The organism is Rothia sp. HMSC071C12 (genome assembly GCF_001813895.1).
GTDB classification, from domain to species: domain Bacteria; phylum Actinomycetota; class Actinomycetes; order Actinomycetales; family Micrococcaceae; genus Rothia; species Rothia mucilaginosa.
The window spans coordinates 338281-384217 of record NZ_KV814378.1 but is presented as its reverse complement, the minus strand read 5'-3'; the positions used below and the strand labels follow the sequence as shown (position 1 = coordinate 384217).

Annotated in this window: 34 protein-coding genes, 1 tRNA gene, 1 rRNA gene and 1 pseudogene; 30 read left to right on the top strand and 7 right to left on the bottom strand. The window is 58.2% G+C overall.

Going from position 1 to position 45937, the window contains the following annotated elements; genetic code table 11:
• Window positions 1–42: 42 nt before the first annotated feature.
• The 23 genes and pseudogenes from rrf (at window position 43) to HMPREF2942_RS09130 (ending at window position 26638) form a co-directional block, all read left to right on the top strand.
• A 5S ribosomal RNA gene (gene rrf, locus HMPREF2942_RS09230) occupies window positions 43–159 on the top strand.
• A 254-nt stretch (window positions 160–413) separates the two neighbouring features.
• Entirely contained in the window at window positions 414–1514 is a 1101-nt protein-coding gene (locus HMPREF2942_RS09225) for a tetratricopeptide repeat protein (RefSeq protein ID WP_070642039.1), read from the top strand.
• A gap of 188 nt (window positions 1515–1702) precedes the next feature.
• A complete protein-coding gene (locus HMPREF2942_RS09220) occupies window positions 1703–2740 on the top strand; it encodes an HAD-IIA family hydrolase (RefSeq protein ID WP_070688928.1) in 1038 nt (345 codons plus the stop codon).
• The gene (locus HMPREF2942_RS09215) at window positions 2733–2900 is read left to right on the top strand and encodes a hypothetical protein (protein WP_005506658.1); all 168 of its coding nucleotides are present in this window, start codon (window positions 2733–2735) and stop codon (window positions 2898–2900) included. The genes HMPREF2942_RS09220 and HMPREF2942_RS09215 overlap by 8 nt, the downstream gene beginning before the upstream one ends.
• Before the next feature lie 107 nt (window positions 2901–3007).
• Window positions 3008–3736, top strand: coding sequence for a TlyA family RNA methyltransferase (locus HMPREF2942_RS09210; RefSeq protein WP_070642033.1), 729 nt, complete (start codon window positions 3008–3010; stop codon window positions 3734–3736).
• A 217-nt stretch (window positions 3737–3953) separates the two neighbouring features.
• Window positions 3954–4274: pseudogene (gene merR, locus HMPREF2942_RS09310) on the top strand (Hg(II)-responsive transcriptional regulator); the annotation flags it as partial.
• 35 nt (window positions 4275–4309) lie between these two features.
• Entirely contained in the window at window positions 4310–5950 is a 1641-nt protein-coding gene (merA, locus tag HMPREF2942_RS09305) for a mercury(II) reductase (RefSeq protein ID WP_080977162.1), read from the top strand.
• A 298-nt stretch (window positions 5951–6248) separates the two neighbouring features.
• The gene (locus HMPREF2942_RS09205) at window positions 6249–7256 is read left to right on the top strand and encodes an NAD kinase (protein WP_102034204.1); all 1008 of its coding nucleotides are present in this window, start codon (window positions 6249–6251) and stop codon (window positions 7254–7256) included.
• Between the two features lie 19 nt (window positions 7257–7275).
• Entirely contained in the window at window positions 7276–8994 is a 1719-nt protein-coding gene (recN, locus tag HMPREF2942_RS09200) for a DNA repair protein RecN (protein WP_070667203.1), read from the top strand.
• A 341-nt stretch (window positions 8995–9335) separates the two neighbouring features.
• Window positions 9336–11030 (top strand): CTP synthase, encoded by a 1695-nt coding sequence (locus HMPREF2942_RS09195; protein ID WP_070667205.1) that lies wholly within the window; start codon window positions 9336–9338, stop codon window positions 11028–11030.
• A gap of 145 nt (window positions 11031–11175) precedes the next feature.
• Window positions 11176–11850 carry an NUDIX domain-containing protein gene (locus tag HMPREF2942_RS09190; protein ID WP_070642020.1) on the top strand — a complete coding sequence of 225 codons (675 nt, stop codon included), beginning with the start codon at window positions 11176–11178 and terminating at the stop codon, window positions 11848–11850.
• A 94-nt stretch (window positions 11851–11944) separates the two neighbouring features.
• Window positions 11945–13279 (top strand): tyrosine recombinase, encoded by a 1335-nt coding sequence (locus HMPREF2942_RS09185; RefSeq protein WP_070688927.1) that lies wholly within the window; start codon window positions 11945–11947, stop codon window positions 13277–13279.
• A gap of 94 nt (window positions 13280–13373) precedes the next feature.
• On the top strand, window positions 13374–14234 hold the full coding sequence (locus HMPREF2942_RS09180) for a ParA family protein (protein WP_005506637.1): 861 nt from the start codon (window positions 13374–13376) through the stop codon (window positions 14232–14234).
• Window positions 14235–14425: 191 nt separating this feature from the next.
• Complete coding sequence (locus tag HMPREF2942_RS09175) at window positions 14426–15433, top strand: segregation and condensation protein A (RefSeq protein ID WP_070688926.1); 1008 nt, start codon at window positions 14426–14428, stop codon at window positions 15431–15433.
• Window positions 15426–16463, top strand: coding sequence for an SMC-Scp complex subunit ScpB (gene scpB, locus HMPREF2942_RS09300; RefSeq protein WP_083313481.1), 1038 nt, complete (start codon window positions 15426–15428; stop codon window positions 16461–16463). The genes HMPREF2942_RS09175 and scpB overlap by 8 nt, the downstream gene beginning before the upstream one ends.
• Window positions 16464–16544: 81 nt before the next feature.
• Entirely contained in the window at window positions 16545–17699 is a 1155-nt protein-coding gene (locus HMPREF2942_RS09165; protein WP_049340802.1) for a pseudouridine synthase, read from the top strand.
• A gap of 18 nt (window positions 17700–17717) precedes the next feature.
• On the top strand, window positions 17718–18887 hold the full coding sequence (locus HMPREF2942_RS09160) for a prephenate dehydrogenase (protein WP_049337512.1): 1170 nt from the start codon (window positions 17718–17720) through the stop codon (window positions 18885–18887).
• Window positions 18888–18941: 54 nt separating this feature from the next.
• Window positions 18942–19634 (top strand): (d)CMP kinase, encoded by a 693-nt coding sequence (gene cmk / locus HMPREF2942_RS09470; RefSeq protein ID WP_049337513.1) that lies wholly within the window; start codon window positions 18942–18944, stop codon window positions 19632–19634.
• A gap of 111 nt (window positions 19635–19745) precedes the next feature.
• Window positions 19746–21326 (top strand): ribosome biogenesis GTPase Der, encoded by a 1581-nt coding sequence (gene der / locus HMPREF2942_RS09150; RefSeq protein WP_049353025.1) that lies wholly within the window; start codon window positions 19746–19748, stop codon window positions 21324–21326.
• A gap of 240 nt (window positions 21327–21566) precedes the next feature.
• Window positions 21567–21640 (top strand) — tRNA-Pro (locus HMPREF2942_RS09145).
• A gap of 595 nt (window positions 21641–22235) precedes the next feature.
• Window positions 22236–23873: an L-lactate permease gene (locus HMPREF2942_RS09140; protein WP_070688925.1), complete on the top strand. Its 1638-nt coding sequence runs from the start codon at window positions 22236–22238 to the stop codon at window positions 23871–23873.
• A gap of 507 nt (window positions 23874–24380) precedes the next feature.
• The gene (locus tag HMPREF2942_RS09135; RefSeq protein ID WP_070688924.1) at window positions 24381–26003 is read left to right on the top strand and encodes an L-lactate permease; all 1623 of its coding nucleotides are present in this window, start codon (window positions 24381–24383) and stop codon (window positions 26001–26003) included.
• Window positions 26004–26248: 245 nt separating this feature from the next.
• On the top strand, window positions 26249–26638 hold the full coding sequence (locus tag HMPREF2942_RS09130) for a DUF1304 domain-containing protein (RefSeq protein ID WP_049340790.1): 390 nt from the start codon (window positions 26249–26251) through the stop codon (window positions 26636–26638).
• A 136-nt stretch (window positions 26639–26774) separates the two neighbouring features.
• Here HMPREF2942_RS09130 and HMPREF2942_RS09125 read toward each other — a convergent pair whose 3' ends face one another.
• Window positions 26775–27563 carry a DNA-3-methyladenine glycosylase I gene (locus HMPREF2942_RS09125; protein ID WP_070688923.1) on the bottom strand — a complete coding sequence of 263 codons (789 nt, stop codon included), beginning with the start codon at window positions 27561–27563 and terminating at the stop codon, window positions 26775–26777.
• Between the two features lie 215 nt (window positions 27564–27778).
• Window positions 27779–28390 carry a methylated-DNA--[protein]-cysteine S-methyltransferase gene (locus HMPREF2942_RS09120; protein ID WP_070688922.1) on the bottom strand — a complete coding sequence of 204 codons (612 nt, stop codon included), beginning with the start codon at window positions 28388–28390 and terminating at the stop codon, window positions 27779–27781.
• 337 nt (window positions 28391–28727) lie between these two features.
• On the opposite strand from HMPREF2942_RS09120, the gene HMPREF2942_RS09115 reads away from it, so the two are divergent.
• A complete protein-coding gene (locus HMPREF2942_RS09115; RefSeq protein WP_070688921.1) occupies window positions 28728–29312 on the top strand; it encodes a hypothetical protein in 585 nt (194 codons plus the stop codon).
• Between the two features lie 106 nt (window positions 29313–29418).
• Here HMPREF2942_RS09115 and HMPREF2942_RS09110 read toward each other — a convergent pair whose 3' ends face one another.
• The 4 genes from HMPREF2942_RS09110 to HMPREF2942_RS09095 form a co-directional block, all read right to left on the bottom strand.
• Complete coding sequence (locus HMPREF2942_RS09110; protein ID WP_239662207.1) at window positions 29419–29733, bottom strand: N-acyl-D-glutamate deacylase; 315 nt, start codon at window positions 29731–29733, stop codon at window positions 29419–29421.
• 666 nt (window positions 29734–30399) lie between these two features.
• Window positions 30400–31956 carry a glycerol kinase GlpK gene (gene glpK, locus HMPREF2942_RS09105; RefSeq protein WP_070688920.1) on the bottom strand — a complete coding sequence of 519 codons (1557 nt, stop codon included), beginning with the start codon at window positions 31954–31956 and terminating at the stop codon, window positions 30400–30402.
• Between the two features lie 42 nt (window positions 31957–31998).
• The gene (locus HMPREF2942_RS09100; RefSeq protein WP_070688919.1) at window positions 31999–32796 is read right to left on the bottom strand and encodes an MIP/aquaporin family protein; all 798 of its coding nucleotides are present in this window, start codon (window positions 32794–32796) and stop codon (window positions 31999–32001) included.
• 344 nt (window positions 32797–33140) lie between these two features.
• Window positions 33141–34886, bottom strand: coding sequence for a glycerol-3-phosphate dehydrogenase/oxidase (locus HMPREF2942_RS09095; RefSeq protein ID WP_070688918.1), 1746 nt, complete (start codon window positions 34884–34886; stop codon window positions 33141–33143).
• A gap of 123 nt (window positions 34887–35009) precedes the next feature.
• Here HMPREF2942_RS09095 and HMPREF2942_RS09090 point away from each other — a divergent pair, with 123 nt between their 5' ends.
• The 3 genes from HMPREF2942_RS09090 (at window position 35010) to HMPREF2942_RS09080 (ending at window position 38431) form a co-directional block, all read left to right on the top strand.
• The gene (locus tag HMPREF2942_RS09090; protein WP_049337529.1) at window positions 35010–35957 is read left to right on the top strand and encodes a sugar-binding transcriptional regulator; all 948 of its coding nucleotides are present in this window, start codon (window positions 35010–35012) and stop codon (window positions 35955–35957) included.
• Between the two features lie 267 nt (window positions 35958–36224).
• Window positions 36225–37601, top strand: a complete 1377-nt coding sequence (locus HMPREF2942_RS09085) for a 6-pyruvoyl tetrahydrobiopterin synthase (RefSeq protein WP_070688917.1) — start codon at window positions 36225–36227, stop codon at window positions 37599–37601.
• A gap of 11 nt (window positions 37602–37612) precedes the next feature.
• The gene (locus HMPREF2942_RS09080) at window positions 37613–38431 is read left to right on the top strand and encodes a transcriptional initiation protein Tat (RefSeq protein WP_070688916.1); all 819 of its coding nucleotides are present in this window, start codon (window positions 37613–37615) and stop codon (window positions 38429–38431) included.
• A 195-nt stretch (window positions 38432–38626) separates the two neighbouring features.
• Here the strand turns inward: HMPREF2942_RS09080 and HMPREF2942_RS09075 are convergent, their stop codons facing one another.
• On the bottom strand, window positions 38627–39553 hold the full coding sequence (locus HMPREF2942_RS09075) for a LysR family transcriptional regulator (RefSeq protein ID WP_070688915.1): 927 nt from the start codon (window positions 39551–39553) through the stop codon (window positions 38627–38629).
• 513 nt (window positions 39554–40066) lie between these two features.
• Between HMPREF2942_RS09075 and HMPREF2942_RS09070 the strand changes: the two genes are divergently transcribed.
• The 3 genes from HMPREF2942_RS09070 (at window position 40067) to HMPREF2942_RS09060 (ending at window position 45653) form a co-directional block, all read left to right on the top strand.
• A complete protein-coding gene (locus HMPREF2942_RS09070; protein WP_070688914.1) occupies window positions 40067–43558 on the top strand; it encodes a bifunctional proline dehydrogenase/L-glutamate gamma-semialdehyde dehydrogenase in 3492 nt (1163 codons plus the stop codon).
• Between the two features lie 333 nt (window positions 43559–43891).
• Complete coding sequence (gene gcvH / locus HMPREF2942_RS09065) at window positions 43892–44284, top strand: glycine cleavage system protein GcvH (protein ID WP_049337538.1); 393 nt, start codon at window positions 43892–43894, stop codon at window positions 44282–44284.
• A gap of 595 nt (window positions 44285–44879) precedes the next feature.
• Window positions 44880–45653: a transcriptional regulator FtsR gene (locus tag HMPREF2942_RS09060; protein WP_005507723.1), complete on the top strand. Its 774-nt coding sequence runs from the start codon at window positions 44880–44882 to the stop codon at window positions 45651–45653.
• Window positions 45654–45937 lie beyond the last annotated feature (284 nt).

Here is a 45937-nt window from a genome sequence, read left to right as displayed (position 1 = left end):
TTGCGTTCACTGTATGGTTTTTGGATAACAATCCCGTAGGTTTGCGGTGATTATAGCGAGAGGGAAACGCCTGGTTCCATTCCGAACCCAGAAGCTAAGACTCTTCGCGCCGATGGTACTGCACTTTTGTGGGTGTGGGAGAGTAGGTCATCGCCGCTTTATTATTCAATAGCCCCGGCTTCGCCGGGGCTATTTTTGTTTGGGGAGGCCTAACCGCCTCCCCATTTGTCTTTAACATCCCATCAGTACGGGTGCACGGAAGGTGTTCTCTATACTAGAATGGTATGGCTTATGTTTAGGCATTAGCGGGTGCATCTAAGCACCCCTCATAGAGTTGATGCCTCAGGCAGCGGTTCGCCCGAATCGACTGCATACCCTACCCGCCCAAGAGCGGATACCTCCCAAGGAGATTCATGTCTGAGACCCCCCGTCACGAGTCTAACGGCTCCGGCCCCCGCCAGCACCGCAAGAACAGCGGAGGAAAGGACTTCCGCTCCAAGAAGGGCGGCAAGAACTTTGGCGGCAAGGGCGGTTTCAAGCGTAACGACCGCGGAGGCAAGAAGTTCGACGGTCGTCGCTCCGACTCCCGATCCAAGGCACCTCGCTCCAACGGCCCCGAGGCAGAAGCACCCCGCGAAGAAGTACGCAGCATTGGTGGCCGCGCAGGCTACCGCCCTGCAAAGCCCAAGGCACCGGAAATTGACGACGACATCACCGGTCGCGAGCTGGACGGTGCAACCTTCCGTCAGCTGCGTGCCCTGGAGCCCCGCAACGCTGAAACCGTTGCAAAGCACCTCGCCATGGCCGGTCGCTACCTCGACATCGACCCCGAGTTCGCGCTGGAACACGCGGTTGCTGCATCCCGAAGTGCAGGCCGTATTGCCGCAGTACGCGAAGCAGTCGGCGTCGCCGCATACGTTGCAGAAGACTTCGAACTGGCACTGCGCGAACTGCGCACCCACCGCCGTATTAGCGGCTCCGTAGACCACCTGGCACTGCTGGTGGACTGCGAACGTGCACTCGGCCGTCTGCCCAAGGCAATGGAAATGATTGCAGAATTCAAGAAGGAAGAACTGCCCGCCAACGTGCGCGTAGAGCTCGCCATCGTTGAATCCGGCATCCTCAGTGATCAGGGCAAGAAGTCTGAAGCTGTCGTAGCGCTGCAGATTCCTCAGCTGAACCCCAAGCGTGCCTTCGAGTACAGCCCCCGTCTGTTCAGCGCATACTCCGACGCGCTGGCTAACGCAGGCCGTAACCAGGAAGCAGAACGCTGGGCACGCCTCGCATTCATGGCAGAAGCAGCACTGGGCCAGGGCAACTTCGCAGAACCCGAAATCTTCGACATGTTCGGTGAAGCAGGCCTCTTCGAACAGGAAGAGAAGTCCGTAGAACTCACTGAAACCGCAGAAGACGCTGAAGGGACCGCGGAAGCTTCCGCAGAAGAGGAAGTAGCTGAGGACGAGAAGACCGAAGCGCCCAAGACTGAAGAAGCAGAAGAAACCTCCGCAGAATAAGACTGCAGAGAATCTAAGAATTCTAAATACGTGACCTAAGTGTCAGCGTGAAACCGCTGGACGCCACACCCAAGCAGGGGAGAGCGTCCAGCGGTTTTCTATATAATCGCCCGAAGGCACCAACGCTAGAGTGTCTAACAGGTACGATTAATAGCGACAACCGCCAGAGCCCCCGAGAGGAACACTCTATGACCACGAACGTACTCCTATCCCGCTACGATGCCCTCCTCTCCGATCTGGACGGCGTGGTCTACGCGGGTCCCTTCGCCATCGAAGGCGCACCCGAAGCGCTCAACCGTGCCGAAGAAGAACTCAATGTACCGGTCATCTTCGTCACCAACAACGCATCGCGCTCCGTAGAATCCGTAGCAGAGCACCTGCGAGAACTGGGTGTGCACACCCGAGCAGAACGAGTCGTCAGCTCCGCACAGGCAGGCGCCGCACTGCTCGCACAGCACGTACCCGCAGGCTCCAAGGTACTCATCACCGGTACCGAAGCACTCGCCGACTGCGTTCGTGCGGTAGGCCTCGAAACCGTACGCAAGGAAGAAGAAGGCCCCGTAGCCGTCATCCAGGGTTTCGACCCCAAGATCGGCTGGGAAGACCTGGCGGAAGCCGCCTACACCCTCGCAAACCCCGACATCCTCTGGATTGCCACCAACACCGACCAGAGCATCCCCAAGGAACGAGGCCAGGCACCCGGCAACGGAACCCTCGTAGCAGCCGTAGCAAGCGCAACCCGCCGCACCCCGCTCGTCGCGGGCAAGCCCGAAGCGCCCATCTTCCACACCGCAGCGCAGGCAGTAAACTCCAGCCGCCCCGTCATTGTGGGTGACCGCCTGGACACCGACATTCTCGGCGCCAACAACGCAAAGATGGACGGTGCCCTCGTCCTCACCGGCGTACAGACCTACCAGGACGTCATCGAGGCCGTGCCGAACCAGCGTCCGACCTATATTCTGCGCACCCTCGAGGACTTCTTCGCACCCTACCCCGAAATTGAGGTGCTCTACGAAGGCTATGAAGTCACCGCAACCGGCCCCACCTGGCAGGCCCGAGTTCGCGGTGAAAACCTGAGCCTGACCGGCCCCGAGGTTGAAGACACCGAAGCATTTGCGGGCAGCGAGAGCGAAGCCGAAGCATGGCGTGTAGCCTGCGCGGCATGGTGGGCGGCAAACCCCGAACAGGGCGCACGCCCCAACATCCAGGGGATCCCCGGTGCCTAAAGAACCGGAGACTAATAGCACGGCAGAGGAAACCGCTGAGCTTGATGCAGAATTCGAGCGCCAACTCGCGGCGACCCTCGCCATGGATCCCGTAGAGCGCGTCAAGCGCCTCGAAACGATGAGTGAGCAGCTGGAGAAAGACCTCGAAAACCTCTCCTAGTTCGCGGCGGTGTCACCTCAGAACAGCAATGCTCTGAGGTGACACTAGATAACCCGTCACCAGACGATGACATCACCAGACGACGACAGAAAGAAGACAAGGACACCGTGCGCCTCGATAAATACCTGGTCGAAGCCGGATTCGTGAGTTCCCGAACCCTCGCCGCAAAACTCATCGCGGCAAGGGACGTGCAAGTCAACGGCAAGGTTGCGCGCAAAGCGTCCATGCTCGTGGGCCCGGAGGATACCCTCTACGTGCGCCAGAGCGAGCTGACCGAATACGTCAGCCGCGCAGGCCACAAGCTCGCCGGTGCCCTCGACGCGTTCCCCGAAATCGAGGTAGAAGGCAAGCGTTGCCTGGACGCGGGAGCATCCACCGGGGGCTTTACCGACGTGCTGCTTCGTCGAGGAGCCGCCCACGTAGCCGCCGTTGACGTCGGACACGGGCAGCTCGTGGACACGCTACGCGAAGAACCGCGAGTCGGCGTGTACGAAGGACTCAACGTTCGCTACATGAAGCCCGAAGACATTGGTGGGCAGGTCGAACTGACGGTTTCTGACCTCTCGTTCATCTCGCTGACCCTGGTTATGGAGGCGCTAGCGAACGCCACCGAAACCGGCGGCGACCTGGTGCTCATGGTCAAGCCGCAGTTCGAGGTCGGCAAGCACCGCATCGGACGTGGGGGAGTGGTGCACGAAGAATCCGCCCGCCGTGAAGCAGTAGAAAAAGTTCAGGCATCTGCGGTCAGCCACGGATTGCGTGTGATGGGTATGGAACCCAGCCCGCTCCCCGGACAGGACGGCAACGTAGAGTACTTCCTATGGTGCAAAAAATAAAGGGTCTTCGGAATATATAGTGGAATTACTTTCTTAATAGTTTAAAAACAACTGGTGTTTAAATCGGATTTTCTGGTGGGATGTTAGGATAATCAATAGTATTATATAAAAGTATCAATCACATACGAGTGATACTTTGGGAAAAAAATAAAATAGTCCAATTTACTTGACCGTGTACTATGGTACATGGTTTATAATATTCAGGGGGTGAAATAAGATGATTTATCGCATTAGTGAGTTTGCAGATAAATGTGGAGTTAATAAAGAAACGATCAGATATTACGAGCGAAAAAATTTATTACAAGAACCTCACCGAACGGAAGCTGGTTATCGGATATATTCATATGATGACGTTAAGCGTGTTGGGTTTATTAAACGAATACAGGAACTTGGTTTCTCTTTAAGCGAGATTTATAAATTACTTGGTGTTGTAGATAAAGATGAAGTTCGTTGTCAAGATATGTTCGAATTTGTTTCTAAAAAACAAAAGGAAGTGCAAAAACAAATAGAGGATTTAAAACGAATTGAAACTATGTTATAATAGAAACATTAACAAACGAAAGGAGCTTTTTTATGAATAAATTTAAGGTAAACATTTCAGGAATGACTTGTACGGGTTGTGAAAAACACGTAGAATCAGCACTTGAAAAGATAGGTGCTAAAAATATTGAGTCTAGTTATCGTCGTGGTGAAGCAGTATTTGAACTGCCCGATGATATTGAGGTTGAAAGTGCAATAAAGGCGATTGATGAAGCAAATTACCAAGCCGGAGAAATTGAAGAAGTATCATCACTAGAAAACGTGGCGTTAATTAATGAAGGCAATTATGACCTTCTTATTATTGGTTCTGGTGCTGCTGCCTTTTCTTCGGCAATTAAAGCTATAGAATACGGTGCAAAAGTTGGAATGATTGAGCGTGGAACGGTTGGGGGAACCTGTGTGAATATTGGCTGTGTTCCGTCAAAAACTCTTCTTAGGGCAGGGGAAATCAATCATTTATCAAAAGACAATCCGTTTATAGGTTTACAAACATCCGCTGGAGAAGTGGATTTAGCTAGTTTAATCACGCAAAAGGATAAATTGGTGAGCGAACTTCGGAATCAAAAATATATGGATTTAATTGATGAATATAATTTTGATTTAATTAAAGGTGAAGCAAAATTCGTTGATGCTAGTACGGTTGAGGTCAATGGGACAAAGTTATCTGCAAAACGCTTTTTAATTGCAACAGGTGCATCGCCTTCGTTGCCCCAAATTTCAGGACTTGAAAAAATGGACTATTTAACTAGTACAACACTTCTTGAGTTAAAGAAAATACCAAAACGATTAACTGTAATTGGTTCAGGATACATTGGAATGGAGCTTGGACAACTATTTCATCATTTAGGTTCAGAAATAACGCTTATGCAAAGAAGTGAGCGACTTTTAAAGGAGTATGATCCTGAGATTTCAGAGTCAGTTGAAAAAGCGTTAATTGAACAGGGTATAAACCTTGTCAAAGGGGCAACTTTTGAGCGTGTTGAACAAAGTGGAGAGATAAAAAGGGTTTACGTAACAGTAAATGGCAGTAGAGAAGTCATTGAATCAGATCAGTTACTTGTTGCCACTGGAAGAAAACCAAATACGGATTCTTTAAATTTAAGTGCAGCAGGTGTTGAAACTGGAAAAAATAATGAAATCCTGATCAATGATTTTGGTCAAACAAGTAATGAAAAGATTTATGCAGCAGGAGATGTGACTTTAGGACCACAATTTGTATATGTAGCAGCCTATGAAGGTGGAATTATTACTGATAATGCTATTGGTGGATTAAACAAAAAAATAGATTTATCGGTAGTTCCTGCTGTTACGTTTACGAATCCGACGGTTGCAACGGTTGGTTTAACAGAAGAACAAGCAAAAGAGAAAGGGTATGATGTGAAGACATCTGTATTACCTTTAGATGCTGTTCCAAGAGCAATTGTAAACCGTGAAACAACCGGTGTATTTAAACTAGTAGCAGATGCAGAAACACTAAAAGTATTAGGGGTTCATATTGTATCTGAAAATGCAGGAGATGTCATCTATGCAGCATCATTAGCTGTTAAATTTGGCTTAACGATAGAAGATTTAACAGAAACCCTAGCACCATATTTAACAATGGCTGAAGGGCTAAAATTAGTTGCACTTACGTTCGATAAAGATATTTCGAAATTATCTTGTTGTGCAGGCTAAGGGAACTTTTTTACAACTCCCTATTCAACGGTGTCGAAAGTAAATATAGTGCCGAAAATAAATAGTGCTAAGGCAGTCTGAGAGAAACCGCTCGGTAACGCAGGACGCGTTGAGGGCGGGGCTTTCTCAGGCTGCCGCGCTATTCGCAGGTATTTTTACAGGTATTTTAGAGATACCCCAGCTGTACATTATTCGAAATAATTTTCTAAAAATATAGCTATTTAGAAAATCTTCGAGAACATATTCGGTATGATAGGTGTAGATACACCATCTCAACACCCGATGGGAGAGAGTCGTTATGGCAGAACACGAAGGCCACGCACCGCAGGAAGCAACCGCGCAGGTAGCTACCGCAGGTGCGCGTCATGGTTCCGAAGACTCGGTGGAACAACGTCACCGTAAGATTCTCGTCTTCGCCCACGTGGGGCGCAAAGAAGCACGAGATGCCGCCCGACAGGCATGCACCCAGCTCTACGAAGCGGGACTCGCACCCGTCATGACTCGCTCCGATCTGGAGACCCTGAGTGAAAACTGGGACGAGCCCGTCCCCGTGCAGGTCGTCCACGAATCCGTGGCGCTCATCGATATTGAACTCGGCGTGGTGCTCGGTGGTGACGGTTCGATTCTTCGCGCCGCAGAAATGGTGCGCCGAACCAGTGTTCCGCTCATCGGTGTGAACCTGGGGCACGTCGGCTTCCTCGCCGAATCCGAAGAGAGCGACCTGACCGAAACCGTTCGCTGCATCGTCAACAACGAATACACCGTTGAAGAACGCATGGCAATCGACGTGGAAGTCTGGAACGACGGCAAGCGCGTGCACAGCGACTGGGCGCTGAACGAAGCCAGCGTCGAAAAGGGCAACCGCGAAAAAATGATTGAAGTCATTATCGAGGTGGACTGCCGCCCGCTCAGCAGCTTCGGATGCGACGGCGTGGTCATGGGAACCCCCACCGGCTCGACCGCCTACGCTTTCTCCGGCGGCGGCCCGGTCGTCTGGCCCGAAGTTGAAGCAATTCTCATGGTGCCCCTCTCGGCTCACGCGCTCTTCGCACGCCCGCTGGTAGCAGCGCCGACCTCCACTCTGGCGGTAGAAATGATGCCCGGAAACGGCGCTTCCGGCGTGCTCTGGTGCGATGGCCGCCGAACCGTAGAGCTGGACCCCGGCTCCCGTATTGAGGTGAGACGCTCCGAAAAGTCGGTGCTGCTCGCCCGTATCCACCCGGCTCCCTTCTCAGAGCGACTGGTGCGTAAATTTGAGCTTCCGATCCGTGGCTGGCGTGGCCCGCAGGACACCGAGAAGCACTAAAGAAAAGGAATGAACGTTCGTGATTGAGGAAATCCATATTCGAGACCTCGGCGTCATCACCGATGCGAGGCTCCCCCTCGAACCCGGATTCTCCGTGCTGACCGGTGAAACCGGCGCAGGTAAAACCATGGTCGTCACCGCCCTCGGCATGCTCCTGGGCGCCCGATCCGACGCCTCCAGCGTGCGCAACGGTGCCAAGAGCGCCCTCGCCGAAGCCGTGATTCGCCTGCCCCACGGGCACCGCGCCCTCGAGCTTGCCGAAGAAGCCGGCGGCACCGCCGAAGACATCGACGAACAGACCTCCGAGCTGCTTCTGGCACGCACCGTCAACGCCTCGGGACGCTCCCGCGCCCACGTCGGCGGTTGCTCTGCACCCATCGGAACCCTGTCTCAGATTGGTCAGACTCTTGTTGCAGTCCACGGCCAGTCCGATCAGCTGCGCCTCAAATCAGCGGCAGAGCAGCGCCAGTCCCTCGACCTGTACGCCGGCGAAGAGCTCTCCAACCTGCTGGAGAAGTATCGCGAAAACTACGAGCGATACCGCGCCGCCGCCGCAGAGCTGAAGGAAGTACGCGAAAACTCGCGCGCACGAGCCCTCGAAGCGCAGACCCTGCAGGGCGCCCTCGAAGAAATCAGCGCCGTCAACCCTCAGGCCGGGGAAGAAGAAGAGCTCAAATCCGAAATGGTGAAGCTCATGAACGTTGAAGCGCTACGCATTGCCTCGGCAACCGCCTCCGCAGCGCTCAGCGGTAGCGAATACTCCACAGGCGACGAGCAGAGCGTCATGAGCCTGCTCGATGCAAGCCGCTCCGCGCTACAGGCGCAGGCAGACGCTGACGAAGAGCTTGCTTCTCTCGCCGCGCGCGTCAACGAACTGTTGATTCTTGCCACCGATATCTCCTCGGATCTGTCCTCCTACATGGCCTCCCTGGATGTTGAAGGCCCCGAACGTCTGGCGCAGGTGCAGACTCGCCGCGCCCAGCTGGCGACTCTCACCCGCAAGTACGGTGCCGATATTGCCGAGGTTCTCGAATGGGCCGAAGAATCCCGCGCACGCCTCGAGACCCTGGTGGATGATCCGCAGCGACAGGAAACCCTCGAAACCGAGCTGGTACAGCTACGCAAGGTGCTTGGCGCCCAGGCAGAAGAGCTGACCGCCCTGCGCCGTGCTGCCGCGCAGAAACTGGCGGATGCCGTCAGCGAAGAGCTCACTGCTCTTGCCATGCCGAACGCCTCCCTGGTCGTGGAGGTTGCCGAAGCTGAAAAGTTCTCGGTACACGGCCGAGACACCGTGACCTTCATGCTGGCGCCGCACCGAACCGCCGTGCCGCGCCCGCTCGGTAAGGGCGCCTCCGGCGGTGAGCTCTCCCGCGTGATGCTCGCTCTGGAGGTAGTGCTTGCCGAAGTGGACCCCGTACCCACCTTCATCTTCGACGAGGTGGACTCCGGCGTGGGCGGTAAGGCCGCTATCGAAATCGGTCGCCGCCTCGCTATGCTCGCTCGACACGTGCAGGTTCTGGTGGTCACCCACCTGCCGCAGGTTGCCGCCTTCGCGGACCAGCACATCCTCGTGCTGAAAAATGATGACGCGTCCCTCTCAAAGGTCAAGGTACTTTCCGAAGAGGAACGAGTGGTGGAACTGGCGCGAATGCTCTCCGGACACGATCAATCAGAATCGGCACGAGAGCACGCCCGAGAGCTGTTGGCAGCCGGTCGAGAAGTGCCGCAGGGGCGCTGAAACTGACGGCAAACCTGCCGGGAAAAGCATTGGGAAAGTGCTGGCAAACGCGCCGAAAGATGGCATCTTTCGCACTAAAGACCATCAAAGGGGGCTGAAGCGCGCGAGTGTGCCCCGGAAAGTTGTCAGTACAGCCCATGCTGGTGACCAATAGCGGCGCATGGAGCTCAGAGGATGTGAGATACTCTGTGAATGCTCCTACACCTGCTTCTACACGGCGCGGCGGGAATAATAAATCTCCAGCTCCGTTTACAGTGGTGATAAGGACAAATAGGGGAGGGAAAACCGCCGGAGAGAATCCTCTCACGGCAAAACCCTCTGCTTGGATAGCAGACAAGAAAATGGTAGGCTTAAATTCCGTGGTGAATGAAAAAAATAACGCTCTGAACGCGTCCTCTAACGACAAGGTAACCCGCCAGATTTTCGTAACCGGCGGCGTTGCATCTTCTCTCGGTAAGGGCCTGTCGGCCTCTTCCCTCGGTCAGCTTCTTCGCGCACGTGGCCTCTCTGTGACCATGCAGAAGTTCGACCCCTACCTGAACGTCGACCCCGGTACGATGAACCCCTTCCAGCACGGTGAAGTCTTTGTCACCGACGACGGTGCTGAAACCGACCTCGACATCGGACACTACGAGCGCTTCCTGGACGAAAACCTCGACCAGTCCGCTAACGTGACCACCGGCCAGGTCTACTCCTCCGTCATCGCAAAGGAACGCCGCGGCGAATACCTCGGCGATACCGTCCAGGTCATCCCTCACATTACCGACGAAATCAAGGCCCGCATGCGTCACGCAGCGGAAATTGACAACGCACCCGACATCATCATCACCGAAATCGGTGGTACCGTCGGCGATATCGAGTCCCTGCCCTTCATGGAAGCAGCACGCCAGGTACGCCGCGATGTTGGCCGCAAGAACGTCTTCTTCCTGCACGTCTCCCTGGTGCCCTTCATCGGCCCCTCCGGCGAGCTCAAGACCAAGCCGACCCAGCACTCCGTCGCAGCACTGCGCGGCCTGGGCATCCAGCCTGACGGTCTGATCCTGCGCTGTGAGCGTGAGGTCCCCGTATCGCACCGCACCAAGATTGGTAACGCATGCGACGTGGACAGCGACGCAGTCATCTCCTGCGCCGACGCACCCAGCATCTACGACATCCCCAAGACCCTGCACAGCCAGAAGCTCGACGACTACATCCTCGACTACTTCGGCATTGAGGCTCCCGCACCGGACTTCACCCAGTGGGACCGCCTGCTCGACGCAGTGCACCGCCCCGCAGCAGAGGTCAACGTTGGCCTGGTCGGTAAGTACATCGACCTGCCCGACGCATACCTGTCCGTCTCCGAGGCTCTGCGCGCCGGCGGCTTCGCAAACAACGTGAAGGTCAACATCAAGTGGGTTGCAGCCGACCTGTGCGCAACCGACGAAGATGCAGACCACCAGCTGCGCAACATGGACGCAATCCTCGTGCCCGGCGGCTTCGGCATCCGCGGCCTGGACGGCAAGATCGGTGCCCTCAAGTACGCACGCGAGCACAAGCTCCCGACCCTGGGCATCTGCCTCGGCCTGCAGTCCATGGTCATCGAGTACGCACGCAACGTACTGGGTCTGACCGAAGCATCCTCCACCGAGTTCGATCCGGAAACCTCCGTACCGGTTATCGCAACCATCGAAGAGCAGAAGCAGTTCGTCGAAGGTGCAGGCGACCTGGGCGGCACCATGCGCCTGGGCCTGTACGAGGCAAACCTTGTTCCCGGCTCTCAGGTTGCTAAGGCATACGGCGCAACCGAGGTTGCAGAGCGTCACCGCCACCGCTACGAGGTGAACAACGAGTACCGCGAGCAGCTTGAAGAAGCAGGCCTGCGTATCTCCGGTACCTCCCCGGACTCCTCGCTGGTCGAGTACGTGGAACTGCCCGCAGAGGCACACCCCTACTACGTGGCAACTCAGGCACACCCCGAGTACCGCTCGCGTCCGACCCGCCCGCACCCGCTCTTCTCCGGCCTGATTAAGGCTGCTCTGGAGCGCCGCAGCGCCTAACATCTAGGCACAAACGTTCAGCATCCCGCTCACCCCGCGCAGGGGAGAGGGGGATGCTTTCGTTTAAACCTGAACATGCCTTATTCTATGCCCGTACCTGACGCGCCAAACGTAGCGGGGCTAAGAAGCCGCCTACAATGAAAGAATGAGCAACAACCAGCAGATTATTGATGCACCCTCCGAACGCACCATCCGCACCCGCACCGTGAAGTACAGCGGCTACGTGATCGAAACGACCGTTGAAGAGTACGAACTTAACGAAAACACCGTGCTGACCCGCGACGTCGTGGAAATGCCCGGCGCCGTCGCCGTGGCGGTCCTCAACGACAACAACGAACTGCTGATGCTAAACCAGTACCGCCACCCGGTGCGCATGAACCTCTGGGAAGTACCCGCCGGACTGCTCGACATCGACGGTGAAGACCCCCTGGTCGCCGCGCAGCGCGAACTTGCCGAAGAGGCAGACCTGCAGGCAGAAACCTGGAACGCACTGACCGACTACTTCAGCAGCCCCGGCGCAACCAGCGAAGCAGGCCGCGTCTACCTGGCGCGTAACCTCTCGGAACTGCCCGCCGAAGAACGTAGCGAGCGTACCGAAGAAGAAGCTGAAATGACCTACCGCTGGGTGCCCCTCGCCGAGGCGGTACAGCTGGTACTGGGCGGAAAGGTTCATAACGCGCTCGCTATCCAGGCGGTACTCGCCACCTACGCGGCTGCGCAGAACAACTTTGAAGGCCTGCGCCCCGCCGAGGGTGGCTGGGAGTTCCACCCCTACATGGGACAGCGCCGCGAAAAGCCGGAGAACTTCCGCAACCACTAAGAACGGAACAGGGGGGGCGGGGGAGTAGCCTCGCCTACGGCAAACCCAAACGTCAAGAGGCCCAAATATCAACAGAACCGGCAGAGGAGATAGCGTGAAGCAGGCTAAAAGCACGGTGAGCAAGACATCCCGCGGCGCGGGTCTGCTCGGCGTGCCCTCTTCTGCCGGTTCCTCCGCGCTGGGTTCTTCTGCTCTGGATTCTTCTAGCCTGGGTGCTTCCCACCAGGAGGCACAGACCCCGCTCCAGAAAGCCGTTGACCAGTACCTCATCCACCTGCGCGTGGAACGAGGAAGCAGCGAACACACCATTGCCTCCTACGCGCGCGATTTGCGACGATACAGCACCTACATGGCGACCCTCGGCGTCATCGACCCCGAACGCATCACCACCGCGCAGGTGCGTTCCTTTATGCGGGAACTCGCCGCCCCCACCGTGCCCCTTGCCGGATTCGACGCGGGGGAGAAGAACAACCAGAACGCGCAGGAATCTCAGGAAGCGCAGGAAGAAGCCGCAGAATCGCTGGCACTGATGATCGCCTCCGAATCGGGGCGAGGGACTGGAAACGGGCGCGCTGGAAAAGGTCGTGCTGGGAAAGGTCATACCGGGCAACCGGAGAAAGCTGGGGCGCCAGAAAAAGAAACGCCAACCGCTGAAGGGGCACCGAACCTGCCCCTGCCGCTGGGCCCGAACTCCATCGCCCGCACCATGGCGGCAGTCCGCGGAGCACACGCCTTCTGGGTCTCCGCGCTCATCGTGCCCACCGACCCGGCGGCACCGGTCACCCCGCCAAAGAACGTTAAACGCCTACCCAAAGCAGTCAGCGTAGAAGACATCCAGCGGCTACTCGCCGTACCCGACCGCGAAACCGCCACCGGGCTACGCAATCGAGCCATCCTCGAATTCCTCTACGCCACCGGCGCGCGCGTGAGCGAAATGCTCAACGCCGATATTGACGACGTGCACTTCGAAGGAACCCTCACCGATGAAGACGGCAACCAGATCACTTTGCCCGGCTACGTTCGACTCTTCGGTAAGGGAAACAAAGAACGGCTCGTACCCATCGGAAGCTACGCCCAAAAAGCAATCCAAGACTACCTGGTGCGTGCCCGCCCCTCCCTCGTAGCGCACGGTAAAGGCACCGCCGCGCTCTTCGTCAACGGACGAGGCGGCAGACTCGGACGCCAAGGCGCCTGGCTTATCCTCAAAGAAGCCGCCGAAGCCGCCGGGCTCAGCTCTGACTTCTCGCCGCACTCCATGCGCCATAGCTTCGCAACGCACCTGCTGCAGGGCGGTGCCGATATTCGCGTGGTGCAAGAACTGCTCGGGCACGCCTCCATTGCCACCACTCAGGTGTACACCAAGGTCACGCCCGAGGGGCTCATGGAGGTGTACCGCATGGCGCATCCGCGTGCTCACGAACGGGGATAAAACCCCGTCAATCCGCGGAACAGCCGCTCTTGAGGTAACCTTATAGACAACGCTTAAACTTTAAAACTTCGAATTCATTGATGAAGGTGAACCATTGACTGAAGCTCAGGCTCAAGAACTCGGCCCCACCGGTCGACCCCTGCGCGTATACCCCGACCCGGCTCCGCTGAGCAGCCACGGTCCCGCCCGCATTATCTCTATGGTGAATCAGAAGGGCGGCGTGGGTAAGACCACCTCCACCATTAACCTGGGCGCGGCACTGGCAGAATGCGGCCGTAAGGTGCTGTTGGTCGACTTCGACCCGCAGGGTGCTCTCTCCGCCGGTTTCGGTGCGAACCCGCACGAACTGGACCTGACCGTCTACAACGTCATGATGGACCGCAAGGTCGACATTAAGGACGTCATCCTGCCCACCGGCGTGGAGAACATCGACCTGCTGCCCGCCAACATTGACCTCTCCGCAGCTGAAGTTCAGCTGGTCAACGAAGTGGCTCGCGAGCAGGTTCTCGCCTCGGCACTGCGCAAGGTCCGCGACGAATACGACGTCATCCTCATCGACTGCCAGCCCTCCCTGGGCCTGCTGACCGTCAACGCACTGACCGCCTCCGAAGGTGTCATTATTCCGCTGATTTGTGAGTTCTTCGCGCTGCGCGCCGTCGCACTGCTGGTCGACTCCATCGAGAAGGTTCAGGACCGCCTGAACCCCGACCTCGAAATCTCCGGCGTACTCGCCACCATGTTCGACGCGCGCACCATCCACTCCAAGGAAGTTCTGGCACGCATCGTGGACGCATTCGGCGACAAGGTCTTCGACACCGTCATCAAGCGCACCGTGAAGTTCCCGGACGCGTCGGTGTCCGCTGAGCCGATTCTCAGCTACGCCTCCAGCCACCCCGGTGCGGAAGCATACCGCCAGGTGGCGCGCGAACTGATCTACAAGGGCGGCGCACGCTAAAGCCCCCACACCTATACGCCCTCTGCTGAGGTGACTATCACCCTTGAGTCACACCGGCAGAGGGCGTATAATTGTGTGGATTCTAAAGACCCCGCACGTTGCTTACGCCGAAAAATAGGCGAAGTGAAAGCCGCATCTGAGACGGCACCAACACAGCCGGGGAGAATAAACCTAAGGAGAATAGGTCGTTTATGACCACGAACGTCGCTGCCGTGAGGGTACCGACACCGAACGCAGACACCGCCGCGAATGCCCGGACTGAGGGTCGCGGCCTGCAGAACCCGGAACGCGGTTTCACCCTCACCCTCAGTAATTTTGAGGGTCCCTTTGATCTTCTACTGACCCTGATTTCGCGCCGCAAACTCGACATTACCGAGGTGGCGCTCGCAGAGGTCACCGACGAGTTCCTCGCATACCTGCACGCCCTCTACGCTGAAGGCACCGAACGTGCACTCGACGAAGCCAGCGAATTTCTGGTCACCGCCGCAACCCTGCTGGAACTCAAAACCGCACGCCTGCTCCCGCAGCATCGTGAACCCCTCGAAGAGGACGTTGCACTGCTGGAGGCACGCGACCTGCTCTTCGCCCGTCTGCTGCAATACCGCGCGTACCGTGAAGTTGCCGATATTTTTGCTGAACGCTGGGCGCAAGAATCACAGCGTTTTCCCCGTGCGGTAGCCCTCGAAGAACGATTCGCCCAGGCGCTTCCCGAGCTGGTTTTCACCGGAGGCGCTGAAGAGTTCGCCCGCATCGCCGCAGCAGCACTGAGCCGAACCCCCAAAGAACCCGAACCGGAACCCGAAGAAATCGTTGAAGAACTCAACGAGCACCTGCACGTTCCGCTCACCACCATCGCGGCTGAAGAACACTACATTCTGCACAGCCTGCTCGATACCGCGGCGCGGGAACTGAGCTTCGCCGAACTGGTTCAAGGATCCGGCGAACTAGAAATCGCGGTGGTTCGTTTTCTCGCCCTGCTCGAGCTCTACAAAGAAGGCGCCCTGCACGTGGAACAGGACGCACCACTCGGAGCCATTCGGGTACGTGCGAGCGCGAGCGCCGCACAGTTCGTGATCCGCGAAGAAACTGCAGACACCGCAGGCACTCAGGATGCGCACGAAATCAGTGAAGCACTTGAGTCATCCGAAGCGAACGAATCTGAAGCTAACACGGAACCGGTAAAGGAGGATTATGAGTAATCACGGCTCACGCTTTGACCGTGAATTCACCCCCGACGACCTTGCCATCGTGAACATGGGCTACTGGGATCCGAACGCAGACGAGGATTCGGAACAGACAGACTCGGTGCCGGTAGAGGCGGAAATCTCAAAGCCTGCTGAGGCGGACGCTGAGCCGGCTGAGTACGAGGTAGCGGCAGCTCCTCTGGATGAGGTGACCGAAGACGCTGAGGTTACCGAAGAAGCTGAGGAGGCTGAAGCCACTGAACCGGTAGAGGACTCCGATGGTTCCGACATTTCCGACAGCTCTGGGGAATCGCAGGAAACTGCATCCCGCGAGTCGAAGGAATCGGTAACGAAACCGGTAGCGAAATCGGCAAAGATTCCGGCGGGAGGCCCCTCCACCGCACCCAGTGTGGCGGTCGATGCCGAAGCCGAATTCTCCAAGGTCGAGGCAATCCCCGGCGGCGTCAAAAGCGCCATCGAAGCAATCCTAGCCGTTGCCGAAGCGCCCGTGAGCGTGCGTGAACTCTCCGCCGCGCTCATCGTCAGTGAACGAGCTGTTGAGCACTCGCTCGACCAGCTGTACCGCGAGTACAACGGCGAAGAAAGCGGCTACGGAGAAGACGAAAACCGGGTGGCGCCCGAACCGCGCGGATTCCAGCTACGGAACATCGCAGGAGGCTGGAAGCTCTACGCCCGCGACGACTTCGCCCCCTGGGTGGCACGCTTCGTGACCCGCTCCAAGAGCGCGACCCTCAGCAAACCCGCCTACGAGACGCTCGCCGTGATTGCTTACCGGCAGCCGGTGACCAGGGCGAGGGTAGCCTCCATTCGAGGCGTGAACGCGGACGCGGCAATCCGTCAGCTGCTCCAACGGCAGCTGATTCGTGAGGCGGGTCGAGAAGCCGGAAGTGGCGCGACCCTCTACGAAACCACGGAGCTGCTGCTGGCGAAGCTCGGGTTGAACTCCCTGGAGGAGCTACCGGCGCTCGCGCCCTTCCTGCCCGATGACACGGAAGCCGCAGTGCTTGCCGAGGGCAACGACTAAGACAACGAATCAATAAGACGAACGAACGTTCTGGAAAAGCCTGAAACGTTCGCACTATACGACAGAAAAGAGAAGAACACCATGGCATATGGAAACTCCTCCCGCGGCGGCCGCTCTGCATCCGGTCGCCCCCAGAACTCCCGCGGTGGCCGTCCCGGCGCTGCTCGTCCCGGTCAGGGCGGTAAGCCCGGCGCTAAGGGCGCATCCGCACGCGGCGGTCGCCCCGGCGCACCGAAGAGTGGCGCAGGCAAGGGCGGCGCAAAGGGCTTCGGCGAGAAGAAGTTCGGTGACAAGAAGTTTGGCGAGAAGAAGTTCGGCGCAGGCCGCGCAGGTCGAGGCCGCGGCACCGAACTGCCCAAGCGCGAACGCCGCGCACCGGGCCGCCCCTACCGCTCCGGCGAAGCCTTCGCAAACGAGCGCGGTGAATACCGCGTCAGCAACTACGCTGGTCCGCACCGCCCCCGCCGCCCCCGCAACGCCCCGGTAGACCACTACGAGTTCTACGACCACGACGGCGTGCGCCTGCAGAAGCTGCTGGCTCAGGCCGGTGTGGCATCCCGCCGCGTCTGCGAAGAAATGATTACCGAAGGCCGCGTCACCGTCAACGGTGAAGTCGTGACCGAGCTGGGTGTGCGCGTGGACTCCTCCAAGGTGACCGTGCAGGTGGACGGCATGACCGTTCAGACCAACGACAAGCTCGTCTACATGGCATTCAACAAGCCCGCCGGCGTGGTCTCCACCATGGAAGACCCCGAAGGTCGCCCCTGCATCTCCGACTTCCTGCGTTCCTCCATGAGTGAGCGCGTGTTCCACGTGGGCCGCCTGGACGTCGAAACCGAGGGTTTGCTGCTGCTGACCAACGATGGGGAACTGGCGAACCGCCTCACCCACCCCTCCTACGAGGTGCCCAAGACCTACCTGGTGCAGGTTCCCGGCCCGATGGAGCCCGGCGTCGGCGCAGCCATGAAGAAGGGCATTCGCCTGGAAGACGGCGTGACCCGCGTTGACGAGTTCAAGCTGGTGGACTCCACCCCCGGCCACGTGCTCGTTGAGGTGACCATCCACTCCGGTAAGAACCGCATCGTGCGCCGTCTCTTCGACGCTGTCGGCTACCCGGTTGAGCGCCTGGTCCGCGTTGAGATGGGCCCGATCCGTATCGGTTCGCAGAAGCAGGGTACCGTCCGTAACCTCTCCAAGGTTGAGATCGGTCACCTGCTCGCTTCGGTGGACATGTAATAACGCTAAGGAGTTGTCATGAGCTCGCCCGCTGAGCTTTCCGCATCTGAGCTGCCCATGGACTCAACGCTGACCGGGCCGGTGCTCATTATCGGCTCGGGTCTGCTGGGTGCCTCTATTGGTTTGGGGTTGCGTGCGGCAGGATGCGAGGACGTGTACGTCCAAGATATTTCACCCACCGCCGAGGCTGTGGCGCAGGATATCGGTGCCGGTACAAGTTTCTCCACTCTGTCGGAGGAGGAGCGCACCGCCTTCGCCCCGCAGCTGGTGGTGGTGGCTGCGCCTCCGGATAGTGCCGGTGCCGTGTGCGCTCGCGCGTTGAACACCTATGCGCCTCGACCGGAGGCGGGCTACCCCGGCGCCGTGGTGACGGATGTTGCCTCGGTGAAGGTGCAGCCGCTGGCTGATGTGCTTGCCTCGGGTGCGGATGCGTCCCGTTACGTGGGTTCGCATCCGATGGCTGGACGTGAGAAGTCTGGCCCGGTGGCTGCTCGCGGTGAGCTGTTCCAGGCGCGTCCGTGGATCATCTGCGAGCACAATTCGGTTCGCCCCGAGTGTGTGCGTCTGGTGCGTTCTGTGGCGGTGGAGCTGGGCGCGATTGTGACTTCTCTGGGCGTTGAGGAGCATGATCAGACGGTTGCCCTGATTTCTCATGTGCCGCAGGCGATGAGCTCGCTGTTGGCTTCGCGTCTGCAGGACACTCCGCTGTATGCGCTGTCCCTGGCGGGTCAGGGTTTGCGCGATACGGTGCGTATCGCGGCTTCAGACCCGACGCTGTGGGTGCAGATTTTTGCGGCGAACGCTGACCCGATTGTGCAGACTCTCTACGGTGTGCGTGATGACCTGAACCGCCTCATCGCGACGCTGGAGAACCCGACGGCTTCCGGCGCTCGCCTGGATTTGGCGCAGCTGATGAGCGAAGGCAACGCGGGCGTGAGCCGTATTCCGGGTAAGCACGGTACTGCCCCCGCCGCGTTCGCAAAGATGACGGTGCTGGTGGACGACACCCCCGGCACGCTGGCTCGTTTGCTTGCCGAGATTGGTGAGTTGGGTGCGAACCTTGAGGATTTGCGTCTGGAGCACTCGACGGGTGCCCCGGTGGGTATGGCTGAAATCTCGGTCAATCCGTCTATTCATGAGGCGCTGGTCCGCGATTTGTCGGCTCGCGGTTGGCGTGTTGTGAAGTAGAGTTAAAGCTGTATTTTCCGGCATAAAGTTTGAGACGAATTTTAAGGAGTGCTGATGCACGAGAACCCTAAACTGACGATTGCTATTGACGGTCCCTCCGGTTCCGGTAAGTCGTCTGTGTCTAAGGAAGTTGCACGCCACTTTGGCCTGGCGTACCTGGATACCGGTGCAATGTACCGTGCCGCAACCTACCGTGTGCTGGAACTTGGCATTGACCTGAACGACGCTGAGGCGATTGCGAAGGCTGTCGAGGAGATGCCCCTGGTGTTCGGTACGAACATTAAGGAAGAAGAGATTCTGATGGGCTCGACCGATATCCGTGAGGAGATTCGTAGCGAGCGCATTTCTTCGGCCGTTTCTGCTGTGGCTTCGGTTCCGGCGGTTCGTGAGCACCTGATTGGCCTGCAGCGCTGGATGATTAACCACGCTATTAACGGCATGGTCGCTGAGGGCCGCGACATCACCACCGTGGTTGCTCCCGATGCTGATGCGCGCATCCTGCTGACTGCTTCTGAAGAGGTGCGCATGGCGCGCCGCGGCCTGGAGAACGCGGAGAAGTCCGGCGCTTCGGGTGACTTGAGCAAGCAGATCGCTGAGCGTGATGCGAAGGATTCGAAGGTCAATAACTTTATGAAAGCTGCCGAGGGCGTGACCCTGGTGGACAGCTCGGATCTTGATTTTAATGCGACGGTCTCTGCAGTGATTAACGCTGTGAATGACCAGTTGAAGGCGAAGCGCGCGGGCTAGGCCCCGCCGAAACGCTGGGGGAGTGGTGCATCCGCTCCCGATAAGACGTTGAGCCGCGCTCGCGTGCTGACCCTCGGGTTGGGCGTGGGGCGGGTAGAGAAAGGAATGCGCATGGCTGAGGACGCTATCCGCGACGATTACGAAGATAAGTACCTGGGCGGTGGCGAGGACGACGTTATCGAGCGCCTCGCTGAGATTGATGATGAGACCGCTGATCAGCGTGCTCAGGCTCTTCTTGAGGGTCTTGAGGACTACGACCTGGATGAAGAGGACCGCGCCCTGCTGGGTGCTTGGGGCTTCGACATTGAGGATGAGGAAGAGCAGCTCGCTGATCCGGTAGTGGCGATTGTTGGCCGCCCGAACGTGGGTAAGTCGACCATCATTAACCGTATTCTGGGCCGCCGTGAAGCGGTGGTTGAGGATAAGCCGGGTGTGACTCGTGACCGCGTGTCCTATAAGGCTGAGTGGCTGGGTAAGAGCTTCACCCTGGTTGATACCGGTGGTTGGGAGTCTGACGCTCGCGGTATTGATGCTCAGGTTGCTGAGCAGGCTGAGATTGCTGTGGAGCAGGCCGATGTTGTGGTCCTGGTGGTGGATGCCCGCGTGGGTGTGACCGCTTCGGACGAGCAGATCGTGCGTATGCTACGCCGCGTGAAGAAGCCGATCATTCTGATTGCTAACAAGATTGACGACGCTCACCTGGAGCCGGAGATTTATAACCTCTGGTCGCTGGGTATGGGTCAGCCGTTCCCGGTGTCGGGTCTGCACGGTCGTGGCCTGGCGGATGCTCTGGACGAGATCCTTGAGGTCATGCCGGAGCACTCGCAGTTTGCTCAGCCGGAGGCGCTGGGTGGCCCGCGTCGTGTGGCTCTGGTGGGTCGCCCGAACGTGGGTAAGTCGTCGCTGCTGAATAAGCTGGCTGGTTCTGAGCGTGCCGTGGTGAATGACCTGGCTGGTACGACTCGTGACCCGATTGACGAGATTATTGAGCTGGGCGGCTACCCTTGGCGTTTTGTGGATACCGCGGGTATTCGCCGTCGCCAGCACATGGCTAAGGGTGCGGAGTTCTACTCTTCGCTGCGTACTCAGACTGCTCTGGAGCGCTCTGAGGTTGCCGTGGTGCTGTTGGATGTTTCCGAGCCGATCTCTGAGCAGGATGTGCGTATCGTGCAGACCGTGATTGATTCGGGTCGTGCGATGGTCCTGGCATTCAATAAGTGGGATACCCTCGATGAGGACCGCCGCTACATGCTTGAGCGCGAGATTGAGCGCGACCTGGCGCACGTGCAGTGGGCTCCTCGCGTGAACATTTCGGCGAAGACCGGCTGGCACAAGGACAAGCTGGTGCCCGCCCTGGAGCACTCGCTGGAGTCGTGGGATTCGCGTATTCCGACCGGTCGCCTGAACGCGTTCCTGGGCGAGATTGTTGCCGCGCATCCGCACCCGCTGCGTGGTGGTAAGCAGCCGCGTATTCTCTTCGGTACTCAGGTGTCTTCGCGTCCGCCGAAGTTCGTGCTGTTTACTACCGGTTTCTTGGATCCGGGTTACCGTCGCTTCATTATGCGTCGTCTGCGTGAGACTTTTGATTTCACGGGTACTCCGATTGAGATTTCGATGCGTGTGCGTGAGCGCCGCTCCCTGGGTGAGCGTCAGAGCGCGAAGGCTAAGAAGGGTAAGGGCGGCCGCCGCTAGTAGCGGGGTGTCTGCTTGATGCCGTGTTGCTGGGCTGGCCCCTTGCTAGGCTGGCTCTTGTTAGGTTTGGCCCCCGCGCGCTGGATTCTGTACGGAAAATCTGCAAGGAAATCCGTGAGGAAAAGATTTTTAAGATTTTTTCTAAAAATGGTGAATCTGGCTTGCGCGGGGGTTAAAAGCCCGGTATAGTTATTCGAGTGTTCAGGGGAAACCTTGAAAACAATATCGTGAATAACGAATCGGGTTGTGGCGCAGCTTGGTAGCGCACTTGACTGGGGGTCAAGGGGTCGCAGGTTCAAATCCTGTCAACCCGACAGATAAAGCTCCGGAAGGTTTTTCCTTCCGGAGCTTTTTTGTATGCCGTTTAGGGGTTTGCGGGGATTGATGGTGCGGGGCTGGGTTGTGTCGGTTTGAATGTTCCCGAGGCACTGCATGCTCTGGCAGGGCTTTGGCGGGCCCTTGTTCCCTTGTAATAGCGGGGGAGGGAGGCTGGGTAAGCCCTCAAACCGGGGTGGGCTTTAGGTTAGTGTGCAATTATGAGCTTCGATCTAAATGTTGGAATATGCCCGATTTTGTGGGTGTTCAGTGGTACATTGGGTACACAAGGAATCACGTTTTAGCGGTCAGAAATTTTAGCTTTGGCACTGAATTTCCCTTGACAAATCAAGGAATATTTAGGTTTCTGTGACTAAAACACGACTTCATACACACTGAATTTCATAGCCGCAAAACCAACATGAACCCAAGTGAAGGCATATATCCCCAGAGGATAGCGCCCATAACGCATAAAACAGCTAGGTGCACGCACCTGCAACACACGGCACACACGCCGCCACAAGCGTCGCTGGGAAGGTTTTACGGCACAACTCGATCCCGCCCCCGTGGGCGTGGAAAGGAACACAATAAACCATGTGGCAGCAAGTCTACGACCCGCTGAACTCGAGCGCACTCTCCGCACTCGTAGCAGCAGTCCCGATTATTTTCTTCCTTCTGGGCCTCACCGTCCTGAAGCTCAGCGGTATTAAATCTGCCGTTATCTCCCTCGTTCTAGCTCTCCTCATCGGTTGCGCTATCTTCGGTATGCCCGTCACTGCAGGTGCCGGCTCCATCCTCTACGGTTTCCTCTCGGGCATGTGGCCCATCGGCTGGATCGTTCTCATGGCAGTGTGGCTCTACCGCATTTCCGTGCGTTCCGGCGGCTTCGAAATCGTTCGTTCCTCCATCTCCTCCATCTCTACCGACCAGCGCATCCAGATGCTGCTGATTGCATTCTGCTTCGGCGGCTTCCTTGAAGGTGCTGCAGGCTTCGGTATCCCGATTGCTATCTGTGCTGCACTGCTCGTGTCCCTGGGCTTCAACCCGCTCAAGGCTGCAATGTTCGCTCTGATTGCTAACGTGAGCTCCGGCGCATATGGCGCTATCGGTATCCCCGTGACCACCGCAGCAACCCGCGGCGGCGTGGACCTGCACGGTCTGTCCATCGAAATGGTCCTGGTTATCCAGATCATGGCAGGCCTGATCCCCCTGGTGCTCGTCGCTATTCAGGACGGTCTGCGCGGTATCCGCGAAGTCGGTCTGGTAGCTCTCATGGTCGGCGTTATCTACTCCGGTGGCCAGTCCGTTCTGCTCGCAACCCTGGGTAACCCCGAGCTCGTTGACATCATCCCGCCGCTGCTGGCACTGGTCGCTCTGGCACTGGTCATGCAGAAGTGGCAGCCCAAGCACATCTTCCGCGAGCCCACCGCTCCCTCCCTGGAAGAAGTTCAGGCGCAGCAGAGCGTCAAGCACACCAGCGGCGAAATCCTCAAGGCTTGGAGCCCCTTCGTCTACCTGTCCGTCGTGATTCTGCTCTGGTCCACCGCTCTGAAGCCCCTCTTCGCTGCTAAGGGCGCGCTCGGCTTCACCAACATCTCCTTCCCCCTGCCCTGGCTGCACCAGAGCATCTCGCAGGCGGCACCGATTGTTGCAACCCCCAAGCCTATCGACGTGACCTACACCTGGAACATTGTGGGCGCATCCGGTACCGCAATTCTGGTGGCTACCATCATTACCATCCTGACCTCCTCCATCAGCTGGGGTGAGGCTATCGAGGAGCTCGGCGGCACCTGGAAGCAGCTGCAGACCCCGATCCTCATGATCTGCCTGGTCATGTCCGTTGCTAACGTCATGAACTACGCGGGTATGATTACCTCCATCGCACTGGCTGTTGCCGCTGTGGGTGCTATCTTCCCGCTGCTGTCCCCGATCATCGGTTGGATTGGCGTGTTCGTGACCGGCTCTGTGGTGAACAACAACATCCTCTTCGCTGGCCTGCAGGCTACCACCGCACAGCAGATTGGCGTCAGCCAGACCCTGCTGGTTGCATCTAACACCGCCGGTGGTGTGATGGCGAAGATCGTTTCCCCGCAGTCCATCGCAATTGCAGCTGCTGCTGTGAACAGCGCAGGCGAGGAATCCAAGATTACCTCCATGGCGATCAAGTACAGTGCAGCTCTGCTGGCTGTCACCTGTGTTTGGGTTTATGTCCTGTCTCTGGTCGGCCTCTAAACAGCGTGAGAACCCGATGCGTGTAACCTACCTTCTCTGAAGGTAAGGTGCCCGCGACACGGTTGAGCGAAAGCCCCTTCTACTTCGGTAGGAGGGGCTTTTGCGTGTCTGTGTTTGTGCGCTGGGGAGGAGGTTTGTGGCTAAGGAGCGCAATTATGCACATAAGTTTCATTTGTGCACACTTAAGGTCACCCTATCCTGAAGTCTCGAGGAAGACCTGTTAGCTTAGACAGATAAAGTCAAGAGCACCTAGTGAGAGGGACAGAGTCCCGCTCACCGCCGCCGCGCCCCGGTATATGGCCCCGGTATATTGCCTCGGCATATCGCCACGTCATACAACCAAACGCCCGGCAGCTAAAGACCATCACGCTTCACCGATGGACCCATCCACGACGCAAGGACTGGGGCCATCGGTTTTTATGCGGCCTAACGCTTCCATACAGCACGGGAGCCGTATCGGAAGAAGCGACCGCTAATACACACAGACCGAAAGGAACACCCGCCCCAATGTGGCAGCAAACCTACGACCCGCTGAACTCACCGGTGCTCTCCGCACTGGTCGCAGCAGTACCCATCATCCTCTTCCTGCTGGGCCTGACCGTCCTGAAACTCAGCGGCCTCAAATCAGCACTGCTGACCCTCGTCACCACCCTCATCATCGGTTGTGCCATCTTCGGCCTGCCCATCACCGCAGGTGCCGGTTCCATCCTCTCCGGCTTCCTCTCGGGCGCATGGCCCATCGGCTGGATCGTGCTCATGGCGGTGTGGCTCTACCGCATCGCCGTACGCGCCGGTAACTTCGACATCGTGCGTTCCTCCGTCTCCTCCATCTCGAATGACCAGCGCATCCAGGTGCTGCTGATCGCATTCTGCTTCGGCGGCTTCATCGAAGGCGCAGCAGGCTTCGGCATCCCGATCGCTATCTCTGCGGCACTGCTGGTATCCCTGGGCTTCAACCCCCTCAAGGCATCCATGCTGGCGTTGGTAGCTAACGCCGCGTCCGGCGCATACGGTGCTATCGGTATCCCCGTGACCACCGCAGCTAAGGTCGGCGGCCTGGACACCGCACACCTGTCCGCAGGCATGGTTCCGGTACTGCAGATCTTCGTCGCCTTCGTGCCGCTGCTGATGGTCGCGATCCAGGACGGTATGCGTGGCATCCGCGAAGTCGGCCTGGTTGCGCTCATGACCGGCGTCATCTTCTCCGGCGGTCAGGCAGCTATCCTGATGCTGCTCGGCTCTCCCGAACTGGTCGACATCATCCCGCCGCTGCTGTCCCTGGTAGCACTGGCACTCGTGATGCAGAAGTGGCAGCCCAAGCACATTTACCGCGAACCCACCGCTCCGACCCTCGAAGAAGTTCAGGCTCAGCAGAGCGTCAAGCACACCGGCGCTGAGATTGTTAAGGCGTGGAGCCCCTTCATCTTCCTCTCTGCAACCATCCTGCTCTGGTCCACCGCGCTCAAGCCCGTGTTCGCAACCACCGGTCCGCTGGGGGCTGCAACCCTGGCATTCCCCATCCCCGGCATTCACGAAGCCATCACCACCGGTGCCGGTAAGACCGTGACCGCCATCTTCTCCTGGAACACCCTGGGTGCATCCGGCACTGCAATTCTGGTGGCGGCACTCATCACCATCCTGACATCGAAGATCAGCTGGGGTGAAGCCTTCGAAGAACTCGGCGGCACCTGGAACCAGCTGAAGATGCCGATCCTCATGATCTGCCTGGTCATGTCTGTCGCAAACGTGATGAACCACGCCGGTATGACCACCTCCATCGCTCTGGCGCTCGCAGCAGCCGGCCCGGTCTTCCCGCTACTGTCCCCGATCATCGGTTGGATTGGTGTGTTCGTGACCGGCTCCGTGACGAACGCTAACGTGCTCTTCGCGGGTCTGCAGTCCACCACCGCAGCCCAGATTGCTGTTGACCCGACCCTGCTCGTGGCCGCAAACACCGCCGGTGGCGTGATGGGTAAGATCGTCTCCCCGCAGTCCATCGCAATCGCGGCGGCGGCAGTAAACAGCGCCGGTGAGGAATCGAAGATTACCTCCATGTCCATCAAGTACAGCGCTATTCTGCTGGGCCTGGTCTGCGTCTGGTCCTTCGCTCTGTCGCTCATGATGGGCTAAAGGCCGATACCGGATTCGGCGTCACCCCGCATAAGAAACCCCTCGAGGAGAACCCTGCACTTTCTCTGCAGAAGACGAATCGAGGGGTTTCACGCATATTCAGGGAAGTTTCAACAGACCGGGAAGAGGCGTAGAATTACTTCTTGTGCTTGCTCCCGCATGATTCTGCACATCACCACAGATTGTGCTCCAGAAGAAAGACCGGGCAGGTGCCTCATAGAACACCTACTACTCAAGGAGAAACAATGCAGGCGCTCGCAACGATTACTACTGTCTTTGCCTTCGTAGCAATTGCTATTCATGTCTACATCTGGATTATTGAATCCTTCCTCTGGACTAAGCCCAAGGGCCGCGAAACCTTCGGAATGACCGAAGAATTCGCCGAGTCTACCAAAGAGATGGCGGCAAACCAGGGCCTGTACAACCTGATGCTCGCCTGGATCGCCGCAACCGGTCTGCTGGCTTTCTGGTTCGGCTCCCCGCAGGTGGGCGTGGCGCTCATGTTCGCAGGCCTGGGCTCCATGGCGATTGCCGGTGTCTACCTGTTCCTCACCTCCCCGGATAAGCGCAAGCCGGCACTGATTCAGCTGACCCCGCCGCTGCTGGCGCTGATTTTCCTCTTCGTGATGATCTAACCCTGTGGCGATCTAATTCAGGGCGGAACCTCTCAACGTATAGAAGCCGCGTGCTTACTTCTACGAAGTGGCGCGCGGCTTTTCTGCGCCCTTGCACGCAAGCACGCCAAGCGTGGGGAGCTTAGGGCGAGGGGGCTTAGGTAAAGAGCCCCGAACAGCCTCGCCGATGCGAGTCCACCAGGTGCGCGTTGACCATACCGACCGCGCACATAAGCGCATAGGCGGTCACCGGACCCAAGAACACACCTCCTAGAGCTTTAAAAGATTTGGCAAGAAGCGCGGACTCGGGTGTATCGGTAGGAATATCCTCCAGGGTATGCGGCGCGATAGTCTCGTGCGGCGCGAAGGACCACAGCCACGCCGGTAGCCCGCCCGGTACACGCGTGCCGTCGGATAGGGTGCGCTCGCGCATCCGGTCCAGGTCTTCATCGCTTAGCGTACGAACTCGACGGCGGCGTGCGGCTGTCGCCTCGGTACTGTCTGCCTTAGCTGAGATGGATGCCGGAGCAATGAGGGGAAGATTAATATCCTCCGCGGATGCGTCATACGGCGTGGCGGCAAGCTCACGCATCCGAAGGGTCAGCCGCGCGTTGGAGATGACCGCGCGAATCTTCCGCTCGTTACGGATAATGTCTTCGTTTTGGAGGAGCCGCGCAACATCCTGATCGGTGAAAGCAGCCACGCGTTCGGGATCGAACCCCTCGAAAGCGCAACGAAATGCCTCACGGCGGGCAAGAATCGTGCGCCAGGAGAGGCCCACCTGAAAAGCCTCGAGGCTCAGGGCTTCGAAGAGTCCCCGCTCATCGGTGACGGGTATGCCCCATTCGGTGTCGTAGTAATCGCGCAGAAGCTCATCGGTCACCCACATGGGGTAGCTCGGGGTGTTTTCGAGGGGGTTGGCGGGAATAGTAGGTTGCGAGGTCACGGTTTCTCTTCTCTGAGATTGCTGTGCTCATCCGAGTATTTCGGAAGCATGTTCTACTTAAACACTAGCCCTAGCGTGAGTAAATCGCAAGTATATTCGATTATGTGTCGTGGTGCAGAGCAACGAAACCGAAAACAGGTACGACAGAGGGCGGAGCCCGCATCCGATGCACGCTCCGCCCTCTGATAAGTCTCAATCACCGCCGGGTGACATCGCTAGAAGAGCCGCGCCTCCCGCACCTCTTCCGGCTCCTCCAGATCGAGGAGGAACTGCTTACGTTCAACACCGCCAGCGTAGCCAGTCAAACTACCATCAGCACCAATAACGCGGTGACACGGAATCATAATAGAAACCTTATTGCGGCCGACCGCCTGACCCACCGCCTGCGCCGGAGCACCGGGGCCAACCGCACGCGAAATCTCACCGTAAGTGGTGGTGTACCCGGCAGGAACAGTCTTCAGATGCTCCCACACAATCAGCTGAAAATCGGTGCCCTCAGGATCTAGCGGCAACGTAAAAGAAGTGCGCTTGCGCTCAAAATACTCGGAGAGCTCTGCCGCAGCACGCGACAGCAGCTGTGCCGCAGCGTACTCACCGGCTGGCTCTTCACCATCTGCAACGCCGTGCTCCCGCAGATAGACATCCGGATTCTCAATCAGTCCACCAAGCTCATGGGGGAGCGGGAAGTGCGCCTGATCCTCGTACCAGATGCCGACAACCGCATCCGCGCGGGCGGCGATGTAGAGAGTGCCCACGGGGCTTGCGTAGCGCGTGTACCAGCGCGCGAGCGCTTCCGGCGGCTGCGGCGAATCGGTCGCTTTGGTCATGCTCTTCCTCGTAGGCTCGTGGGTGTGTACTGCAGATGGTGCAAGGGTAAATACCCCTTTCAACCATCATAGGGGAGGGGCGCCTCCGTACCGTACCCGTAGCGGGTTTTGTCTATAACTAACCGCTATATATGAGATGTATGCACCGCCGTTGAAACATCTTAGGACGCCCCCGTCAATTTTGCCTGAACCCCAAGAGCTGGCATTCTGTGAAGTACACACCGATACACCGCAATTCAATACTCCGGCTTCTCCACCCCGCAGCGGGTAGGGGATGGCCTGTGTTTCTCGTGCCTCAACGATGGGTTCAACGACGACTGAAATTGCAAGGAGAAACATGGAAGACCTGAAAGACCTCCGCCGGCAACTCAAAGAAAACCCAGAGAGCCGAGAGCTCAATAACCGTTACGCGCAGGCGTGCCTCGACATTGCGAAAGAATATACCGTTACGTCCCAGGGACATATCTTTATTTGCTCGCCCTCAGATTTAGAAGCCGTACGGTACGTCATGGCCAAGATCCCTAACGCTTCGCTTCTAGACGGCGAAACCTTAGAGGAACACAAACGCCTGGAGAGAGCCGTTACCCAAGCTCGTATGAATAGAGGTAAACCCGGCAGTAAGATGGGCATTTACTATGCCCTCATTCTTTTTATAGTGATGCCTATAATGGCGGTACCAATCCTTGCGCTGTGGGAACTCACCGCGGGGAGCACCTCAGACCACACCCGCGACCCGAGAGCCCTTATTTACCTGATTCCTGTCGCTCTCATTACCGTTGCGCTCATCTGGGTTGGGTGGCTTGTTGAACGAATCCCCGGTTGGAAATATAACGCTCTGATCGTCGAAAAGAACAAAAAGATAGAACTAGCCAGAGCCGAAGCTGAAGCGCGTCAAAGTACTGACCCGACCGCTGAGAAATAATCTTGAGTGCAGGGCCGGCCTCTGCCCCTGACCATAACGTAAATGTGCCGCCTCACCGGTATTGGTGAGGCGGCACATTTATGCTGTCTAGGGGATAAGAAGCTCGCTACTTAGCGGCTACTCCATCAGCGTTGCCCTCCGTGTGGTGCAGATGCGGCAGGTGAGTCGAATGCAGGTCGTGACCGAGCACATCGTGCGCATCCGGGTCCTCGTTCGGGAGCACGTGCGAGTACTTGGAGTAGTAGCGGTACAGTGCGTAGGCGCCAATCACAGTCAGTACGATAGCAACGCCCAGAGCCCACGGTACAGCTGCGGGAGAATACATGACAGAGAAGAGCACCAACAGCCAGGAGAGAGCAGCTGCAAGAACCGAAACGTTCATAGCAATAATTGCAAGCTTGCGGCGACGGACATCAACCATAATCGGTGCGGGAAACCCGCTCCCTCCTTCCAACGGAGCCTCTCTCCGTTCTCACGACCACCGGAAGGTGCCAGATGCATAACCAACCGCCATCTTCGGCGACCAGAATAGAATCAATAAGCCTATATATCTATGATACGGCGCTTGAAGTGGACATCAAAGGCAAACAAACGCTGTTAGACCAACCCCACACAACATGTAAACGGGTATCTCAACAAGGGGCATAAAACCAGTGATTTTTACAGCGAGAACTGCAACACGAAAAGCGAACCCCACTCATCGTTAATGCAGAGAACCTAGTAACAAGAGATAAAAGTCCGTCCGCCGCAGTACGTGAAGCACCGTGGCGGACGGGAACGTAAATAAAGTATCAGCGCGAACCGTCGACTCCTGTCAGGACAGCGCATGAATATGTCGCGTACGCGTCCTGTGCGGTACTGACACCTCACGAACAACACCGCGCCAGGTGACCGGCGGAAGATACCGAATTTACAAAAACCAACGGTACCCCAGCACTAATTTTTGTAGAAATTACGCCGCAATAAACGCTGAATTGAGCGTCATAAAACAGCGAAAAGCCCCGGCTGCTTCAACCCCATAGCGGGGGAGAAGCAGCCGGGGCGTCGCTAGTACGCGGGCCGTGCCGTTAGGCAACGGGTGCTGTGATTAGGCGGTCGGAACGTCCTCGTCAACCCACTCGAGGGTGCGGGAGACAGCCTTCTTCCACAGGCGGTACTGGCGGTCAACCTCTGCGGGCTCCATGGAGGGCAGCCAGCGCTTGTCCTCAGCCCAGTTGTCCACAACGTCCTGCTCGCCGCTCCAGAAACCAACAGCGATACCTGCAGCGTATGCTGCGCCCAGAGCGGTGGTCTCAACAACCTTCGGGCGGATTACGGGAACGCCGAGGATGTCAGCCTGGAACTGCATGAGGAACTCGTTAGCGGTCATGCCGCCGTCCACGCGCAACTCGGAGAGCTCAACACCGGAGTCAGCGTTCATTGCGTCCAGAACCTCGCGGGTCTGGAATGCGGTTGCTTCCAGCGCCGCACGCACGATGTGTGCACGGTTCACGTAGCGGGTCAGACCAACGATGACGCCGCGAGCGTCGGAACGCCAGTGAGGCGCGAACAGGCCGGAGAATGCGGGAACAACGTAGCAGCCGCCGGAGTCCTTGACGGAGGTGGCCAGTTCCTCAGATTCTGCAGCGTGTTCAATCATGCGCAGGTTGTCGCGCAGCCACTGGATCAGGGAGCCGCTCATTGCGACCGAGCCTTCCAGAGCGTAGACGGGTGCTGCGTCGCCAATCTTGTATGCGACGGTGGTCAGCAGACCGTTGTTGGAGAAGACGGGCTCGTTGCCGGTGTTCATGAGCATGAAGTTACCGGTACCGTAGGTGTTCTTCGCCATGCCCTTCTCGAAGCAAGCCTGACCGAAGGTTGCAGCCTGCTGATCGCCCAGGATACCCGCGATGGGGGTGCCGCTGAGCAGACCGGTTGCGCGGCCGAAGCCGTACACCTCGGAGGAGGACTTGATTTCGGGCAGCATGCTCATGGGGATGCCCATGTCTGCAGCGATCTGCGGATCCCATTCGAGGGTGCGGATGTTCATCAGCAGGGTACGGGATGCGTTGGTTACGTCGGTGACGTGAACGCCGCCGTCAACACCACCGGTCAGGTTCCAGACCAGCCAGGTGTCGGTGTTGCCGAAGAGCAGGTCGCCGCGTTCTGCGCGCTCGCGTGCGCCTTCAACGTTGTCCAGGATCCACTTGATCTTGGGGCCGGAGAAGTAGGTGGAGAGGTTCAGGCCGACGATGTCGTGGTACTTGCCAACGCCCTCTTCGCCTGCGAGCTCTTCAACGATTTCCTGGGTGCGGGTGTCCTGCCAGACGATTGCGTTGTAGACGGGCTCACCGGTGTTCTTGTCCCACACGACGGTGGTTTCACGCTGGTTGGTGATGCCGACTGCAGCGATTTCGTGGTGGTTGACTTCGCCGTTTGCCATAGCCATTGCTACGACCTTACGGACGTTCTGCCAAATTTCGGTTGCGTTGTGCTCGACCCAGCCGGCCTTGGGGAAGATCTGCTCGTGCTCGAGCTGGCCTTGAGCCACGTTCTCGCCCGCCTTGTTGAACAGGATCGCGCGGGAGCTGGTGGTGCCCTGGTCGATGGAGAGGATGTACTTGCGCTCGACGTTGAGGGTTGCGGAGTGCAGAGAAGTCGTCATTGATTTTTCCTTAGAACAAAAGAACGGGGGTATTAGAGAGGTTTAGAGGGGCAGAACTGCCGGAACGATCAGGCCTGCGAGGATAGCGCCGATGATTGGGCCAACAACCGGAACCCATGCGTAAGACCAGTTGGAACCGGTCTTACCGGGGATGGGCAGGAAGGTGTAGGCGATACGGGGGCCGAGGTCACGTGCGGGGTTGATAGCGGAACCGGTTGCGCCACCGAGGTTCATACTGATGGATACAACGACCAGGGCAACAGCCAGGGGGCCGAGCTCGCTGGGGGTCTTACCGGATGCGATGATCCAGCCAATCAGGACGAAGGTGCCGATAATCTCGGTGAGCAAGTTCCAGCCGTAGGACTTGATGGCGGGGCCGGTTGCGAAGATGCCGAGGCGGTCGCCCGGGTCCTCATCGAAGTGCTTCTTGTAAGTCAGGTAGGCTGCGGTTGCGCCGGCCATTGCGCCGAGCATCTGAGCGATGATGTACAGGGCGATGTTGCCTGCGGTTGCGGGAACACCGGTTGCCAGGTCGCGGCCTGCGGTTGCCAGGCCGACGGTCACTGCGGGGTTCAGGTGTGCACCGGAATGGAAGGAGAGGTACACGGCGGTGAACACTGCCAGACCCCATCCGAAGGTGATAACACCCCAGCCTGCGTCCTTAGCGTAGGACTTCTTGAGGGTCACTGCGGCGCATACGCCGGCACCGAGCAGAATCAGGATGAAGGTACCGAAGAACTCGGAAGCGAAGATTCCGAGGGTGGTGGGGGCGCCGGATGCATCCACGAGAGCGGAAGAGCCGGCTGCAAGTACAGTTCCTGCGGAAGCAAGAAGAGACATTGTTGCTCCTTGAAGACGAAGCGTCTGGAAGGCAAGCGAACCTTTGCTTGCATGTTCCCGTGCATCCTCACCGCACGGGCGGATCGGGGCACAACGCTGTGCTGAAATGTGTAGCGGATTGCTACGAAAAATTGATAGATGTTTTTGGATGAGAAGCAGATCGTACCAGTGGGTTAACCCTGTATTTAGCTCGCTGCTTCTTATGCAGGGGATTATCGTAAACGGTTATTTAACCTCTCGTCCACCCCTCACCGAAAATATGAGATAATCCATGCTCGGTGAGGGGTGAACGGTCGGTTCGTACCGGATAACCGGTCACGAAAGGTGCGTGGAATCTCTACGGATTAGAGCTTCACACGGGGTGCCACGGGGGTGACAGCCTCAATCTTTGCCGATGCCTCAGCGTCGGTGGAGGTGGACTCCGCCTCGCGGATAGCCTGCACGCGTGCGGCGTAGAGGTCGAGTTCCTCCTTGACCTTCTTATCGTCCCAGCCGAGCTCGGCACGCAGGATGTCGAGAATCTCGTCTGCTGCTGCCAGGCCGCGGTCGCGCTGCTCGAGGTCGAGGCGTACGCGGCGGACCAGAACGTCCTCCAGGTGCAGGGCACCTTCGTAGCGGACAGCGAAGACAACGTCTGCACGCAGGAACTGGGGTGCCTTAGCCAGGGGAGCACCGAGAGAGGGGTCAGCGTCGATGAGAGCGCCGAGGTCTTCAATCTGCGCGCCGTAACGCTCGAGCAGGTGGGTGATACGGTCCTCATCCCAGCCGTAACGCTCTGCGTAGCGTGCCCGGTTAGCGGCGATTGCGTGGTAGCCTTCAGCACCAACCAGGCCGATGGTTGCGGTTACGGAGGGGTTCTGCTTAGCCTGCTCGCCCAGTGCGAAGTCCACAGCGTCGGCAGCCATCACACGGTAGGTGGTGAGCTTGCCGCCTGCGATTGCGCTCATGCCGGGGGCAACCTCGGTCACGGTGTGCTCGCGGGAAACCTTGGTGGATGCTGCGCCGTCCTTGACCTTGGGCTGCAGCAGCGGGCGCAGGCCGGTGTAGGTGCCGATGATATCCTCGCGGGTCAGCGGGTTAGCGATCAGCTTGTTAGCCTGCATCAGCACGTAGTCGATGTCCTTGCTGGTTGCGACGGGGCGCTCGCGGTCCTCGGAGTAGGGGGTGTCGGTGGTGCCGATGATCCAGTAACGCTGCCAGGGGATGATGAAGAGAACGGACTTCTCGGTCTTGGTGAAGATACCGCTGGTTGCGTTGATGCGGTCGCGGGGAACCACGATGTGGATACCCTTGGATGCCAGAACCTCCAGGCCTGCATCGGGGTTAGCCAGGGACTCGGACTCTTCGGTCCACACGCCGGTTGCGTTGATGACGTGCTTTGCGCGTACGTTCAGGCGCTCACCGGTCTCCAGGTCTGCCAGCTCTGCGCCGATGACGCGGCCGGATGCGTCCTTGGTGAAGCCGACAACCTGGGTGCGGGATGCAGCCAGTGCGCCGTAGCCTGCAGCGGTGCGGACGACGTCGATGACGAGGCGTGCGTCGTCAACGCGTGCGTCGTAGAACTGGATTGCGCCGCTGAATGCGGAGTCCTTGATGTCGGGGAAGACGGTCTTGGTGCCGGTCTTGGTGAAGTGACGCTGGGAGGGGACGCCCTTGTTGCCGCGGGAACCGAGGAATGCGAGGGTGTCGTACATGCCGATGCCGATTGCGGAGTATGCGCGCTCGATGACGGGCATCTTCAGGGGCCACAGGAAGGGCTGTGCGTGCACCAGGTGGGGTGCGATCTTGTTCAGCAGCAGGCCGCGCTCGGTCAGTGCTTCGGTCACGAGCTTGAAGTCGAGGTTGTAGAGGTAGCGCAGGCCGCCGTGAACGAGCTTGGAGGACCATGCGCTGGTGCCTGCAGCCCAGTCGCCTGCTTCGACGATACCGGTGCGCAGACCGCGGGTTGCTGCGTCGAGGGCAATGCCTGCACCGGTGATGCCGCCGCCGACGACCAAGATGTCGAGTTCTTCGTTGACCATGCTCTTGAGCGCCTTGGCGCGGGACTCGGCGGTCAGCTGAGACTGCTGTGCAATGTGCTGGGAGCTCATGTACTGCTCTTTCCTGTATTGCCGCTTGTGCGGCGTGGGGGTTTCATCTTGCATTTAGTAAAACCCAATGGTGAAATAATAACCAAGCAGTATGAACGGATTTTCACTGGGGGTCTGTGGCAGATGAACGAACGCGCTAACCATACCTATGAGGCAGCGCAGCTGTACTACATCCACAACATGACGATGGATGCTATCGCGGCTCGTCTGGGGGTCTCTCGAGCCACTGTGTCACGTCTGCTTAAAAGTGCTCGTGAAAGCGGCATGGTGCAGATCCGTCTAGATGATTCCTTCCGTGCCCGCAGCGAGCTTGAGCGCCGCATCGGTGAGCGCTATAAGGTGCGCGTTACCCTCGTGAATGTCCGTTCGGATGCCACCCCGATTGCTCGCATGAGCCAGGTATCCCGCACCGCAGCGGCGCTACTTGATTCCCTGATTGATAACGGCACGAGCCTGGGTGTGGCGTGGGGTTCAACGATGACTGAGATTTCTCGTCATCTGCCGCGTCGTCCTCTGAAAGGCGTGACTGTCGTGCAGATGAACGGCGCCGGTAACGCTCACCATTCCGGTATTCCGTACCTGGGTTCTCTGCTGGGGCAGCTGGTGAGCGCTTACGATGCGCAGACGATTCACTTCCCGGTTCCCGCGTTCTTTGACTATGCGGACACCAAGACCGCCATGTGGCGTGAGCGTAGCGTGCAGAAGAATCTGCATGCCCAGCAGAATGTTGACCTCGCTATTTTTGGTGTGGGCGCTTTTGGTGGACCTATCCCTTCTCACGTGTATTCGGGTGGCTATTTTGAGGCGCAGGAGCAGCGTCAGCTGCGTGAGCTGGGCGTTGTGGGGGATATGTGTACGATTCTTCTGCGTGAGGACGGCTCCTGGGCTGATTTGGAGCTGAATAAGCGTGCATCCGGTCCGACTCCGAAGGAGCTGGCTCGTATTCCGCGCCGTATTTGCGTCGCGTCCGGTACTCACCGTGTGCGTGCTTTGCGTGGTGCGTTGCGTACGGGTGCGATTACTGACTTGGTTCTTGATGATGCTCTGGCAAAGGCGCTCATGGAGAAGTAGCTAAAAATAATCGCCGCGGGCATGAGGTTCGCGGGTATAAGGTCCGTGGCTATGGGCTAATAGGGGCACTTTGAATCTGAAAGGGTAGTGCTGAGAGCTTTCTGGGTGATGCTCTCAAGCGCCGCCTGAAGGATGTTTCAAGGTGCCCTTTAGTGTCGTCAAAAACTGCTTTCTGATCCTACAATGTGAAACGTTTGCGCATGTGAAAGCGCATATTAGTGCACTCCTTTGAAGGTGTGCGCCACTCACCGTTAGAAAGAATCAACCATGACCCCCACCTATAACGCCCAGGCGAATCCGCACCTGGGCGCACCCGGCATTACCACCATGCACGGTGATGCCCAGTCTTCCGATGCTACTCCTCTTGCCGGTCCCGGCGCAGGCAATTGGAAGATTACCGGCACGAAGCTCGGCGGCGCCTGCCCGACAATCCTTGCCGGACGCGACGGCTTCATTCAGGTGCTCTGCACCCAGGTCTTCGCCCACGGCGAGTTCATCACCCCGAAGCTCTCTATCCTTGACCCGCATACCGGCCGCGAGCTCTCCCACCTGGACATCCCGAAGGGCGCACTGCTCGGTGGCGTGTACGCCTACCTTGACGCGCAGGACCGAATGGTTCTGGTGGATGGCTCTCAGTGCCTGTTGCGCCTCTCCCACTCTGCTGACGGTCGCAGCATCCGAGTTGATGAGCGTATTGACCTGAGCCGCATGCTCGCCCAGAGCGCTAACGATGCTGTGGTTGGTCTGGTACCCGACTGGTCCGGGCGCATTTGGGTTGCGACGAAGAACGGCTACATTGCGGTGATTGATTCTGCCCGCGGCACGATTCGCTCGATGCGCCTGAATAAGGCGTCGATTGCGGGTGAACGTATCGATAACTCGATTTCGGCGTGCCCGCAGGGCGTGAGCGTGGTGACTTCCCACGCTATTTATATGCTGAACGCAACCGCAACCGGCGCGCCCACCCTCAAGTGGTGGCATGCGTACGACCGAGGTAGCGCCCGCAAGCCCGGTAAGCTCGCGTGGGGTTCCGGCGCCTCCCCGACGTTCTTTGGCCCGAACGGTTCAGATTACGTGATGCTGACCGATAACTCTGATATTCAGGAATCGGTCATTGTGTACCGCACCGATAACGGTGCGAAGGTCGGTAGCGCCGGCTTGTTTACTGCCGGTACCTCTGGCACTGAGAACTCCATGATCGGTGTGGGTAACACGATGGTCGGTGCAAGCACCTACGGCTACCCCTACCCGAAGTACCCTGAGGGTGCCGGCCCGTCGGTTCCTGCGAATGCGCTTTTTGCTCCCGGTATGGAGCGTTGGGATATTACCGACCGCGGTCTGCGTAAGATCTGGGACCGTAAGGACGTGTACTCTTCGGCTGTTCCTCGCTATTCCACCGCTGACGGTCTAATTTACACCTGTGAGCGTCGCCGCGGCCCGGCTGGTTTGGCGAATGGCGCTTACGCCTGGGCTGTCGCGCTGGACATGGAAACCGGTAAGACGATGCACGAACAGCGCCTGCCTCAGCATGTGAGCCTGCTGCTTGGCGGTGGTGACACCCTGCAGATGGTGGGCACGATTGACCGTTACGGCACCTGGTGGCAGGGCACGATTAGCGGCGTGTACCGTATCGCGAAGGCTTAGGGGAGTAGAAAATGACTAAGAATAATCTGATGAACGCTTCTCGCCGTACCGCGTTGAAGGTTGCGGGCGCTTCGGCTGCCCTGGTGGCTGGCGGCGTGAGCGCTGCGGAGGCGGCAACTCGTTCGGGCGGTAAGCGCGCTCGCATGACCCCTGTGACCCAGCGCCCTGGCGGACAGCGTGGCGGGCAGCGCGGTCAGCACGGCGGTGGACAGCACAGTGGTGGACAGAACGGTGGCGCGGCGAGTTCTGCGCTGGTGCAGGTTCCGATGCGCTATAACGAGTCGTGCATCCGCCTGGAGTTGAAGGCTGCTAACGGTGTGCAGGCTGTGCCTTTGCAGAGTCAGCCGGCGCGTACTGTTGCTTTCCGGAATCTGCCGACTCGCCTGAGCATTATTAATGAGGGCAATTCGACGCTGCCGGTGGGTACTCGCCTGATGGTGCGTGCTCGCGCGCAGGATCCGAAGACTGGTTTGTTGTTGAATCCTGCGGTGACTCTTCGTGCTGCCTCGGGTCAGGCGGTGCTGCCTTCGGGCGGTCTGGGTGCTTCGGCTTTGGTGGCTCCTGTGGATGCTCTGAATCTTGATGCGGTGCGCCGTAGCGAGCAGACCGGTCAAGCTGGTGCCGGTAGCGAGAATGTTCTGGAGTTGCGCACTGCTATTCCTCGCGGTCACCGCTTGGATGTTCAGCTGAATTATCAGGTGGCTTCGGGTGTTGCCGGTTCTGCATTGAAGCAGGTTCATGTGAGCGCTGTGCTGGATATGGCGGCGGCTGGTTTGTCCTCTTCGTTCTACGAAGTGCAGAGCCCGGCTGTGGTTGCTTCGCTGAACTAGCAGTTGAGCTGGCCCTTGTGAAAAATGGCCTAGTGAAGGATGGGCGCGGCGGGGGAGTGGCTCCGTTGTGTGTTTTTATACCTTATATATAGGCGCCTGTTCAAAAAGGTATGTTGAAAGGTCGGAGTCGTTCCTGGGAACGGCCCCGACCTTTGCATTGTCTAGTCTGCTGGCGTGGCTGGCAGTTAATTTTTCTTATGCGGTTTCGCTCCTGTCGTGTTCGCCGAATGCAACCTGCACCGCGTGGTGCAGTGCTTCGCGCACCATGGCGATGGCGGGGTTGGCGGCGGACTCTCGGCGTACGGCGGTAAAGATTTTGCGGCAGGGCTTGCCGGGTAGCTCGACGATGCGTAGCCCCTCGGTGGTGGAGAGGGAGGAGAGGATGAAGCCGGGCACGATGGTGACGGCGAATCCTGCTTTGACGAGGTTGGAGTTCGTAATCATGTCATTGGCGCTGTAACGGATGACCGGCTCGAATTCTGCGGTGCGGCACTGGTTGAGCGCCCAGCTGCGGGAGGTGTTCTGTTCCATTTCGAGAACCCAGGGCAGTGCGTGCGCCTCCTCGATTGAGGTGATGGTGGAGGTGCTGGGCACAATCAGGCTGAGCGGGTCTTCGGTGAGTAGTTCGGAGTGCAGTTCGGGGTATTCGGGGATGTGGTGGTGCGGGTAGGCTTCGGAGAGCACCATGTCGTATTCGCGGCTTCGAGTCAGGGAGGTTCCGGTTTCGGGGTCGATTTGCAGTACCTGCAGGGTGAGTGAGGGTGCGTGTTCGGCAAGGTAGCTGAGGGTTTCCGGTAGCAGTGCGAAGGCCGCGGACTGGAAGATGGCGAGGCGGACCATGCCTGCGGGTTCGCCGGTGAGGTTGGCGACGGAGGTTTGCATGCGGTCGAGTTCGCGCAGGATGCTGCGGGCGCTGTCGACGATGATGAGTCCGGCGCTGGTGAGCTGTACGCGCCTGCCGATGCGCTGCAGAAGCGGGGTGCCGGTTTCTTTTTCGAGGGTGGCAATCTGCTGGGAGACGGCGGAGGGGGTGAGGCTGAGCGCTTCTGCGGCAGCGATGACGGTGCCGCGTTCTTGGATTTCGAGGAGCATTTGCATGCGTCGGATGTCGTAGATTGACATGTGTTTCCTCCCTGGCGCGCCCGGTTGTTCTGCAGATTGTGCCTCTGAGTTCTTCCGTGGTGCGTCTCTCATCGTGGACTCTTGTCTATGGTACCGCGTGGGCTTCCGGCTGGCTCTTTTTGAGACGCCTGAAGTGGGGTGCCGGCATGTTGGCTTGTGTAGCGAGTATTTTCGCGCTGAATGTGATGATTCTTAGAGCCGAAGATGCTTTTGGGAATGGTTTTGAAGTGTTCGATTGTTACGAAATCGGTTCGGTATTTGCTTTCTGAAAGTGCTAGCCTGAGAGAGATGGATAGCGATGTCGCTACAAACTTCACCTTGTCTCTTCGAACAGGAGGTTCGGAGGGGGCGTGGGGTGAAAACCTCACCGCACAATCATTTAGAAAAACTAAATGGATTTTGGAAAAAACATTCAGTTTTTCTAATGAGGTATTTATTACCCTTTTGTGGTGAAATAGAGACATCGCCAAACGTGGTGTGCACCGCACACAGTGAGATAGTTAGGAGTCAAGGATGACCCATCCTTTCGCATCTGAGCACTACCAGAAGATGGCTCTGGAAGCTCGTCAGCTTGTTCGCCAGTGGGTAAACGAGTCCCAGTCGATCAAGCCCACCTTCGCGGCTGAGCAGCTCGCCGGTGTTCTGAAGGACCCCAATGGTCTTCCCTTCACCGTCGGCTTTGTTGATGGCGTTATTCGCCCCGAAGACGACAACGTCTCCGGCCGCAACCTCTCCCGCATTTCCGGCCTGGCACCTTCCTTCCTGCCCTGGTACATGAAGTCCGCTGTTGGCTTCGGTGGCAAGCTGGCTGGCAAGGTCGCATGGCCCACCGTTCCCGTTGCACGCCGCGTGCTGCGCGAGATGGTTGGTCACCTGATCGTCGACGCTTCCGAGGAGAAGCTGGGCGACGCAATTGCAGAGCTGACCAAGACCGGTAACCGCCTGAACGTCAACCTGCTCGGTGAGGCAGTTCTGGGTGACAAGGAAGCAGAGCACCGCCTGGCTGAGACCAAGCGCCTGCTGGCACGTGACGACGTTGACTACGTCTCCATCAAGGTGTCCGCTGTTTCCGGCCCCCACCAGCACTGGGCATTCGACGAGGTCGTTGAGACCGCTGTTCGCCGCCTGACCCCGCTGTACGAGCTGGCTGCATCCAGCTCCCCCAAGAAGTTCATCAACCTGGACATGGAGGAGTACAAGGACCTGGACCTCACCATTGAGGTGTTCACCAAGATCCTGGACCAGCCCCACCTGAAGGACCTGGAAGCCGGTATCGTGCTCCAGGCATACCTGCCCGACACCCTGGCTGCAATGCAGCACCTGCAGGAGTGGTCCGCAAAGCGCGTTGCTGCTGGCGGCGCAGGCATCAAGGTCCGCCTGGTTAAGGGCGCAAACCTCTCCATGGAAATCGTCGAAGCTGTTATGCACGGCTGGCCGCTGACCACCTGGGACACCAAGCAGGCTGCTGACACCAACTACAAGCGCGTTCTGGACTACGCACTGCGCCCCGAGCACGTGAAGAACGTTCGCCTCGGTATTGCAGGCCACAACCTCTTCGACGTTGCTTTCGCACTGCTGCTGTCCGAGGACCGCGGCGTGAAGGACCGCGTCGAGTTCGAGATGCTGATTGGTATGGCTGAGCAGCAGGCAGAGATCATCCGCCGTCGCGTTGGCCACCTGCTGCTGTACGTGCCCGTCGTGAACCCCAAGGAATTCGACGTTGCTATCGCATACCTGATCCGTCGTCTCGAGGAGAACGCTTCCTCCGAGAACTTCATGTCCGGTATCTTCGACCTGGCAACCGACGAGTCCATCTTCAAGCGCGAAGAGGACCGCTTCATGCGTGCACTGAACTCCGTCACCGACGAGGTTCCCGCATCCAAGCGCACCCAGAACCGTCTGACCGAGAACGAGGACAACGTCTTCGTACCGGCAGGCCGCTTCGAGAACACCCCCGACACCGACCCCGCACTCTCCGGTAACCGCGAGTGGGGCCGCGCAATCCTCGAGCGTTCCAAGACCACCAAGCTGGGCATCGACACCCTCAAGGCTAACGAGCTGACCAGTGAGGCTGAGGCTGAGAAGCTGATCAAGGAAACCGAAGAGGCTGGCAAGGCATGGGGCAAGCTCTCCGGCCACGAGCGTGCAGAGATTCTGCGCAAGGTCGGTAAGGCTATCGCACTGCGCCGCGGTGACCTGCTGGAGGTTATGGCAGCTGAGGCTGGCAAGACCCTGGAGCAGGGCGACACCGAGGTCTCCGAGGCAATCGACTTCGCATACTACTACGCAATGCTGGCTGAGGACCTCGAGAAGATCGACGGCGCAAAGCCCAAGTCTGTTGACCTGACCCTGGTTGTTCCCCCGTGGAACTTCCCGACCGCTATCCCCGCCGGTGGTGTTCTGGCAGGTCTGGCTGCAGGTTCTGCTGTCATCTTCAAGCCCGCAACCATCACCGCTCGCACCGGTGCCCTGATCGCAGAGATCATGTGGGATGCAGGCGTTCCCAAGGAAGTTCTGAAGCTCGTCAAGGTTGTTGACCGCGCTGCAGGTAAGCTGCTCATCTCGCACCCCGAGGTTGACCGCCTGATCCTGACCGGTGGCTACGAGACCGCTGAGCTCTTCCGCTCCTGGCGTGATGACCTGCCCCTGTTCGGTGAGACCTCGGGTAAGAACTCGATCATCGTCACCCCGAACGCTGACATCGACCTCGCCGTCAAGGACGTCGTCTACTCGGCATTCGGTCACGCAGGTCAGAAGTGCTCCGCTGGTTCGACCGTCATCCTGGTTGGCTCCGTGGCACAGTCTGAGCGTTTCCGCCGTCAGCTGCTTGACTCCGTCAACTCGCTGCACGTGGCACACCCGCAGGACATTGAGTCCCAGATGGGCCCCGTTGTTCAGAAGCCGGAAGAGAAGTTGCTGCGCGGTCTGACCACCCTCGGTCCGGGTGAGCGCTGGCTCGTTCAGCCCAAGGAACTGGACGAGACCGGTCGCCTCTGGAGCCCCGGTGTTCGCGAAGGCGTCAAGCCCGGTTCCGAGTACCACATGACCGAGTACTTCGGCCCCATCCTGGGTATCATGACCGCTGACACTCTGGAAGAGGCAATCGAGCTGCAGAACGCACCCGATTACGGTCTGACTGCAGGTCTGCACTCGCTGGATGCTGACGAGCTCGAGCTGTGGCTCTCCAAGGTGCAGGCAGGTAACCTGTACGTCAACCGTGCAATTACCGGTGCAATCGTTCAGCGTCAGCCCTTCGGTGGTTGGAAGAAGTCCACCGTTGGCTCCGGTACCAAGGCTGGTGGCCCCAGCTACCTGATCGCTCTGTCCGATTGGGAGCCGGCACAGGCAACCGCAACCGCTGTCACCCAGTCCGTGACCGTCCGCGAGACCCTGGCTACCATCGAGAACTCCGAGCTGGGCAAGCGCGAGGACTTCGCATTCATCAAGCGCGGTGTCTCCTCTGACGCACACGCTTGGGACACCGAGTTCGGCTTCGGTCACGATCCCTCGAAGCTGGGCGTGGAGCGCAACATCCTGCGCTACGTACCCACCCAGGTTCTGGTTCGTGCAGACGAGTCCGCATCCGCAGCAGAGACCCTGCGCGTTGTGCTCGCCGGTCTGGCAGCTAACGCACCGGTTGCTCTGTCCGTCGGTAAGGACCTGCCGGTCGACGTCCGTGGCGTCCTCGAGAACAAGGGCATCAAGTACGAAGTCAAGTCGGACGCTCAGTTCCGCGAGTACCTGGCTTCGAACGCTAAGACCCCGGTTCGCGCACTGGCTGGTACCCCGCTGGAAGGCACCCGTATCCGCTACATCGGTAACGATGAGAAGTCCCTCTACACCGCACTGGGTGGTCGCCCGGACGTTGCAGTGTACTTCGCACCCGTCACCGAGGCTGGCCGTATCGAGATGCTGCCCTTCCTCCGCGAGCAGGCTGTTTCGATTACCGCACACCGTTTCGGTAACCCGAACCGCTTCTCCGAGCGCGTCATTTCTTCCCGCTAAGGCGCTGTGAGAGTTTAGCTCTCTAGCCTAAGGCTCAGGGCCCTGCACCATCATGGTGTGGGGCCCTGAGCCTTTTGGTGTGTCTGATGGCTCCCTGCTGGAGGTGAGTAATAGGGGTGCTTCTAGGGCCTTGGGAAGGGGCGCTTGTTGAGCGGTTAGATAGGATAAGGAAAATATAGTGTCATAGAAGTGGTACGGGGGTGTTTGGACGTGCCCCGCGTTACTTCTTATGTGATAATTGGTGTAGGACGTTCCGTCATCCCACATACGGAACGACACCGTGCGCGGGACGGTCCGCGCTACGCAAGAACACACTGAAAGGACACCGCTGCTATGAGCAACGTTCCCGCAGAACTCTCGTACACTTCTGAGCACGAGTGGGTTTCCGCTCTCACCGCCGAGGGCACCGTACGTGTTGGTATTACCGACCACGCTCAGGATGCACTGGGTGACGTCGTCTACGTCGACCTTCCCTCTGTCGGCGACTCTGTAGCTGCTGAGGATAGCTTCGGTGAGATTGAGTCCACCAAGTCTGTCTCTGATCTTTTCGCTCCCATTGCGGGCGAGATTGTCGCAGTGAACGAGGGCCTGGAGGATGACCCCGCACTGGTTAACTCCGATCCCTACGGCGAGGGCTGGATCATTGAGATTCGCCCCGAGAACGCTGATGACCTGGCGAACCTGCTGGATGCAGAGGCGTACAAGGCTGAGCTGGACAAGCTCTAAGTCGATAGACTCTAAGACCTTCTATAGGCCTCGGATAAGAGGTACGTACTGATGAAACGGCGAGACCGATTGGTCTCGCCGTTTTTCTTTTAAAATGCACACAAACGCAAATAGTTGGGCGCATTTAAGGTTCGTCTTGAAGGTGCAGGAATTCACTAAAGGGGCTTGAAGGATGACTAAACCCCTAGTGGGGGCCTCTTTCAAGTTAAATGTGATGAAAACTTCAACTATCGCGAGAAGATAAAATTTTCCTCGTAAAGCAGTCCAATATGAGATATATGTGTTCGAAGTATTGGAATTTTGCTAAAATTGGTACTGTCTCTACTGATTAATGTTTGATTGTGTGGCTATTTTTGGGTTCAAAAAGCCTCTGAAAAGGGCGAACTAAATAGCAAAATGCCTTGTGAGGCTATAAGATTGTCTCGAAGGTTTGCGGTTTATCATTTCGTGATAAACAACTAAACTTATCTATCACACTCTCAACACTAAGCAAAGATGTTCGGCACGGAGCGAGACCCCCGACCGGGGGAACGAGCCACTCACTCAAACTTCGGCTCGTATCGACATCGGCTGAACAAGTACCCGAAAGACATAGATGACCTCACGCATCGATGAAAACCTCACTAACGCTGAGGTTCAACTAGAGGACGTGGAGAACGGCGACTCTGACCGTAACCCGCGTGACGTTAAGAGCCGGACCATCGGTCAGGTTCTTAGTCAGCTCGACCTGGAGTTCCCCGGAATTAGCGCATCCAAGATTCGCTTCCTGGAGGAGCGCGGCCTGGTGCACCCCAGCCGCACCGAAACCGGTTACCGCAAGTACTCCCAGACCGATATTGAGCGCCTGCGCTACATCCTCACTATGCAGCGCGATCACTACATGCCGCTCAAGGTAATCCGTCAGCATCTGGAGGATCTGGAAGCCGGTCGCGTGCTGAACTCCATGCCCGCCACCGTAAGTGAAGACGTCCTGGATACCGTCCTCGGACCGGACGAGCAGGAAGGCCGCACCTACAGCCTCCGTGAGCTGGCAGAATACGCTAACACCACTCCCGAACTGATTCGCGAGCTGATTGACTTTGGACTGCTCGAAGATGGCTCGGACGTAGAGTACACCGATTACGACGTGCTGATCGCCCGCGTGAGCGCAGAGCTGACCCAGCACGGCATTCAGCCCCGCCATCTGCGCGCATTCAAGTCTGCGGCAGACCGTGAAATTTCCCTCGTGGAAATCGCAGTGGCTCCGCTGGCCTCGCGCCGCGACGCAGCCTCCCAGGCTCAGGCGCAGGAACGAGCCGACAAGATCCGCAAGTTGTGCCTGCAGTTGCATGCAACTCTCGTCGAATCGGCAATGCCTACCTACGAGTAGGCGAACGAAGGTACAGGCGACTGGACCGTCTACCCTTCACAATCTTTGCGGTTCTACCGCACCCCGAACGGGGTTTTCCTTCCGGGATACACTGCTGACCACGGTGTTTCCCTCTATAGTCCCTGCCCGCACCAACGGGTAGAGGCCTCTAGACTTGGACGAGGCCGACGCTGGCACGCTCGGAATTTCTACCCCTTCGTCCAACACGAAGAGCTTTCTCACCAGGGGGCTCCCGGCCTGCCAAGGCTATTCACTTAACTCAGCTGTAAATGCGTACGGACTAC

What these genes read in the sequence shown, in the direction of transcription:
- cmk (WP_049337513.1), top strand. Translation starts at nt 18,942, where the DNA reads ATGCACGAGAACCCTAAACTGACGATTGCTATTGACGGTCCCTCCGGT.
- HMPREF2942_RS09090 (WP_049337529.1), top strand. Translation starts at nt 35,010, where the DNA reads ATGAACGAACGCGCTAACCATACCTATGAGGCAGCGCAGCTGTACTAC.
- HMPREF2942_RS09130 (WP_049340790.1), top strand. Translation starts at nt 26,249, where the DNA reads ATGCAGGCGCTCGCAACGATTACTACTGTCTTTGCCTTCGTAGCAATT.
- glpK (WP_070688920.1), bottom strand. Translation starts at nt 31,956, where the DNA reads ATGACGACTTCTCTGCACTCCGCAACCCTCAACGTCGAGCGCAAGTAC.
- HMPREF2942_RS09190 (WP_070642020.1), top strand. Translation starts at nt 11,176, where the DNA reads ATGAGCAACAACCAGCAGATTATTGATGCACCCTCCGAACGCACCATC.
- merA (WP_080977162.1), top strand. Translation starts at nt 4,310, where the DNA reads ATGAATAAATTTAAGGTAAACATTTCAGGAATGACTTGTACGGGTTGT.
- HMPREF2942_RS09175 (WP_070688926.1), top strand. Translation starts at nt 14,426, where the DNA reads ATGACCACGAACGTCGCTGCCGTGAGGGTACCGACACCGAACGCAGAC.
- scpB (WP_083313481.1), top strand. Translation starts at nt 15,426, where the DNA reads ATGAGTAATCACGGCTCACGCTTTGACCGTGAATTCACCCCCGACGAC.
- der (WP_049353025.1), top strand. Translation starts at nt 19,746, where the DNA reads ATGGCTGAGGACGCTATCCGCGACGATTACGAAGATAAGTACCTGGGC.
- HMPREF2942_RS09135 (WP_070688924.1), top strand. Translation starts at nt 24,381, where the DNA reads ATGTGGCAGCAAACCTACGACCCGCTGAACTCACCGGTGCTCTCCGCA.
- HMPREF2942_RS09085 (WP_070688917.1), top strand. Translation starts at nt 36,225, where the DNA reads ATGACCCCCACCTATAACGCCCAGGCGAATCCGCACCTGGGCGCACCC.
- HMPREF2942_RS09095 (WP_070688918.1), bottom strand. Translation starts at nt 34,886, where the DNA reads ATGAGCTCCCAGCACATTGCACAGCAGTCTCAGCTGACCGCCGAGTCC.
- gcvH (WP_049337538.1), top strand. Translation starts at nt 43,892, where the DNA reads ATGAGCAACGTTCCCGCAGAACTCTCGTACACTTCTGAGCACGAGTGG.
- HMPREF2942_RS09160 (WP_049337512.1), top strand. Translation starts at nt 17,718, where the DNA reads ATGAGCTCGCCCGCTGAGCTTTCCGCATCTGAGCTGCCCATGGACTCA.
- HMPREF2942_RS09075 (WP_070688915.1), bottom strand. Translation starts at nt 39,553, where the DNA reads ATGTCAATCTACGACATCCGACGCATGCAAATGCTCCTCGAAATCCAA.
- HMPREF2942_RS09165 (WP_049340802.1), top strand. Translation starts at nt 16,545, where the DNA reads ATGGCATATGGAAACTCCTCCCGCGGCGGCCGCTCTGCATCCGGTCGC.
- HMPREF2942_RS09100 (WP_070688919.1), bottom strand. Translation starts at nt 32,796, where the DNA reads ATGTCTCTTCTTGCTTCCGCAGGAACTGTACTTGCAGCCGGCTCTTCC.
- HMPREF2942_RS09070 (WP_070688914.1), top strand. Translation starts at nt 40,067, where the DNA reads ATGACCCATCCTTTCGCATCTGAGCACTACCAGAAGATGGCTCTGGAA.
- HMPREF2942_RS09115 (WP_070688921.1), top strand. Translation starts at nt 28,728, where the DNA reads ATGGAAGACCTGAAAGACCTCCGCCGGCAACTCAAAGAAAACCCAGAG.
- HMPREF2942_RS09080 (WP_070688916.1), top strand. Translation starts at nt 37,613, where the DNA reads ATGACTAAGAATAATCTGATGAACGCTTCTCGCCGTACCGCGTTGAAG.
- HMPREF2942_RS09220 (WP_070688928.1), top strand. Translation starts at nt 1,703, where the DNA reads ATGACCACGAACGTACTCCTATCCCGCTACGATGCCCTCCTCTCCGAT.
- HMPREF2942_RS09140 (WP_070688925.1), top strand. Translation starts at nt 22,236, where the DNA reads ATGTGGCAGCAAGTCTACGACCCGCTGAACTCGAGCGCACTCTCCGCA.
- HMPREF2942_RS09225 (WP_070642039.1), top strand. Translation starts at nt 414, where the DNA reads ATGTCTGAGACCCCCCGTCACGAGTCTAACGGCTCCGGCCCCCGCCAG.
- HMPREF2942_RS09205 (WP_102034204.1), top strand. Translation starts at nt 6,249, where the DNA reads ATGGCAGAACACGAAGGCCACGCACCGCAGGAAGCAACCGCGCAGGTA.
- HMPREF2942_RS09120 (WP_070688922.1), bottom strand. Translation starts at nt 28,390, where the DNA reads ATGACCAAAGCGACCGATTCGCCGCAGCCGCCGGAAGCGCTCGCGCGC.
- HMPREF2942_RS09195 (WP_070667205.1), top strand. Translation starts at nt 9,336, where the DNA reads ATGGTAGGCTTAAATTCCGTGGTGAATGAAAAAAATAACGCTCTGAAC.
- HMPREF2942_RS09110 (WP_239662207.1), bottom strand. Translation starts at nt 29,733, where the DNA reads ATGGTTGATGTCCGTCGCCGCAAGCTTGCAATTATTGCTATGAACGTT.
- HMPREF2942_RS09060 (WP_005507723.1), top strand. Translation starts at nt 44,880, where the DNA reads ATGACCTCACGCATCGATGAAAACCTCACTAACGCTGAGGTTCAACTA.